At 71.0% G+C, this 55,656-nt stretch carries 50 protein-coding genes and 2 tRNA genes (1 of these 52 cut by a window edge); 27 read left to right on the forward strand and 25 right to left on the reverse strand.

Annotated elements, in window-relative coordinates; genetic code table 11:
• Window positions 1-83: 83 nt before the first annotated feature.
• Window positions 84-1,064, forward strand: a complete 981-nt coding sequence (locus CKY28_RS11770) for an NAD(P)H-quinone oxidoreductase (protein ID WP_095998642.1) — start codon at window positions 84-86, stop codon at window positions 1,062-1,064.
• Between the two features lie 20 nt (window positions 1,065-1,084).
• Here the strand turns inward: CKY28_RS11770 and CKY28_RS11775 are convergent, their stop codons facing one another.
• Window positions 1,085-1,609 carry a DUF6265 family protein gene (locus CKY28_RS11775; RefSeq protein ID WP_141243920.1) on the reverse strand — a complete coding sequence of 175 codons (525 nt, stop codon included), beginning with the start codon at window positions 1,607-1,609 and terminating at the stop codon, window positions 1,085-1,087.
• Window positions 1,610-1,832: 223 nt separating this feature from the next.
• Here CKY28_RS11775 and CKY28_RS11780 point away from each other — a divergent pair, with 223 nt between their 5' ends.
• Window positions 1,833-2,456 carry a YqiJ family protein gene (locus tag CKY28_RS11780; RefSeq protein ID WP_095998479.1) on the forward strand — a complete coding sequence of 208 codons (624 nt, stop codon included), beginning with the start codon at window positions 1,833-1,835 and terminating at the stop codon, window positions 2,454-2,456.
• Window positions 2,457-2,480: 24 nt separating this feature from the next.
• Window positions 2,481-4,154, forward strand: coding sequence for a flotillin family protein (locus tag CKY28_RS11785; protein ID WP_095998480.1), 1,674 nt, complete (start codon window positions 2,481-2,483; stop codon window positions 4,152-4,154).
• Window positions 4,155-4,224: 70 nt separating this feature from the next.
• Here the strand turns inward: CKY28_RS11785 and CKY28_RS11790 are convergent, their stop codons facing one another.
• Complete coding sequence (locus CKY28_RS11790) at window positions 4,225-4,473, reverse strand: hypothetical protein (RefSeq protein WP_095998481.1); 249 nt, start codon at window positions 4,471-4,473, stop codon at window positions 4,225-4,227.
• Window positions 4,474-4,668: 195 nt separating this feature from the next.
• Here CKY28_RS11790 and CKY28_RS11795 point away from each other — a divergent pair, with 195 nt between their 5' ends.
• From CKY28_RS11795 to CKY28_RS11810, 4 genes are all read left to right on the forward strand, one after another.
• Window positions 4,669-5,514: a UDP-2,3-diacylglucosamine diphosphatase gene (locus tag CKY28_RS11795; RefSeq protein ID WP_095998482.1), complete on the forward strand. Its 846-nt coding sequence runs from the start codon at window positions 4,669-4,671 to the stop codon at window positions 5,512-5,514.
• A 120-nt stretch (window positions 5,515-5,634) separates the two neighbouring features.
• The gene (locus tag CKY28_RS11800; RefSeq protein WP_095998643.1) at window positions 5,635-6,657 is read left to right on the forward strand and encodes a glycosyltransferase family 4 protein; all 1,023 of its coding nucleotides are present in this window, start codon (window positions 5,635-5,637) and stop codon (window positions 6,655-6,657) included.
• A gap of 104 nt (window positions 6,658-6,761) precedes the next feature.
• Window positions 6,762-7,442 carry a DUF1013 domain-containing protein gene (locus tag CKY28_RS11805; protein ID WP_095998483.1) on the forward strand — a complete coding sequence of 227 codons (681 nt, stop codon included), beginning with the start codon at window positions 6,762-6,764 and terminating at the stop codon, window positions 7,440-7,442.
• A gap of 190 nt (window positions 7,443-7,632) precedes the next feature.
• Window positions 7,633-8,670: an MBL fold metallo-hydrolase gene (locus CKY28_RS11810; protein ID WP_095998484.1), complete on the forward strand. Its 1,038-nt coding sequence runs from the start codon at window positions 7,633-7,635 to the stop codon at window positions 8,668-8,670.
• A 31-nt stretch (window positions 8,671-8,701) separates the two neighbouring features.
• Here CKY28_RS11810 and CKY28_RS11815 read toward each other — a convergent pair whose 3' ends face one another.
• Together CKY28_RS11815 and CKY28_RS11820 are read right to left on the reverse strand one after the other, a co-directional pair.
• Window positions 8,702-9,043 carry a hypothetical protein gene (locus CKY28_RS11815; protein WP_095998485.1) on the reverse strand — a complete coding sequence of 114 codons (342 nt, stop codon included), beginning with the start codon at window positions 9,041-9,043 and terminating at the stop codon, window positions 8,702-8,704.
• 13 nt (window positions 9,044-9,056) lie between these two features.
• Window positions 9,057-11,105: an NAD(+) synthase gene (locus CKY28_RS11820; protein WP_095998486.1), complete on the reverse strand. Its 2,049-nt coding sequence runs from the start codon at window positions 11,103-11,105 to the stop codon at window positions 9,057-9,059.
• 90 nt (window positions 11,106-11,195) lie between these two features.
• On the opposite strand from CKY28_RS11820, the gene CKY28_RS11825 reads away from it, so the two are divergent.
• The 7 genes from CKY28_RS11825 (at window position 11,196) to CKY28_RS11855 (ending at window position 19,666) form a co-directional block, all read left to right on the forward strand.
• The gene (locus CKY28_RS11825) at window positions 11,196-14,093 is read left to right on the forward strand and encodes a PAS domain-containing hybrid sensor histidine kinase/response regulator (protein ID WP_095998487.1); all 2,898 of its coding nucleotides are present in this window, start codon (window positions 11,196-11,198) and stop codon (window positions 14,091-14,093) included.
• An 82-nt stretch (window positions 14,094-14,175) separates the two neighbouring features.
• Complete coding sequence (locus tag CKY28_RS11830) at window positions 14,176-14,613, forward strand: hypothetical protein (RefSeq protein WP_095998488.1); 438 nt, start codon at window positions 14,176-14,178, stop codon at window positions 14,611-14,613.
• 23 nt (window positions 14,614-14,636) lie between these two features.
• Complete coding sequence (panB, locus tag CKY28_RS11835; protein WP_095998489.1) at window positions 14,637-15,494, forward strand: 3-methyl-2-oxobutanoate hydroxymethyltransferase; 858 nt, start codon at window positions 14,637-14,639, stop codon at window positions 15,492-15,494.
• A 69-nt stretch (window positions 15,495-15,563) separates the two neighbouring features.
• On the forward strand, window positions 15,564-16,262 hold the full coding sequence (locus tag CKY28_RS11840) for a tetratricopeptide repeat protein (protein ID WP_095998490.1): 699 nt from the start codon (window positions 15,564-15,566) through the stop codon (window positions 16,260-16,262).
• On the forward strand, window positions 16,259-17,581 hold the full coding sequence (locus tag CKY28_RS11845) for an outer membrane protein assembly factor BamB family protein (RefSeq protein ID WP_095998491.1): 1,323 nt from the start codon (window positions 16,259-16,261) through the stop codon (window positions 17,579-17,581). Before CKY28_RS11840 ends, CKY28_RS11845 begins: the two co-directional genes overlap by 4 nt.
• A 184-nt stretch (window positions 17,582-17,765) precedes the next feature.
• A complete protein-coding gene (gene der, locus CKY28_RS11850) occupies window positions 17,766-19,121 on the forward strand; it encodes a ribosome biogenesis GTPase Der (protein WP_095998492.1) in 1,356 nt (451 codons plus the stop codon).
• Window positions 19,122-19,234: 113 nt separating this feature from the next.
• A complete protein-coding gene (locus CKY28_RS11855; RefSeq protein ID WP_425442506.1) occupies window positions 19,235-19,666 on the forward strand; it encodes an Hpt domain-containing protein in 432 nt (143 codons plus the stop codon).
• Here the strand turns inward: CKY28_RS11855 and CKY28_RS11860 are convergent.
• The 3 genes from CKY28_RS11860 to CKY28_RS11870 all read right to left on the reverse strand — a co-directional run bounded on the left by CKY28_RS11860 (window position 19,641) and on the right by CKY28_RS11870 (window position 23,793).
• Window positions 19,641-20,852, reverse strand: coding sequence for a DUF418 domain-containing protein (locus CKY28_RS11860; protein WP_245841802.1), 1,212 nt, complete (start codon window positions 20,850-20,852; stop codon window positions 19,641-19,643). The two genes, CKY28_RS11855 and CKY28_RS11860, sit on opposite strands and share 26 nt — an antisense overlap.
• A gap of 153 nt (window positions 20,853-21,005) precedes the next feature.
• A complete protein-coding gene (recN, locus tag CKY28_RS11865; protein WP_095998494.1) occupies window positions 21,006-22,664 on the reverse strand; it encodes a DNA repair protein RecN in 1,659 nt (552 codons plus the stop codon).
• Between the two features lie 196 nt (window positions 22,665-22,860).
• Window positions 22,861-23,793: an outer membrane protein assembly factor BamD gene (locus tag CKY28_RS11870; RefSeq protein ID WP_425442507.1), complete on the reverse strand. Its 933-nt coding sequence runs from the start codon at window positions 23,791-23,793 to the stop codon at window positions 22,861-22,863.
• An 84-nt stretch (window positions 23,794-23,877) separates the two neighbouring features.
• Here CKY28_RS11870 and CKY28_RS11875 point away from each other — a divergent pair, with 84 nt between their 5' ends.
• A complete protein-coding gene (locus CKY28_RS11875; protein ID WP_095998495.1) occupies window positions 23,878-24,699 on the forward strand; it encodes a class I mannose-6-phosphate isomerase in 822 nt (273 codons plus the stop codon).
• Window positions 24,700-24,868: 169 nt separating this feature from the next.
• Entirely contained in the window at window positions 24,869-26,026 is a 1,158-nt protein-coding gene (locus tag CKY28_RS11880; protein ID WP_095998496.1) for a glycosyltransferase, read from the forward strand.
• On the opposite strand, the gene CKY28_RS11885 is transcribed toward CKY28_RS11880, so the two are convergent.
• The 5 genes from CKY28_RS11885 to CKY28_RS11905 form a co-directional block, all read right to left on the reverse strand.
• Window positions 26,011-26,379: an Mth938-like domain-containing protein gene (locus CKY28_RS11885; RefSeq protein WP_095998497.1), complete on the reverse strand. Its 369-nt coding sequence runs from the start codon at window positions 26,377-26,379 to the stop codon at window positions 26,011-26,013. The two genes, CKY28_RS11880 and CKY28_RS11885, sit on opposite strands and share 16 nt — an antisense overlap.
• Window positions 26,376-27,335: a protein translocase subunit SecF gene (gene secF / locus CKY28_RS11890; protein ID WP_342747170.1), complete on the reverse strand. Its 960-nt coding sequence runs from the start codon at window positions 27,333-27,335 to the stop codon at window positions 26,376-26,378. Before secF ends, CKY28_RS11885 begins: the two co-directional genes overlap by 4 nt.
• 12 nt (window positions 27,336-27,347) lie before the next feature.
• Window positions 27,348-28,940 (reverse strand): protein translocase subunit SecD, encoded by a 1,593-nt coding sequence (secD, locus tag CKY28_RS11895; protein WP_095998498.1) that lies wholly within the window; start codon window positions 28,938-28,940, stop codon window positions 27,348-27,350.
• Complete coding sequence (gene yajC / locus CKY28_RS11900; RefSeq protein WP_095998499.1) at window positions 28,940-29,272, reverse strand: preprotein translocase subunit YajC; 333 nt, start codon at window positions 29,270-29,272, stop codon at window positions 28,940-28,942. The genes secD and yajC overlap by 1 nt, the downstream gene beginning before the upstream one ends.
• A 309-nt stretch (window positions 29,273-29,581) precedes the next feature.
• Window positions 29,582-29,658, reverse strand: a tRNA-Pro gene (locus CKY28_RS11905).
• A 359-nt stretch (window positions 29,659-30,017) separates the two neighbouring features.
• On the opposite strand from CKY28_RS11905, the gene CKY28_RS11910 reads away from it, so the two are divergent.
• The 5 genes from CKY28_RS11910 (at window position 30,018) to hslU (ending at window position 34,015) form a co-directional block, all read left to right on the forward strand.
• Window positions 30,018-30,557 (forward strand): glycoside hydrolase family 108 protein, encoded by a 540-nt coding sequence (locus CKY28_RS11910; RefSeq protein ID WP_095998500.1) that lies wholly within the window; start codon window positions 30,018-30,020, stop codon window positions 30,555-30,557.
• A gap of 60 nt (window positions 30,558-30,617) precedes the next feature.
• Window positions 30,618-31,028 carry a holin family protein gene (locus CKY28_RS11915; protein ID WP_095998501.1) on the forward strand — a complete coding sequence of 137 codons (411 nt, stop codon included), beginning with the start codon at window positions 30,618-30,620 and terminating at the stop codon, window positions 31,026-31,028.
• Between the two features lie 9 nt (window positions 31,029-31,037).
• On the forward strand, window positions 31,038-31,907 hold the full coding sequence (locus CKY28_RS11920) for an alpha/beta hydrolase (RefSeq protein WP_245841803.1): 870 nt from the start codon (window positions 31,038-31,040) through the stop codon (window positions 31,905-31,907).
• 109 nt (window positions 31,908-32,016) lie between these two features.
• A complete protein-coding gene (gene hslV, locus CKY28_RS11925) occupies window positions 32,017-32,562 on the forward strand; it encodes an ATP-dependent protease subunit HslV (protein WP_095998503.1) in 546 nt (181 codons plus the stop codon).
• A gap of 157 nt (window positions 32,563-32,719) precedes the next feature.
• Window positions 32,720-34,015, forward strand: coding sequence for an ATP-dependent protease ATPase subunit HslU (gene hslU / locus CKY28_RS11930; RefSeq protein ID WP_095998504.1), 1,296 nt, complete (start codon window positions 32,720-32,722; stop codon window positions 34,013-34,015).
• Here the strand turns inward: hslU and CKY28_RS11935 are convergent.
• Genes CKY28_RS11935 through CKY28_RS11955 form a run of 5 tightly spaced genes read right to left on the reverse strand, consistent with a single transcriptional unit; the run spans window position 34,012 to window position 36,722 of the window.
• On the reverse strand, window positions 34,012-34,377 hold the full coding sequence (locus CKY28_RS11935) for a hypothetical protein (RefSeq protein WP_245841804.1): 366 nt from the start codon (window positions 34,375-34,377) through the stop codon (window positions 34,012-34,014). The two genes, hslU and CKY28_RS11935, sit on opposite strands and share 4 nt — an antisense overlap.
• Entirely contained in the window at window positions 34,374-34,790 is a 417-nt protein-coding gene (locus CKY28_RS11940; protein WP_095998505.1) for a hypothetical protein, read from the reverse strand. Before CKY28_RS11940 ends, CKY28_RS11935 begins: the two co-directional genes overlap by 4 nt.
• 35 nt (window positions 34,791-34,825) lie before the next feature.
• Complete coding sequence (gene gloB / locus CKY28_RS11945; protein WP_095998506.1) at window positions 34,826-35,551, reverse strand: hydroxyacylglutathione hydrolase; 726 nt, start codon at window positions 35,549-35,551, stop codon at window positions 34,826-34,828.
• The gene (locus CKY28_RS11950; RefSeq protein ID WP_095998507.1) at window positions 35,551-35,988 is read right to left on the reverse strand and encodes a VOC family protein; all 438 of its coding nucleotides are present in this window, start codon (window positions 35,986-35,988) and stop codon (window positions 35,551-35,553) included. Before CKY28_RS11950 ends, gloB begins: the two co-directional genes overlap by 1 nt.
• The gene (locus CKY28_RS11955; protein WP_095998508.1) at window positions 35,985-36,722 is read right to left on the reverse strand and encodes an alpha/beta hydrolase; all 738 of its coding nucleotides are present in this window, start codon (window positions 36,720-36,722) and stop codon (window positions 35,985-35,987) included. The genes CKY28_RS11950 and CKY28_RS11955 overlap by 4 nt, the downstream gene beginning before the upstream one ends.
• 84 nt (window positions 36,723-36,806) lie before the next feature.
• On the opposite strand from CKY28_RS11955, the gene CKY28_RS11960 reads away from it, so the two are divergent.
• On the forward strand, window positions 36,807-40,187 hold the full coding sequence (locus CKY28_RS11960; protein WP_095998509.1) for an amidohydrolase family protein: 3,381 nt from the start codon (window positions 36,807-36,809) through the stop codon (window positions 40,185-40,187).
• 186 nt (window positions 40,188-40,373) lie between these two features.
• A complete protein-coding gene (locus tag CKY28_RS11965; protein ID WP_245841805.1) occupies window positions 40,374-41,609 on the forward strand; it encodes a chymotrypsin family serine protease in 1,236 nt (411 codons plus the stop codon).
• A gap of 113 nt (window positions 41,610-41,722) precedes the next feature.
• Here the strand turns inward: CKY28_RS11965 and paoC are convergent, their stop codons facing one another.
• From paoC to aroA, 5 genes are read right to left on the reverse strand one after another with little or no spacing between them, the layout of a single operon-like run.
• Window positions 41,723-43,933 carry an aldehyde oxidoreductase molybdenum-binding subunit PaoC gene (paoC, locus tag CKY28_RS11970; RefSeq protein WP_095998510.1) on the reverse strand — a complete coding sequence of 737 codons (2,211 nt, stop codon included), beginning with the start codon at window positions 43,931-43,933 and terminating at the stop codon, window positions 41,723-41,725.
• Window positions 43,933-44,880 (reverse strand): FAD binding domain-containing protein, encoded by a 948-nt coding sequence (locus tag CKY28_RS11975; protein ID WP_095998511.1) that lies wholly within the window; start codon window positions 44,878-44,880, stop codon window positions 43,933-43,935. The genes paoC and CKY28_RS11975 overlap by 1 nt, the downstream gene beginning before the upstream one ends.
• The gene (gene paoA, locus CKY28_RS11980) at window positions 44,877-45,497 is read right to left on the reverse strand and encodes an aldehyde dehydrogenase iron-sulfur subunit PaoA (RefSeq protein WP_095998512.1); all 621 of its coding nucleotides are present in this window, start codon (window positions 45,495-45,497) and stop codon (window positions 44,877-44,879) included. Before paoA ends, CKY28_RS11975 begins: the two co-directional genes overlap by 4 nt.
• 46 nt (window positions 45,498-45,543) lie before the next feature.
• Window positions 45,544-46,182, reverse strand: a complete 639-nt coding sequence (gene cmk / locus CKY28_RS11985; protein ID WP_095998513.1) for a (d)CMP kinase — start codon at window positions 46,180-46,182, stop codon at window positions 45,544-45,546.
• Complete coding sequence (gene aroA, locus CKY28_RS11990; protein ID WP_095998514.1) at window positions 46,179-47,516, reverse strand: 3-phosphoshikimate 1-carboxyvinyltransferase; 1,338 nt, start codon at window positions 47,514-47,516, stop codon at window positions 46,179-46,181. Before aroA ends, cmk begins: the two co-directional genes overlap by 4 nt.
• 102 nt (window positions 47,517-47,618) lie before the next feature.
• Here aroA and CKY28_RS11995 point away from each other — a divergent pair, with 102 nt between their 5' ends.
• From CKY28_RS11995 to CKY28_RS12005, 3 genes are all read left to right on the forward strand, one after another.
• Window positions 47,619-47,939 carry a TIGR02300 family protein gene (locus CKY28_RS11995; protein ID WP_095998515.1) on the forward strand — a complete coding sequence of 107 codons (321 nt, stop codon included), beginning with the start codon at window positions 47,619-47,621 and terminating at the stop codon, window positions 47,937-47,939.
• Window positions 47,940-48,115: 176 nt separating this feature from the next.
• Window positions 48,116-48,191, forward strand: a tRNA-Ala gene (locus CKY28_RS12000).
• 89 nt (window positions 48,192-48,280) lie between these two features.
• Window positions 48,281-49,504, forward strand: a complete 1,224-nt coding sequence (locus tag CKY28_RS12005; protein WP_095998516.1) for a multidrug effflux MFS transporter — start codon at window positions 48,281-48,283, stop codon at window positions 49,502-49,504.
• A 6-nt stretch (window positions 49,505-49,510) separates the two neighbouring features.
• Here the strand turns inward: CKY28_RS12005 and CKY28_RS12010 are convergent, their stop codons facing one another.
• Together CKY28_RS12010 and CKY28_RS12015 are read right to left on the reverse strand one after the other, a co-directional pair.
• Window positions 49,511-51,892: a hypothetical protein gene (locus CKY28_RS12010; protein WP_095998517.1), complete on the reverse strand. Its 2,382-nt coding sequence runs from the start codon at window positions 51,890-51,892 to the stop codon at window positions 49,511-49,513.
• Window positions 51,893-51,920: 28 nt separating this feature from the next.
• Window positions 51,921-53,240, reverse strand: coding sequence for a cation:proton antiporter (locus tag CKY28_RS12015; protein WP_095998518.1), 1,320 nt, complete (start codon window positions 53,238-53,240; stop codon window positions 51,921-51,923).
• A gap of 107 nt (window positions 53,241-53,347) precedes the next feature.
• Between CKY28_RS12015 and CKY28_RS12020 the strand changes: the two genes are divergently transcribed.
• Window positions 53,348-54,562 carry a M20 metallopeptidase family protein gene (locus CKY28_RS12020; protein WP_095998519.1) on the forward strand — a complete coding sequence of 405 codons (1,215 nt, stop codon included), beginning with the start codon at window positions 53,348-53,350 and terminating at the stop codon, window positions 54,560-54,562.
• Here CKY28_RS12020 and CKY28_RS12025 read toward each other — a convergent pair.
• On the reverse strand, window positions 54,552-55,656 hold the 3' portion of the coding sequence (locus CKY28_RS12025; RefSeq protein WP_095998520.1) for a sensor histidine kinase. 191 nt of this gene lie beyond the right edge of the window; only the last 1,105 of its 1,296 coding nucleotides appear in the window; its start codon lies beyond the right edge, outside the window; the stop codon is at window positions 54,552-54,554. The genes CKY28_RS12020 and CKY28_RS12025 overlap by 11 nt on opposite strands.

Genomic DNA, 55,656 nt, shown 5'->3' on the forward strand with positions numbered 1-55,656 from the left:
ACCGCGCCGCCCGGCCTGTCAATAAGCCGCGCGAGCACGATGCGACGAAGGGAAGGGGGCCCGTGGACGCGATACCGAGCACCATGCGCGCGATCGATCCGGCGGGTCCGGGCGGACCGGAGGTGCTCGAGATCGTCGAGCGGCCGATCCCTGAACCCGGCCCCGGCGAGGTGCTGATCCGCGTCCGCGCGGCGGGCGTGAACCGGCCGGACGTACTGCAGCGGATGGGCATGTATCCGCCCCCGCCGGGAGCGCCGTCCATCCCAGGCCTGGAGGTCGCGGGCGAGGTGGCGCGGCTGGGCGAGGGCGTCGAGCGCGAGCTGCTGAGCCAGCCGGTTTGCGCGCTGCTCGCGGGCGGCGGCTACGCCGAATACGCGGTCGCGCCCGCGGGCCAGTGCCTGCCCGTGCCCGACGTCCTGAGCATGACGGAGGCGGCGGCGATCCCCGAGACGCTGTTCACCGTATGGACCAACCTTTTCGAGCGCGCCTACGCCGCGCAGGGCGACACGGTGCTGGTGCATGGCGGCACGAGCGGGATCGGGACGATGTCGATCGCGTTGTGCGGCCTCTTCGGCGTGCGCTGTATCGTCACTGCGGGCAGTTCGGAAAAGTGCGACGCCGCCCGCCGGCTCGGCGCGGCGGAGGCGATCGACTACAATGCGGAGGACTTCGTCGCCCGCGTGCGCGAGCTGACGGACGGGCGCGGCGTGGCGGCGGTGCTCGACATGGTCGGCGGCGACTACGTCGCGCGCAACCTCCAGTGCCTGGCCGACGACGGTCGGCACATCTCCATCGCGGTCCAGCGCGGCGCGATGGCCACGATTCCCGTGTTCGAGGTGATGCGCCGCCGCCTGACGCTGACCGGCTCCACGCTCCGATCGCGCGACGTCGGGTTCAAATCGCTCGTCGCCGACGAGCTCCACCGCACCGTCTGGCCGCACGTAGAGGCCGGCCGGCTGAAGCCGGTGATCGACCGCACCTTCCCGCTGGGGCAGGCCGCCGACGCGCACCGGCGCATGGAGTCGGGCGCGCATGTGGGCAAGATCGTGCTGCTGACCGCTTGAAAGGGCCCGTCGAGCGACGCCTAGCGTACAGGCGGTGTCGTCCGGCGGTAGCGGACGACGTGCTTGTGCGACCGTCCGTCCGCGTCGCGCAGTACGAAGCTGACCACCGCCCGCGATGCGCCATCCGGTGCGAAGGTTATCCCGTCGAAATAGAAGGTATCGCCGTCCCGCGCGACGAGCGGTCGATCGACCCAATCGCGGCGGTCCTGCCTGGCGTCGAGCTCCCGGCCGAAATGACGGTTGCGGTAGGTAATCGAACCGTCCCGTTCGATGAACGAGGAGAGCTCGTATAGCGAGACCTGGCCGTCGCCGATGATCCTGACCAGGCCCGGCATCTGACCGCCGCGCGCGGGCAGCACGACGTGTTCCACCGCGTTCCCGAACACCTCGCCCTCCCAGGTTCCGGCGAACCACGCCATGTCCGCCGCGGAGACCTGGGGCTGCGGCCGGCCCGGCTCGCGAAAGCGCACATCCGTCGATGGGGAGCGTGGCGGATCGGCCGGCGCGACACCGGAGGCGAACAAGATGGCGAGCGCGGCACGCATGGTCTTCTCCTCGAGGCGGTGAGGCGAGAAGGCTGCCACAGCTTCGGCCCGTCGAACAGGGCGGCATGCCGACTAGCGGCGCGCGCCGCGGCGAGTTCACTGCGTCTCTCGGTCTGGAAAACGCAGCAACTCCTTAGGATCCCAGCATCTACCCTCGATTTGGCGTGACGTCGGACCGCATCGGTTTTAGCATCGCCGTCGAGAGGGGAAGGGGGCTCAGGACATGCTGGCGACGTTCGCCGCGCCCGAGAACATGGTGTTCGCCGCGGCGCTGGTGCTGATGCTGTTGATCGGCGCGGTGGAGGCGGTCGGGCTGGGCGCGGGCTCGTTCGGCGCGGACCTGCACGCGGATGCCGATGCAGGCGGGGGCGATCTGCTCGCGTGGCTGGGTGTCGGGCGCGTGCCGCTACTGGTGCTGCTTGTCGCGTTCCTCGCCATCTTCGGTCTGCTCGGTTTGGCCGGGCAGCAGCTCGCCGCCGCGCTGACGGGCGCGCCGCTGACGCCCTGGATCGCCGTGCCCGCCGCGGTAGTCGCGTCGCTGCCGCTGACGGGCGTCGCCGCCCGCGCGCTCGCGCGCGTGTTGCCGCAGGACGAGACGAGTGCGATCGAGCTCGACGAGCTGGTCGGCCGCTCCGCCGTAATCGTCACCGGCCGCGCCGAGTACGGCTCGCCCGCCCGCGCGCGGATCGAGGATCGGCACGGCCAGGTCCACTATTTGATGGTCGAGCCCGACCGGCCCGGCCCGCTCTTCCGGGAGGGCGAGCCCGTGCTGCTCGTCCGCCGGAAAGGCCATCTGTTCCGCGCGATCGCCCGCGGCGACGCGCTGCTGCCTCGGCTTGATCCGTAGGCGACGTTTCTGGGGAGGGAAAACATGCCGTTCGTGCCCGTGATGATCTACGCCGCGGTGGCGCTCGCCGCGGTCCTGACGCTGGGGCTCATCATCGCCCGGCTCTACAAGCGCGCGACCAAGGAGGTCGGCTTCGTCCGCACCGGCTTCGGCGGTGAGAAGGTGGTGATGAACGGCGGCGCGCTGGTGCTGCCCGTGTTCCACGAAACGATGCCGGTGAACATGAACACCGTGCGCCTCGCCGTCGAGCGCAAGAACGCGGACGCGCTGATCACGCTCGATCGCCTGCGGATCGACGTGAAGGCCGAGTTCTACGTGCGGGTTAAGCCGGACGCGCAGTCGATCGCGACCGCGGCACAGACGCTCGGCATGCGCACGATGAACCCGGAGGCGCTGAAGGAGCTGGTCGAAGGCAAGTTCGTCGACGCGCTCCGCTCGGTCGCGGCCGGCATGACGATGAACCAGCTTCACGAACAGCGCGCCGACTTCGTGCAGAAGGTGCAGCAGGTCTCCACGGTCGACTTGGCGATGAACGGGCTGGAGTTGGAGTCGGTGTCGCTGACCGGCCTCGACCAGACCTCCATCGAGCATTTCAATCCCAACAACGCGTTCGACGCGGAGGGCCTGACCAAGCTGACCGAGCAGGTCGAGCTGCGCAAGAAGACGCGCAACGATATCGAGCAGGACACGCGCGTCCAGATCGAATCGAAGAACCTGGAAGCGCAGCGCCAATCGCTGCTCATCTCTCGCGACCAGGAGTTCGCGCGGCTGGAGCAGGAGCGCGAGGTCGAGGTGCGCCGCGCCGAGCAGGCCGCCGAGGTCGCGCGCGAGCAGGCCGCCCGCCAGCGTGAGGCCGACGCCGCCAAGATCGAAGCGAAGCGGCAGATCGACGCGCAGCAGATCGAGGCCGACCGCGCGGTGCAGCAGGCCAAGATCGCCCAGGCCCAGGCGCTGGAGATCGCGCGGCAGGAGCAGCAGATCGCGGTGCAGAACAAGTCGCGCGAGGAGAGCCAGGCCAAGGCGGAAGCCGACCGCGCCCGCGCCGAGGCCGTCGCCGCCGAGGAGCGCGTGACGACCAGCCGCGAGAGCGAAGTCGCCGACCGCCTCAAGCGCATCGAGCTGATCGAGGCGACCAAGGAGGCCGAGCGCGCCGCGATCGGCGTGCGCGTCGCCGCCGACGCGGAGAAGCAGGCGGCCGCCGACCGCGCCGAGGCGCTGCGGCTCGCGGCCGAGGGCGAAGCGGAGGCCGAGAAGGTACGCGCCGAGGCCGCGCGCGTCCGCTTCGAGGTGGAGGCCGCGGGACAGCGCGCCGTCAACGAGGCCGCCAACATCCTGTCGATGGAGCAGGTGTCGCTCCAGACCAAGATGGCGCTCCTCAAGGTGCTGCCGGAAGTGATCCGCGAAGCGTCTAAGCCGCTGGAGGCGATCGACTCGATCAAGATCGTGCAGGTGGACGGCTTGACGGGCGGCCGCCCCGGCTCCGCGGGGTCCGACTTGGTCGCTGCGCCCGCGACGGGCAACCTCGCCGGCGCGGCCGTGGAGGCGGCGCTCAGCTACCGCGCCCAGGCCCCGGTCATCGACGGGCTGATGCGCGAGTTGGGGCTGTCGGGCGGCTCGCTGGATCAGCTGGTGGCTGGCGCTGCGGCTGCGACGCCTGCGGTGGTCGCGACGCCGGTGGAGCCGAAGGCCGGAGCGTAATCCGCCGCCGGGCGACGAAGAAGCGGCCCCGCAGCATGGTCGCGGCGGGGCCGTTTCGCTTTCAGAGCGGTCAGGCGCTCTCGGCTTCGTCCTCGTCGTCGTCGGTCGCGACCAGCACTAGCACGACGAGCGCGGCCAGGATGCCGATGTTGACCAGCGTCGCGGTCGGGCCTGCGGCGAGGTTGTTCTCGGCGGTGGTCGCCGAGCCCGCGCGCACCACCGAGAGCGACGCGGCGGGGTTGGCCGAGGCGGCGACCGGCGCGGCCGCCATGGCGAGCGCGGCGGCGGCGCCCGCCAACCGCTTGGAAATGGACTGCATAATTTGCTCCCTATGTGTCTGGCGTGTCGACGCTAGGACGGTCCCCCCGGCCCGCGTCAATGCCCGAGCGGGGCTAGAGCACGCCATTGTGTAGAAAAAGTTGCACGGGGGCGGGCTTTGACGCCGAACCGTCACGCGGCCGCTATGCCGCCGTAACAAAGACCGGTCAGGGCGCTCGGGCGAGGGAGTATCGCCATGCTCAGCGTCACGGAACTCGCCGACTTCGCGCAATCGCGCCCGCATCATCCCGAACGCGTCGTGGAGCGCACGCGCTACCGCACGATCTGGATCTCCGACGTCCATCTCGGCACGCGCGGCTGCAACGCGGAGATGCTGATCGACTTCCTCGACCATGTCGACAGCGACGTCATGTACCTGGTCGGCGACATCATCGACGGCTGGCGGCTGAAGAAGCGGTTCTACTGGCCGCCCGCGCACAACGACGTGGTCTGGCGGCTGCTCAAGCGCGCCAAGCGCGGCACGCGCGTCGTCTACATCCCCGGCAACCATGACGAGGTCTTTCGGCAGTTCACCGGCCTCGATTTCGGCGGCGTGGAGATCAGGCGCAAGGCGATCCATGAGACCGCCGACGGCCGCCGCCTGCTGGTGCTCCACGGCGACGAGTTCGACGCGGTGACGATGGGGCACCGCTGGATCGCGCACCTCGGCGACACCGCCTACCAGGCGCTCATGGGCGTGAACCGCTGGGTCAGCCTAGTCCGGCGCTGGGCGGGCATGCCGTACTGGTCCTTGTCCAAGCACGCCAAGGCGCGGGTGAAGAACGCGGTCGCCTTCGTGTCCCGGTTCGAGGAGATCGTCGCGCACGCGGCGGGGTCGCGCGGGGTGGACGGGGTGGTGTGCGGTCACATCCACACCGCCGACATGCGCGAGATCGGCGGGGTCGCCTATTACAACGACGGCGACTGGGTGGAGGGCTGCAACGCGCTGGTCGAGCACGATGACGGGCGCATGGAGATCCTGAACTGGGCCGACGTGATCGCGGCGCGCGAACGCGACACCGTAGTCAAGCTGGCTGCGTAGAACGGCCCCGTTCGTGTCGAGCCTAGTCGAGACACAATCATATCGCAGCGCCCCGACCCGTTTCTCGACTGAGCTCGAAACGAGCGAGGAAGGGGCGGGCAGGTCCGAGGATGGTTCATGATGCGCATCGCGATCGTCACTGACGCCTGGGCCCCGCAGGTCAACGGCGTGGTGCGCACGCTTCAGGCGTTGCGCGGCGAGCTGGAGCGCATGGGCCATGAGGTCCTGGTGGTCGCGCCCGACGGCTTTCCGTCGATGCCGTGCCCGACCTATCCGGAGATCCGCCTGGCCTTTGCGCCGTCGGCCCGGATCGGGCGCATGCTGGAACGCTTCGGCGCGGACGCGATCCACCTGGCGACCGAGGGCCCGCTGTGCCTCGCGGCGCGGCGCTGGTGCCTGAGCCGAGGGCTGCCCTTCACGACCGCCTATCATACGCAGTTCCCGGATTACGTGGCGGCGCGCACGCCGCTGCCGACCTCGCTCGTGTGGCGCTATATCCGCTGGTTCCACGCGCCGGCGCAGGCGGTGCTGGCGTCCACGCCGACGATCGAGCGGACGCTTCGTGCGCACGGGCTCCCGCAGGTGCGGCCGTGGGGGCGTGGGGTCGACCGGGCGCTGTTCCGGCCGGACGGGCCGCGCGACGACGCGATGCCGGCGCTGCCCCGCCCGGTGCAGCTCTATGTGGGTCGCGTCGCGGTGGAGAAGAACATCGAGGCGTTCCTGGCGAGCGGTCGGCCCGGCTCCAAGGTCGTGGTCGGCGACGGCCCCGCGCTGGAGGGGCTCAGGCGCCGCTTTCCGGAGGTGCACTTCCTCGGCGCGCGCTCGGGCGAGGCGCTGGGCGCGGCTTACCGCTCGGCGGACGTGTTCGTGTTCCCGAGCCGGACCGATACGTTCGGGCTCGTCATGGCGGAGGCGCTGGCGTGCGGGCTGCCCGTCGCGGCCTATCCGGTGACCGGGCCGGCGGACGTGGTGACCGAGGAGGTGGGCGCGCTCGACGATGACCTGAACGCGGCCGTCGCCCGCGCGCTGACGCGGGACCGGGCCGCCTGCGTCGAGTATGCCCGCCGCTTCGATTGGCGGGCGAGCGCCGAGCAGTTCCTGGCCGCGCTGGCGCCGGTCGGAGAGTGGCGAACGGCGGCCTGACGCGCCCGCTTGCCACTCCGGGTCGGACGGCCTAAGTCGAAAAACCATGGCACGGCCGCTCCGGTGAGGGGCGGCCCTTTCTATTTGTACGGAGCACCGATCCCGTGGCCCAGCCGCTCATGCCCCATGCGACCGCGTCCTGGCTGGTCGACAACACCTCGCTCTCCTTCGAGCAGATCGCCGAGTTCTGCGGGCTGCACATCCTGGAGGTGCAGGCGATCGCCGACGACACCGCCGCGACCAAGCTGACCGGCCGCGACCCCGTCCGCGCGCACGAGCTGACGCAGGACGAGATCGACAAGGGCCAGCGCGACCCCGACTACCGCCTCAAGATGACCAAGGGCCCCGAGCAGGTCCGCCGCACCAAGGGGCCGCGCTACACGCCCGTCTCCAAGCGGCAGGACAAGCCGGACGGCATCGCCTGGATCATCCGCAACCACCCGGAAATCAGCGACGGCGCGATCGCCAACCTGATCGGCACCACGCGCACCACGATCGCGGCGATCCGCGACCGGACGCACTGGAACATCGCCAACATCACGCCCAAGGACCCGGTGACGCTGGGCCTGACGACGCAGCGCGAGCTCGACGCGGCGGTCGCCAAAGCGGCCAAGGGCCAGCCGGAGCAGCAGACCGACGAGCGGCTGGCCGGCGACCGCGAGGCGCTGATCGAGCAGCTCCGCGCCGAGCGCGAGGCGGCGATCCGCAACGCCGACACCGAAGGCGAGCGCGCCGCCGCGGAGGCGGACGCCCGACCGCTGTTCGAAGATCCGTTCCGGCGGTGATTACCCGATCCCTCTCCCGCTTTCGCGGGAGAGGGACAGCGGCGCAGCCGCAGGGTGAGGGCCCGTTCTTCGGGATGCGCCCTGCCCAGGCCCTCACCCTGGCTCGCAAGCGAGCCGGTCCCTCTCCCGCGAAAGCGGGAGAGGGTAGGAGGGGATGGTCGTGCGACCGTTCCGTTGCTACCCGCAACCGATGGCGACCGCGCTCTCAGCCCTCCGCGTCCGTAACGGCCTGACCTACCCGTTCGGCGCGATCGAGTCCGGTGCACCCGTCGAGCTCGCGCCTGGTCTCTCCGTCCTCCGCATCGCAGTTCCCGGGCCGCTCCGCCACGTCAACTGCTATCTCCTCGCCGATGACGGCGGGACGGCGGTCGTCGACACGGGCATGAACACGGCCGACGCGCGCGCGGCGTGGGACGCGCTCTCCGACCTGCGCGTCAGCCGCGTGATCGGCACGCATTTCCACCCTGACCATATCGGGCTCGCCGGCCGTTTGTGCGCCGAGCATCGCGCACCGCTCCACATGACGCGGGGCGAGTGGCTGCTCGCGCGCATGCTGATCGCCGACGCGCAGGACGAGGTGCCCGCCGAGCAGGTCGCGTTCTGGCGCATGGCGGGCTGGGCGGACGAGCAGGTCGCGCATGCATGCGAGCGGGGCTGGGCGGGGTTCCGGCGGATCGTGGCGCCGCTATCGCTCAGCTACGTCCGGATCGCCGATGGCGACCGGCTGGCGGTCGGCGGCGCGGAGTGGCGCGTCGTCGTCGGCTCGGGCCACAGCCCGGAGCACGCCTGCCTGCTCGACGAGCGGCGCGGGCTTCTGCTGGCGGGCGACCAGGTGCTGCCGCGGATCAGCCCTAACGTGTCGGTGCCGATCAGCGAGCCGGAGAGCAACCCGCTCGGCGACTGGCTCCTCTCGATCGAGAAGCTGCGCGGGCTCGATCCCGACCTGCTGGTGCTGCCGGGGCACGGCGACCCGTTCACGGGACTCCACATCCGGCTCGACCAGATGCGCGACGAGCATCTGGAGCGGCTCGACGCGCTCGCCGTGCACCTGGCGGAACCCCGGCGCGCGGTCGACTGCTTCGCCGTGCTGTTCCAGCGGCCCGTCGGCCCCGACATGCTGGGCATGGCCACGGGCGAGGCGCTCGCGCACCTCCGGCGGCTGGAGCGGGACGGCAGGGCCGTCGCGGAGGACCGCGACGGCGTGCGCTGGTGGGTGGCAACCACCTAAGCTCCCTTTCCCTCTGGGGAGAGGGAGAAGCCTAGCCGCGCCGCTCGCCCGACACGCGCGTCACCTGCGCCACGCCGTTGCGGTCGAGCGCGATGGCGTAGACGGGCCCGTCGGTGCAGATCGCCGCGAACACGGGATTGCCGTCCTGGTCAGGCTGGCGCGGCGCCTCCGTCACGCCCTGGCAGGGCGCGTCGCCGTCGCGGATGGCGCGGAGGAACACCGCGCGGCGCTGCTCCTCGGGCAGGTCCAGCGTGCGCTGCTGGACGGCGCTGTAGCCCGCGGGCGCGGCCGTGTTGTTGGTGGTCGCCGCCGTCTCGGCGGGCTGCTGCTGGCAGGCGGCCAGCGCCAGGGGGAGCAGTACGAGTGTGCGCATGGTTCCTCCTTCTCTACGGTACATGGGCGAAGAGCTCGTCGAGATAAACGCGCGGGGTCGCGTCCGACGGCTGGCGCCAGTCGCCGCGCGGCGACAGCGCGCCGCCGGGCGACACTTTGGGCCCATTGGGCAGCGCCGAACGCTTGAACTGGTTGGCGAAGAAGCGGCGCAGGAAGCGCTCCAGCCACTGCTTGATCGTGGGCAGGTCGAAGGCGACGCGGTTGTCCTCCGGATAGTCGAGCGGCCAGCGCCCCGCCTCCAGCTCGCGCCAGGCGTGCCAGCACAGGAACGCGATCTTGGACGGCCGGAGTCCGTGGCGGATAAGGTAGTGCGTGAAGAAGTCGTTGAGCGAGTAGGGGCCGACCTTCTCCTCGGTGCTCTGCAACGCGCCGCTGTGATCGGCGGGGACGAGCTCGGGCGAGATCTCCTGGTTCAGGATCGCGAGCAGGACCTGGTCGGTCTCCGGGTCGTACTGGTCGGTGCGGATGCACCAGCGGATCAGGAATTGGATCAGCGTCTTCGGCACGCCCGTGTTGACGCCGTAATGGCTCATCTGGTCGCCGACGCCGTAGGTGCACCAGCCTAGCGCGAGTTCGGACAGGTCGCCCGTGCCGAGCACGATGCCGCCGCGCTGGTTGGCGAGGCGGAAGAGGTAATCGGTGCGCAGGCCCGCCTGCACGTTCTCGAACGTCACGTCGTACACGGCCTCGCCGCGTGCGAACGGGTGGCCCATGTCGGCCAGCATCTGCGTGGCGGCGGGGCGGATGTCGATCTCTTCGGCCGTGATGCCCAGCGCGCGCATCAGGGCCCAGGCATTGCCCTTGGTGCCCTCGCCGGTGGCGAAGCCGGGCATGGTGAAGCCTAGTATGTCCGTCCTGGGTTTGCTCAACCGGTCGAACGCCTTGGCCGCGACGATCAGCGCGTGGGTGGAGTCGAGCCCGCCCGACACCCCGATCACCAGCTTCTCGGCTCGCACCGCGGCCATGCGCTTGGCGAGGCCCTCGACCTGGATGTTGAACGCCTCGTAGCAGTCCTCGTCGCGCTTCTGCGCGTCGTCGGGGACGAAGGGGAAGCGCCTGACCACGCGCTCCAGCCCGACGTTCGCCCGGTGTGGCCGGTGCTCGAAGCGGACGCGGCGGAAGCGCGTCTCCGGGTGGCCGAGAAGGCGGCCATTGTCGTTGAACGTGCCGTTGCGCGACCGCTCCTGCGCGATTCGTTCCAGGTCGACGTCGGCGACGAGCAGGCCCGCGGACTTGTTGAACCGCTCCGATTGAGCCAGCTCCTCGCCCAGCTCGTAAATCATGCCCTGGCCGTCCCAGGCGACGTCCGTCGTGCTCTCGCCCGGACCGGAGGCGGAATAGACGTATGCGCAATGCGCGCGTTGCGACTGGGAGGCGCAGAGCATCGCCCGCTCGCGCGCCTTGCCGATGACGATGTTGGACGCGGACAGGTTGCAGCAGACGAGCGCCCCCGCCAGCGCGGCTTCGGAGGAGGGCGGGACGGGCGCCCAATAATCCTCGCACACCTCCGCGTGGACGACGAAGCCGGGCAGGTCGGTCGCCTCGAAGAGAAGGTCCGTGCCGAACGGGACCTCCTGGCCGGCGATCTCGATTGTGAGGCCGACGACGCCCGAGCCGGGCGCGAAATAGCGCTTTTCGTAGTATTCGCGGTAGTTGGGCAGGAACGTCTTGGGCACTACGCCCAGCACGCGCCCTCGAGCAACCGCGACTGCACAATTGTAGAGCCGCCCGCCCCGCAGGATCGCCGCGCCGAGCATGAGCAGCGGCGCGAGGTCGCGGCTCGCCTCCACTACCCGCGCGATCGCGGCGAGCGTGGCATCCTGCTGCGCCGACTGCAGGTGCATGTCATCGATCGCGTAGCTCGTCAGGTTGAGCTCCGGATAGACCACCAAATCGACGCCCCGCGCATCCGCCTGCCGGGCGAGCTCGATCGCCGCGTCGGCGTTGGCCGGCGCGTCGCCCACGGTGGCGATCGGTGTGGCGGCGGCGACGCGCGCCAGACCGTGGGAGTGGAGCGCGAAGAAGGGGTGCGTGTCGGCCATGCGATCCCCTAACGTATGACAAGCGAAACGGTCACGCCCGCTCCAACAAATCGGCTTTCGCCGCGGCCCCGCCCCCGTCTATGACGGTTGATGATGGGTGAGAGGGGCTATCCGGTCCAGACGTCGCGTGCGCCCCTTCCCCCACCGGGGACGGAGGTGGAGCGGCACCTCCGCGCGCTAGACGGCCGCGACTGCCCGCTCGGCTCCATGCGTGAATGGCCGCCCGCGCTGCGCTCCGCCCTCCAGCTGATCCTGCCCGCCGACGTCCAGATGTCGCTCTTTTGGGGGCCCGACCACGTCAGTTTCTACAACGACGCCTACGCGCCCGTGATCGGCGACAAGCACCCCCGCGCGCTCGGCCGCCCCGCGCGGGAGGGCTGGGCGGAGATGTGGGACGACCTGGAGCCCATGCTCGAACAGGTCCGCGCGACCGGCGACACCCTGTCGGAGAAGAACCGCGCCTTCTACGTCGAGCGCCGCGGCGGGGCGGGCGAGATCGCCTATTTCGACTACAGCTTCTCCCCCGTCCGCGACGAGCGCGGCGAAGTGGCGGGCGTGCTGTGCGTCACCGCCGAGACGACCGACCGCGTCCGCGCCGCCCGCTCGGTCGCGGAGGAGCGCGCCCGCCTGGCGGAGATGTTCGACCAATCTCCCGGCTTCATGGCGGTGCTGCGCCAGCCGGGCCATGTGATCGAGCTCGCCAACGAGACGTTCATGGAGATGGTCGGTCGCCGCGACGTGGTCGGGCTGTCCTTCACCGACCTCCTGCCGTTGCAGGAGCGCGACGCGGCGCGCGCGTTCCTCGACGAGGTGGCGGCGACGCGCCGCCCGTTCCGGGGACAGGGCGTGCGCGCCGCGCTGATGCGCGACCGCTTCGTCGACCTGGTGGTCCAGCCCGTGGCCGACCGCAACGGCGCGATCGGCGCCTTGTTCGTCGACGGCAACGACGTGACAGACCGCGTCCGCGCGGAGGAGCGGCTGCTGCTCTCCACGGAGTCGCTGCGGCTCGCGACCGAGGCGGCGGAGCTGGGCATCTGGGACGTCGACCTGCAGGCCGACCAGCTCACCTGGTCGGAGCGCACCAAGGCGCATTTCGGCATCTCGCCGGGCGTCGCGGTGAGCATGGATGACTTCTACGCGGGCCTGCACCCCGACGACCTGCAGGCGACGGCGGAGGCGTTCGAGGCGGCGATCGACCCCGAGCGTCGCGCGCCCTACGACGTCGAATACCGCACGCTCGGCGCGGAGGACGGGCTGACGCGCTGGGTCGCCGCCCGCGGCCGCGCCCTGTTCGACGAGACGGGAACGCCGTTGCGCGCGGTGGGCACCACGCTCGACATCACCGCGCGCAAGGGAGCCGAGGAGCTGCTGCGCGAGACGGAGTCGCGGTTCCGGTCGCTCGCCGACACCGTGCCCGCGCTGATGTGGGTCATCGACGAGAACGGCCTGCCGCTCTTCGCGAACCGCTGGTTCCTGACCCTGTTCGGCTGGACCGAGGACGAGGTGCGCGCGCGGGGCCTCATCACCATCATCCACCCCGACGACCGCGACCGCGAGCTCCTCCGCCGCGCGGAGGCGTTCGCCGCGCGCGAGCCGTGGAGCCACGAGGTCCGCGTCGTCGACAAGACGGGCGAGACGCGCTGGCTGCGCACGGAGGCGCGGCCCCGCTTCATCGGCGGTCGCTTCGCCGGTTATGTCGGCGTCGGCATCGAGGTGACGGACGCCCACCTCGCCGCCGAGGCGCTGGAGAGCCGCGTTGCCGCGCGCACCGCCGAGCTGGCGGAGGCGAACAACCGCCTGACCGCGCAGATCGGCGAGCGCGAGCGCGTCGAGCAGACGCTGCACCAGATGCAGCGGCTGGAGGCGGTGGGACAGCTCACCTCCGGCGTGGCGCACGATTTCAACAACCTCCTGACCGTGGTCGTCGGCAACACCGGCCTGGTCGAACGCGCCGCGCGCGCCGCCGACCTCGACGCGCGCACGCTGCAGCGGCTGGAGAACATCCGCGTCGCCGCCGAGCGCGGCGCTGCGCTCACGCAGCAGCTGCTCGCCTTCTCGCGCCGCCAGCGGCTCGCCACGCGCGTCATCGACCTGAACGAGACGGTGGCGCGCATGCGGCCGCTGTTCGAGGGGGCGATCGGCAACGCCATCACCGTCGACCTCGGGCTGGAGGACGGGCTCTGGCCTGCGTTGGTGGATCCCACGCAGATCGAGCTCGTCATCCTCAACCTCGCCATCAACGCGCGCGACGCGATGGCGGTAGGCGGCACGGTGACGATCCGCACGGCCAACGTCGTCAGACCCGAACCGACGCGCCCCGAGCACCCGCCCGCCGGCGAGCATGTTATGGTGGCCGTCGCCGACACCGGCACCGGCATGTCCCCGGACGTCCTGAACCGCGTGTTCGAGCCGTTCTTCACGACCAAGCCCGTCGGCAAGGGGTCGGGGCTGGGCCTCGCCCAGGTGTTCGGCTTCGCCAAGCAGTCGGGCGGCGGCGTCCTGATCGAGTCGCGGGAAGGCGAGGGGACGGACGTGTGCGTGTTCCTGCCCCGCGCCGAAGCCGCGCCCGCGCCCGCGCCGCGGCCGGGCGACGCTGCGGCCGACGCCGATCTGTCGCGGACGGTCGTGCTGGTCGTCGACGACGACGACGCGGTGCGCGGCGTGACCGCGGACATGATCGCCGGCATGGGCGCGACGGTGGCGGAGGCGTCAAGCGGCGACGCGGCGCTGGCCGTGCTCCGCGGGCGCTCGGACGTCGACCTGATCCTCGCCGACTTCGCCATGCCCGGCATGAACGGCGCGGAGCTCGCCCGCCGCGCCGCGGAGCTGCGGCCGGACGTGCCGCTCCTGATGCTGACGGGCTATGCGGACCTGAGCGCCATCGCCGACGTGCCCGCCGACGCGGTTGTGCAGAAGCCCGTCACCGCCGAGGCGCTGCGCGAGCGCGTGGTCGGCGCGCTGGCGAAGACGCGCGAGCTCGTCGGGTGACCTGATCCTGGACACGGCTCCCGCTTGCGCCGGGGACGTGCTGGGCGCAGTCTCCGCGCTCGGAAAATCAGGGGAGGACCATATGACCGCCGCTTATCGCCGCGCGCCCGCGTGGTTCCGCGTCGTCGCCGCGCTGCTGCTCGTCTGGGGCGTCGCCGGCTGCTACGCCTGCTTTCAGCAGTTCCGCCTGGGCGCGGACGCGATGGGGCCGGCGACCGACTATGACCGGACGCTCTACGCGTCGCTGCCGATCTGGTACGATCCGCTCTACGCCGTCGCGACCTCGGCCGGCCTGCTCGGCGCGCTGGCGCTGCTCGCCCGCTCGCGCCTCGCGCTGCCGTTGTTCGCGCTGAGCCTGTTCGCGGTGCTGGTCCAGTTCGGCTACCTCTTCGCCGCGTCGGACCTCGTCGCGACCAAGGGCGCGGCCGCGACCCTGCCGTTCCCGATCTTCATCGCCCTCGTGGCGGCCGGCGCGACGTGGCTCTCCGCCCGCGCGATGAGGCGCGGCTGGATCGGCTAGCGCCGCGGGGCTAGAACCCGCCCATGTCCACCTTCACCCTCGACACGGCGACCAGCCGCGCGACGCCCGTGTCCGCGCCGATGAAGCGGCTCACGGTTCCGGCGATCCGCCGGCGGAAGGGCGGTACGCCGCTGGTGATGCTGACCGCCTATACGGTCCGGACGGCGCAGCTGCTCGACCCGCATTGCGACCTCTTGCTGGTGGGCGACAGCCTGGGGCAGGTAATCTACGGCCTGCCTTCGACGGTACCCGTGACGCTGGAGATGATGGCGGCGCACGGCGCGGCCGTGGTGCGCGGCAGCTACCACGCGGTGGTGGTCATCGACATGCCGTTCGGCTCCTACGAACAGTCGCCGGAACAGGCGTTCGCCAGCGCGTCCAGGCTGCTCAAGGAGACGGGCGCGGCGGGCGTGAAGATGGAGGGCGGCGAGGCTATGGCCCCGCAGGTCCGCTTCCTCTCCGAGCGCGGCGTTCCGGTGATGGGCCATGTGGGCCTCACGCCCCAGGCGGTGAACATGCTGGGCGGCTACGGCGCGCGCGGCCGGTCGGAGGCGGAGGCGGCGAAGATCGGGGCGGACGCCAGGGCGGTGGCCGACGCCGGCGCCTTCGCCATCGTCGTGGAGGGCGTAGTCGAACCGATCGCCGTCGAGATCACGCGGGCGGTCGATTGCCCCACCATCGGCATCGGCGCGTCGGCGGCGTGCGACGGGCAGGTGCTGGTCGCCGAGGACATGCTGGGCCTGTTCGAGCGTACGCCGCGCTTCGTGAAGCGGTTCGACGACCTCGCCGGCCGCATCTCGGCGGCGGCGGAGGCCTATGCGGCGGAGGTGCGCGACCGCAGCTTCCCGGGGCCGGAGCAGATCTACGCCTCCAAGGCGTGACGCTTCCGTTTCGGCCCGCGTGCCGTTAAAGCCGCCGGCTACACCCTTTCCCGTCCTCCGGAGCATCTGTTGGCCGTTCCGCCCACCAATGAAGCGTTCCTGCGCGAAGTCGACGACGAGCTGCGGCGCGACCAGCTCGCGGGCTTCTGGACGCGCTACGGCCGCTGGCTGATCGCGGCGATCCTGCTCGGGCTCGCGCTGTTCGCGGGCTATCTCTACTGGCGCAACCAGCAGGAGGTCGCGCGCGGCGCGGAGGGGGAGAAGCTCCAGACCGCCTATGACGCGCTCGCCGCGGGCCGCACCGCCGACGCCGCCAAGCCGCTCGACGAGCTGACGCGCTCCTCGAGCGAAGGGTACCGCGCGCTGGCGCTGTTCACGCAGGGGGACGTGCTGCTCCAGCGCGACGACCTGAAGGGCGCGGCCGCGAAGTTCGCCGAGGTGGCGCGCAGCGAGAATACCGCTCCCGCCTTCCGCAACCTGGCGCTGATCCGCCAGACGGCGGCGGAGTTCGACACGCTCCAGCCCCAGGCGGTGATCGACCGGCTGCGGACGCTGGCCGTGCCGGGCAACCCCTATTTCGGCAGCGCGGGCGAGTTGGTCGCGGTGGCGCATCTTCGCGCGGGGCGCCGCGACCTGGCGGGCCGGATGTTCGGCCGGATCGCGCGCGACGCGCAGGTGCCGGAGTCGATCCGTCAACGCGCCATTCAGATGGCGGGCCTACTCGGGGTCGACGCCATCGATCAGAATGAAGGTTCAGCCAAGAAATGATGACTAGGTTCCGGGCGCCCGTCGCGGTGGCGGCGCTGATGGCGCTCTCCGCCTGCGGCGTGTTCAAGGGCGGGCAGAAGCGCACGCCCACGGTCGGCGACCGCGTGCCCATCCTCGTGTCGGAGAACGACGTCGAGGCCGATCCCGCGCTCGCGGGCGTCGCGGTGACGCTGCCGCCGGCGCAGACCAACGACGCCTGGGCGCAGCCGGGCGGCAACGCCGAAAAGGCGATCGGCCACGTGGCGCTGGCCGCGTCGCCGAGCCGCGCCTGGACCGTGCAGATCGACGGCGGCTCCAACCGTCAGCGCCTCGCCGCGCCGCCGGTGATCGCGGAAGGCAAGCTGTTCGTCGTCGACGTGACCGCGACCGTGCACGCCTTCGACGCGAACACGGGTCAGCGCCTGTGGAGCGTGTCCGCGGCCGAGGGCGACGCGAACCGCGCGGCGCGTTTCGGCGGAGGGGCGTCCTACGACTCCGGACGGGTCTACGCGACCGACGGGCTGGGCGACGTGGTGGCCCTGAACGCGGCCGACGGCGCGGTCGTATGGCGCGCCAAGCCGGGCGGTCCGCTGCGCGGCGCGCCCACGGTCGCCAACGACACCGTCTACGTGCTCGCGCAGGACAACCAGATCTTCGCGCTCAACCAGGCCGACGGCAAGGTCCGCTGGGCGCAGCAGGGCACGCTGGAGACGCAGGGCGTGTTCGGCGTCGCCGCGCCCGCGTCGGCGCAGGGGACGGTGGTCGCCGGTTTCTCGTCGGGCGAGCTCAACGCCTATCGCTACGAGAACGGCCGCGTGCTGTGGCAGGACGCGCTGAGCCGCACCACGATCTCGACCTCCGTGTCCAGCCTGTCGGACATCGACGCCTCGCCCGTCATCGACGGCGGCCGCGTCTATGCGGTGGGCGAGGGCGGCCGCATGGTCGCGCTCGACCTCGCCACCGGCCAGCGCCTGTGGGAGCAGAACGTCGCCGGCATCTCCACGCCGGCGATCGCGGGCGAGTGGCTGTTCGTGGTGACGGACGACGCGCGCCTCATGGCGATCTCGCGCACCACCGGCCGCGCGCGCTGGATCTCGCAGCTCCGCCGCTACCGCAACGAGAAGAAGCGCTCGGGTGCGATCACCTGGTTCGGCCCGGTGCTCGCGGGCAACCGGCTGGTGCTCGTCAACTCGGAAGGCGAGATCGCCTATGCCGACGCGGGCGACGGCAAGGTCGCCGCGACCGTGGAGGCGGGCGACCCGTTCGGCCTGTCGCCCGTGGTGGCGAACGGCACGCTCTACACGCTGGACGACCGCGGACGCATCTCCGCCTATCGTTGACCTCCAACCCTCTCCCGCTTTCGCGGGAGAGGGACAGGCCCATAGGGCCAGGGTGAGGGCAGTACCCTCGCCGGGTCGGGCCCTCACCCTGCTGCTCCGCAGCTGTCCCTCTCCCGCGCCAAGGCACCCAGCAAAGTAGTACTTTGCTGAGGACCCAAAGCGGGAGAGGGGTTAAGGCAGTTCTATGTCCCGCCTCCCCGTCGTCGCCATCGTCGGCCGCCCGAACGTCGGCAAGTCCACGCTGTTCAACCGCCTCGTCGGCAAGAAGCTCGCGCTCGTCGACGACCGCCCGGGCGTGACGCGCGACCGGCGGGAGGGCGACGCGCACCTGCTCGGCCTCGATTTCCGCGTCATCGATACCGCCGGCTATGAGGACGAAGACCCTGACACGCTCCCCGGCCGCATGCGCCGCCAGACCGAGGCCGCCGTCGAGCAGGCCGACGTCGCGCTGTTCCTGATCGACGCGCGCGCCGGGATCGTACCGCTCGACGAGGAGATCGCCCGCTGGCTCCGCGCGTCCGACACGCCGATCGTGCTCGTCGCCAACAAGGCGGAGGGCCGCGCGGCGGAGCAGGGCATCCTAGAAAGCCTGGCGCTCGGCTTCGGCGACCCCGTCCAGCTCTCCGCCGAGCACGGCGAGGGCGTGGCCGACCTGTTCGAGGCGATCCTCCCCCACATGCCGGAAGAGATCGAAGAGGAGTTCGAGGACGAGGAAGCGCCCGACGCCCCGCTCAAGCTCGCGATCGTCGGCCGCCCCAATGCGGGCAAGTCGACGCTGGTCAACCGGCTGCTCGGCGAGGAGCGGCTGATCACCGGCCCGGAAGCCGGGATCACGCGCGATTCGATCGCGATCGACTGGGAATGGCAGGGCAGGCGGGTGCGCCTGATCGACACGGCGGGCATGCGCAAGCGCGCCAAGGTGCAGGACAAGCTGGAGAAGTTGTCGGTCGCCGACGCGCTCCGCGCCGTCGACTTCGCCGAAGTCGTCGTGCTGCTGCTCGACGCGACGCTCGGGCTGGAAGGGCAGGACCTCCGCATCGCCGACCGGGTGCTGGAGGAGGGCCGCGCGCTCGTCATCGCGCTCAATAAATGGGACGTAGCCGAGAACCCGTCCGCGCTCTTCAACGGCGTCAAAAAGGCGCTCGAGGATGGCTTGAGCCAGGTCAAGGGCGTGCCGGTCCTCACCGTTTCCGCGGCCACCGGCAAGGGCTTAGACACGCTTCTTCAGGTGGCGTTCGAAACGCGCGAGGCCTGGTCCAAGCGCGTGCCCACCGGCGAACTGAACCGCTGGTTCGAGCGCGCCGTCGAGGCCAACCCGCCGCCCGCGCCCGGCGGCAAGCGCGTGAAGCTCCGCTACGTCACGCAGGTGAAGACGCGGCCGCCCTCCTTCGTCATCTTCGGCACTCGCGTGGACCAGCTCCCCGCCAGCTACGAACGCTACCTCGTCAACTCGATGCGGCGCGACCTCGGCTTCGGCGCGGTGCCCGTGCGCCTGACGATGCGCGCACCCCGCAACCCGTTCGACCGCGACCGGCAATAGGTCCGTTCCGGAGGCGCGCGGCGCACGCCGGCAACCGCCTGTTTACCTTCCCGCGGGTAGAAGCCGTCCCGTGAAGCGCCGCGACGGGGGTCCGCGGCGCGCGGGAGATGCTGGTGTCGTTCGAAGGTAGCACGCTGGTCGACTGGAACGCCTACGCCAAGGCGCGAAGCGAGCTCGGCGCGGGGTTCGTCCGCATCCTGGGCTATTTCCGCGAGGACGGGGTGAAGTCGGTCGCGCAGATCGAGGGGGCGATGCGCGCCAAATCGGCCGCGCAACTCGTCATTCCCGCCCACACGTTGAAAGGCGAGTCCCGCCAGTTTGGCGCGGAGCCGCTGGCGGCGCTGGCCGAGCAGATCGAGAACATCGCGCGCGACTGCGTGGAGACGCGTGACACGCCCGACGAGGCGCTGGAGCTCGTCGTGAAGCTCAGGCCGCTGTTCAACGACACGCTGCAACTGCTTGAGCGCGAAGCCAATCCGCTCGCCGAGCGCCGTCCCGCGGCGGGCTTCGGCCGGCGGCCTACGACGTTCGGACGCGCGGGCTAAGTCGAAGCGGCTGGACCTCCAGCCGCGCCAGGCTGCGCCACAGCCATTCGAGCGGACCGTAGCGGTAGCGCTCAAGCCAGGGCTTCGACCAAGCGAGCATCAGCGCCCAGGCGACAGGCACGAGCAGATACATCTCCGCGCGTCCCAGCCGGCCGAACATCCCCAAGCCCCAGCCTTGGAAGATCGCGGTCATCAACAAGGTCGTGCCGAGATAGTTGGTGAACGCGGTCCGGCCGACCGCGGCGACCCTTTCCGTCAACCACCCGCCCGGTCGCGCGGCCAGAACGATCAGGCACACATAACCCAGGAAAAAGACCGGTCGGATAGGTGTCGAACCTACGATCGAGCCGAAAAGGACATAACGCGGATCAAATCCGGACCGCAGCGTCATCGCCGCCAAGACGAGATAGAGCGCCAATCCGGACGGGACCAGGATCGCGGCCCAGCGCGCATAGCGGCGGCGCTCCCACGCGGCGGTCAGGAAGCCGGACTTCAGTCCCGCCATGCCCCATAGCATGTAGCCCAGCGTTTCCGGCGCGGCAAAGAACAGGAAGCTGAACGGGTCGGTGTTGTTCGCCGCGCGCCAGGAAAGCGTCTCGGCGTAACCGCCGCGCATCGCCGCGACCTCGGCCGAGACGCCGGGGCTGCCCGCGCCGAAACCGGCCAGCATGGCGTCGGCGCCCGGCATGTTCGCCAGGATCGCCAGAAGGGGGAGGGCGCTCCAGATCGCCTGGACGATCAGGGCGGCCGCGCCCGCGACGATCAGCCCGCGCACCGGCAAACCGGTGAAGAAAAAGGCGGCCGCCCCGACCAGCGCATAGTGCGCCAGGATGTCGCCCCACCAGAGGCCATAGAGGTGGACGAGCCCGATCAGGAACAGCCAGAACATTCGTTGGTAGTGCACGCTGAACGCGGTCTCGCCGGCTTGCGTCGCTCGGTCGATCACCAACAGCATCGACGCGCCGAACAGGAAGGAGAAGAGCCCGCGCATCTTGCCTTCGACCAGCACGAAGGTGGCGGTCCACGCGGCGATATCGGCGGCACCGGTTCCGCCCCAGGGCGACGGCGAGAAATACGCCGCTCGCGGCAGGCCGAAGGCGGGGAGGTTGGCGACGAGGATGCCCATGACGGCGACGCCGCGGATGACGTCGAGCGTCGCGATGCGGTCCGCCGATGTGGTCGCCACCCTCTGATCTCCTTCGCTTCCCAACCGTCACCCCGGGCTTGACCCCGGGGTCCATGCGCGTCCGTGTCTGCAAGCGTTGCGCCCGTGAACAGCGAACGCGCGTGGATGCCGGAACGAGTCCGGCATGACGAGAGCGAAGTAGGAGGCGAGCCCCTACGCCGCTTCCAGCAACCTTCCCGCCTGCGCCCGCGCCTCGTCGGTCACCGTCGCGCCCGACAGCATCCGCGCGATCTCCTCGCGGCGCTCGTTCTCGGGCAGCACGCGGACGCTGGTGCGCGTCACCGTGCCGTCGGACGCCTTAGCGATCAGGAAGTGCCGGTCGCCGCGCGCCGCCACCTGGGGTGAGTGCGTCACGACGAGCAGCTGCGTCCGCTCGGCCAGCCGAGCGAGCCGCTCGCCGATCGCGCTCGCCACCGCGCCGCCGACGCCGCGGTCGATCTCGTCAAAGATCATCGTCGCCGCGCCGCCCTGTTCGGCGAGCGACACCTTGAGCGCGAGCAGGAAACGCGACAGCTCGCCGCCGGACGCGATCTTGGCCAGCGGCGCGAAGGGCGCGCCGGGGTTGGTCGCGATCTCGAATTCGACGCGGTCCTTGCCCGCGCCCGACCAATTGTCGGGCGAGGCGGGCGCGACGTTGGTGCGGAAGCGCGCGGCGTCGAGCTTGAGCGGCGGCAGCTCGCCCGCGACGGCGTCGTCAAGCCGCGCGGCCGCCGCGCGACGCCGCTCGCTGAGCGCGTCCGCGGCCTTGTCGTACTCGGCGCGCGCGGCGGCGACCTGCGCCTCCAGCTTGCCGATGCCCTCCTCGCCGGCTTCGAGCCGCTGCAGCCGCCCGCTCAGCTCCTCCGCCAGCGCGGCGAGGTCGTCGGGCTGAACGCGGTGCTTGCGCGCCATGCCGCGCAGGTCGAACAGCCGCGCCTCGTCCGCCTCGAGCTCGCGGGGATCATAGGCGAGCGCCACGCGCGCCTCGCGCAACTTGTCCTCAGCGGCCGCGCACTCGATGATCGCGCGGTCCACCGCCGCGAGCGCCTCGGCGAGCGCCGGATGGTCCTCGCCCACGCGCTCCAGCACGCGCGCCGCCTGGCGCAGGCACGAGATGCCGCCGTTCGAGCCCTCCAGGCAATCAGCCACTGTTTCTAGTTCCCCCGCGATCTTCTCCGCCCGCTGCATCCCACGGCGCTTGTCGGCGAGCGCCTCCTCCTCGCCCGGCTCGGGGGCGAGCCGCGTCAGCTCGTCGACCGCGTGCTCCAGCCATTCGCGGTCGCGCGCCGCCGCCTCGATCTCCGCGCGCGCCGCCGCCAGCTTGCCTTCCGCCGCGCGCAAGCGCTCCCAGGCGCGCGCCGTCTCCTCGGGCCGGACGCGGCCGAAGGCGTCGAGCAGCGCCCGGTGCCCGCGCGGGTTCAAGAGCCCGCGATCGTCGTGCTGCCCGTGGATCTCGACCAGATAGGGTGCCAGCTCGCGCAGCAGCCCCGCCGACGCCGGCTGGCTGTTGACGAAGCCGCGGCTGCCGCCGTCCGACTTGACGACGCGGCGGATCAGCAGCGGCTCGCCGGGCTCGACCTCCACGCCGTTCTCGTCGAGCATCGCGGCGAGGTCGGGCGAGGGCGGGTCGAAGGTCGCGGTCACCACCGCCTGACCCGCGCCGTGGCGCACCAGCCCGCTGTCGCCGCGCGCGCCCAGCGCCAGCCCCAGCGCGTCCAAAAGGATCGACTTGCCGGCACCCGTCTCGCCGGTGAGCACGTCCAGCCCCGCGCCGAACTCCAGGTCCAGCGCTTCGATCAACACCACGTCACGGATGGAGAGCCCGGTCAGCATCGTCGCCGAGGCTTAGACGATCCGGAACAGAAAGTGATCCCCGTCTTTCTCGCCCTCTCCCGCTTTCGCGGGAGAGGGACAGGCCCGCAGGGCCAGGGTGAGGGCCTGAACCGCGCGCATCCCGGAGAACAGGCCCTCACCCGACCTCGCTGCGCTCGGCCACCCTCTCCCGCGAAAGCGGGAGAGGGGAGGAGGATCACCCTCCGGTCGGCGTCTGCGTCGTGTCCACCCTGGGCGTCGGCGTCTCGTTCGGCACGCCCAGGCCCGGCGCGCCCATATTGCCCTCGGTCGCGGGCGCGCCCGGCGCCACGACCTGCTGGCCCGCGGCCACCGGCGCGATCGCCTGCACCGGGTGCTCGCCCATCAGCTTGTAGGCCCGCTCGTACCACTCGGTTTCGGGATAGTTGCGGCCCAGCACGGCCGCGGCCTTCTGCGCCTCCGGCCGGACGCCCAGCGCCAGATAGGTCTCGACGAGCCGCATCAGCGCCTCGGGCGTGTGGGTGGTCTGCTGATACTGGTCCACCACGCGGCGGAAGCGCATGGAGGAGGCGAGCCACTGGCCGCGCGTCTGGTAGAAGCGGCCGACCTCCATCTCCTTGCCGGCGAGGTGGTCGTTGACGAGGTCGATCTTGAGCCGCGCGTCGGCGGCGTAGCGCGTGTTCGGGTAGCGCCGCGTCAGCTCGCCCAGCGCGTCGAGCGCTTGCCGGCTGATCTTCTGATCGCGCGTCACGTCGCTGATCTGCTCGTAATAGCAGAGCGCGATGAGGTAATAGGCGTAGGGCGCGTCGCGGTTGCCGGGGTGCACGGACAGGAAGCGCTGCGCCGATTGGATCGCCTGGGTGTAATCCTTGTTCAGGTAATAGCTGAACGCGCTCATCAGCTGCGCGCGCCGGGCCCAGACGGAATAGGGGTGCTGGCGCTCGACCTCGTCGAACAGCACCGCCGCCTCCTTATACTGGCCGCGGTCGAGGCGGTTGCGGGCGGTGGTGTAAAGCGTGCCGACGTCGCGCGCGACATAGGGCACGTCGCCGGACGAGCGGTTGCGCGCGCAACCGGCGAGGGGGAGGGCGACGGCCGCGATCAGCAGCGCCGCGATAGGCTTGGACGGGAGGATACGCATCGGTTCCATGCTTTAGCGTGGGGGGCGGGCCGGTTCTAGTCCCGCGCGCCCCGACATTGTAGTGGCGAGGCGCACCTGCAGGAAGGACCCCATATGCCCGCGACCAAGCTCCGGACCCACCGCGTCGATAAGCCCTGGGGGCGTCACACGCTGTTCCCCGGCTTCCCCGACCCCGCGCCGGACGCGGAGCCCGTGGGCGAGGTCTGGTTCCAGGAGCCCGGCAACAGCGCGCCCGACCTCTTGATCAAGTACCTGTTCACCGACGAGAAGCTGTCGGTGCAGGTCCATCCCGACGACGAGCAGGCGCACGCCCGTGGCCTGCCCCGCGGCAAGGACGAGTGCTGGACGATCCTGACCGCCGAGCCCGACTCGACGATCGCGCTGGGGACGAAAGAGCCCGTCGACCGCGACACGCTGAGGGCGGCGGCGCTGGACGGGTCGATCGAGGGCTTGCTCGATTGGAAGCCGGTCAAGGCGGGCGACTTCTACTACTCGGCATCGGGCACCATCCACGCGATCGGGGCGGGGATCACGCTCATCGAGGTGCAGCAGAACTCGGAGACGACCTACCGGCTCTACGACTATGGCCGCCCGCGCGAGCTGCACCTGGACGACGGGATCGCGGTCGCCGACCCCGTGCCGTACGAACCGATCACCGCGCCGGGCGAGGTGGAGCCGGGCCGCACGATCCTGGTGGAGGGGCCGAAGTTCGTCCTCGAGCGCTGGCGCGGCGGGCGCGAGGTGGCGCTGCCGGAAGGTGCGACGGCGTGGCTGGTCCCGATCACCGGCGAGGGCGAGGTCGCGGGCGTGCCGTTCCGGGCGGGCGAGTGCGTCACGGTGACCGGGAGCGAGCGCGTCGAGACGGGCGAGGGGGCCGACCTGCTGTTCGCCTATCCGGGTACGACGCGCCTTTGACGGATGCGAAACCCTCTCCCGCTTTCGCGGGAGAGGGACAGCGGCGCAGCCGCAGGGTGAGGGCCCGCCCTTGACAGGTACTGCCCTCACCCTGGCGCGTGCCGCGCCTGTCCCTCTCCCGCGAAAGCGGGAGAGGGCTTGGTAAGGTGGACGCGCTAAGCCGGACCCGATGCTTCGCGTCCTGACCCTCTCCACGCTCTTCCCCGACGCGAGCCGCCCTAATTTCGGCGTGTTCGTCGAGCGTCAGACGCTCGGCCTAGCCAGCCTCCCCGATACCCAGGTCACCGTCGTCGCACCGCTGGGCCTGCCACCCCCGCTGTTCGCGCGCCTCCGCTACGCTGCCCTCGCGACGCTGCCTCGACGCGAGACCCGGAACGGCCTCGACGTCCACCGCCCGCGCTTCCTCAACCTGCCCGGCACGCAGGGGCGCTGGCACGCGCCGCTCCTCACCCGCGCGCTGCGTCCGCTGCTGGACGGGCTCAGCTTCGACGTGATCGACGCGTCCTTCTTCTTCCCCGACGGCCCCGCGGCGATCGCGCTGGGCCGCCGTTACGGCGTGCCCGTCTCCATCAAGGCGCGCGGCGCCGACATTCATCATTGGGGCCGAGCCCCCGCCACCGCGCGCCAGGTCCTCGCCGCCGGCCGCGACGCGCAGGGCTTGCTCGCCGTCTCAGCCGCGATGCGCGACGACATGGTCGCCCTCGGCATGCCCGCCGACCGCATCCGCGTGCACCACACCGGCGTCGACCAGGACCGCTTCGCCCCCGCCGATCGCGCCGCCGCCAAGGCCGCAATAGGCGTCGCAGGGCCGCTCGTCGTCTCCACCGGCGCGCTGATCCCGCGCAAGGGCCATGACATCGTGATCGAGGCCGTCGCGTCGCTCCCCGGCGTCACGCTCCTCATCGCCGGAGAAGGCCCCGAGCGCCCGCGCCTCCAAGCGCTGATCGCCCGCTTGGGGGTGGCCGACCGCGTCCGCTTGGCCGGCTCGATCCCGCACGACCTGCTCCCCGACCTGCTCGCCGCCGCCGACGTGTTCGCGCTCGCCTCCGCCTCCGAGGGCCTCGCCAACGCCTGGGTGGAGGCGCTCGCCTGCGGCGTGCCGATCGTGATCACCGACGCAGGCGGCGCGCGGGAGGTCGTGACCGCTCCCAACGCCGGCCGCATCGCCGAGCGCACCCCCGCCGCTTTCGCCAGCGCCATGGCCGAGCTGCTGGCCTCCCCGTCCGACCCGCAAGCCGTCCGCGCCCATGCCCGCCGCTTCACCTGGGAAGCGAACGCCCGCGCGCTACGCGAGCACCTGGCCGGCCTCGTTCAGTCCAGCGGGTAGAGCGCCGCCGCGATCTTGCGGCCCTCGCCGCGCAGCACGCCCCAGGCGCGCGCGGCCGCGCGGCTGTCCATCGGCTCGACGCCGAGCCCCGCCGCGTCCAGCTCCGCTACCAGCTCGCGCGAGGGCCGCTGCAAAGTCGGCCCCGTGCCGAGCAGGATGAACTCCGGCCCGCTCTCAATCAGCTCCGCCAGGGCCGCGGCGCGCAACTCGGCGAGCGGGGGAGGGGACCAGGGCGTCGCGCGTTCGACGGTCAGCAGCAACGCTCGGAAGTGCTCCTCGCCCAGCTTGAACCCGCGCGGGCCAAGTCCCGTGACGATCGGCCCCGTCGCCGCCCGCTCCTGGTTGATCCTCACGTCCGCGGGGCGACCCGTTCGGCACCCGTCGGCGCGGCGCGCGGCAGGAAGCTGTCGGGTCCGACGCCCAGCGGGACGAGCAGGAAGCGCGCGACATAGATCGACGAGTAGGTGCCCACGACCACGCCCACCAGGATGCCGATCGTCAGCGGATAGATCGTCTCCGGCCCGATCAGCACCAGCGCCAGCACCGCGAGCAGCACCGACCCGTTGGTGGCGATGGTGCGGCTCAGCGTCTCGTTGACCGAGAGGTTCAGCAGCTCCTCGATCCCCATTTTGCGGTAACGACGCAAGTTCTCGCGGATGCGGTCGTACACCACCACCGTGTCGTTCAGCGAATAGCCGATCAGCGTCAGCAGCGCCGCGATGAAGTTCAGCCCCACCTCGATCTGGGTGAGCGCGTAGAAGCCCACCACGATGATCATGTCGTGCAACAGGCTGACCAGCGCGCCCACGCTGAACTGCCATTCGAAGCGGAACCAGATGTACGCGACGATGCCCAGCATCGCGAGCAGCAGCGCCAGCGCGCCGTCCCAGGCGAGCTCCTCCGACACGTTGCCCGACACGGCCTCGACGTTGTCGAAGCGGACCTGAGGATCGACCGCGCGCATCGCCGCCTGGATGCGCCTGGTCGCCTCCGCGTCCTCGACGCCGGCGGGCGGGCGCGGCATGCGGACGGCGATCTCATTGGGCCGGCCGAACTGCTGGATCGTCGGCTCGCCGAGGTTGAGGCCGCCGATCGACCCGCGCAGCCGCTCAAGCGAGGGCGCCTGCGTGAAGGTCGCCTGGATCTGCTGACCGCCGACGAAGTCGACGCCGAGGTTCAGCCCCCTGGTCGCGATCAGCGCGATCGACGCGCCCACCATCAGGATCGACAGGAGCACGGCGAACCACCGCGCGCGCATGAAGTCGATGTTGGTGTTGTCGGGGACGAGCTTGAGGAGCGGACGCATCATGGCGCGGGACCCTTACAGCACCAGCTCGCGCGGGCGGGTGCGCCGGAACCAGCGCGCCACCATCGCCCGCACCACGGTGACGGAGGTGAAATAGGAGGTGACGATGCCGATCATCAGCACCACCGCGAAACCGCGCAACGGCCCCGAGCCGAACCAGAACAGCAGCGCGCCCGCGATCACGTTGGTGACGTTGGCATCGAAGATCGCGGTCGAAGCCTCGGTGAAACCGTGCGAAATCGCGTCCAGCAGCTTGCGGCCCCTGCGCTGCTCCTCCCGAATACGTTCATTGATGAGCACGTTGGCGTCGACCGCCGCACCCACCGTCAGCACGAAGCCGGCGAGGCCCGGAAGCGTCAACGTCGAGTTGAACAGCGCCATCAGCGCCACGATCATGAGCACGTTCAGCACCAGCGCCGCGCAGGCGAACAGGCCGAACCCGCCATAGGTCACGATGATGAAGCCCATCACCAAGGCGGTGGCGACCACGCAGGCGATGATGCCGGCGCGGATCGAGTCGGCGCCGAGGTCCGGCCCCACCGTCCGCTCCTCGATCACGCGCAGGTCGACCGGCAGCTTGCCCGAGCGCAGCGCGATGGCGAGCTGGTTCGCGCTCTCCACGGTGAAGCTGCCGGAGATGGACGCGGTGCCCGTGGTGATCGGCTCGCGGATCGAGGGGGCGGAGATGACCTGGTTGTCGACGATGATCGCGAACGGCTTGCCGACGTTGGCGGTGGTCACGCGCGCGAAGCGGCGGCCGCCCTCGTTGTCAAAGTTGATGACGACCTCGGGTTCGTTCGTCTGCGGGTTGAACGCCTGGCGCGCGTCGATCAGTCGGTCGCCCGTCAGGATCGCGCTGCGCTTGACCGCGACGGGCCCCGCGCCTTCCGCCGAGGGCAGGATCTGGCTGCCGACGGGCGCCTGGCCGCGCGCGAGCTGATCGGGCGTCGCGTTCAGGTCGACTAGCTTGAACTCGAGCCGCGCGGTGCGGCCGAGCAGCGCCTTGAGCGCCTCCGGGTCCTGCAGACCCGGCACCTGCACGACGATGCGGTTCGCGCCCTGGCGCAGGATGCTCGGCTCGCGCGTGCCGAGCTCGTCGATGCGCCGCCGCACCACCTCCGTCGCGTCTGACATCGCGGTGTCGACGGCCTGGGCTAGCCCCGCGCTGGTCGGGGTGATGACGAAGCGGCTCTGGTCGACGACCTGGATGTCGTACTCGCGCTGTCCCGTGAAGCCCGCGCCGCCGCCGGTGATGCCCAGCAGCCGCTCGCGCGCCGCGTCGACCTGGGACGGGTCGCGCAGCATGAAGCTGACCTGGCCCCCGCGCGTCGAGATGTCGCCGATCTCGATCCTCGGACGCTGGCGGCGCATCTCCGTTTGAATCTGGTCGCGCAGCGCCTCCAGTCGCGTGCCCTGCAGCGCGGCCGTGTCCGCCTCGAGCAGCAGGTAGCTGCCGCCCGCCAGGTCGAGGCCCAGATTGACCCGCGGCAGCCGCTCCGCCCAGTTCGGCAGGTAGCGGTCGGGCGTCAGGCTGGGCACCGCCAACAGGCACAGGATCGCCACGACGCCCCAGGTGAGGAGCGTCTTCCAGCGGGGCATGTCGAGCATCAGTCGTTCGCCGGCTTGGCCGTGCCCACGACCTCGGTCAGCGTGGCCTTGACGACGCGCACGCGCGTGTTGGGCGCGATCTCGACCTCCACATGCGCGTCCTCGACTTTGGTCACCTTTCCGACGATCCCGCCCGCGGTGACGACCTGGTCGCCGCGCTTCACCGCCGCGATCGACTGCTGCAACGCGCGCATGCGCCGCTGCTGCGGGCGGATCATCAGGAAGTAGAAGACGATGAAAACGAGGATCAGCGGCAGGAGGCCGAGGATCGATCCTGCGGTGCCCTGGGAGGCCGAGCCGGTGGCCTGGGCGAAAGCGGGTGTGATGAGCATGGAGTCCCGTGGTGGCGACGGCTGGCAGACGCCAGTCGGTTGCAAGCGGCTTCCGCTACCACCGCGCCGGGGCGGGCGCAACGCTCGCCCCGAGCGCGGCCGGCGGGCAGGGCTTCGGCCCTGACCCGTCCGACGACGCGGCTTCGCCGCGGCGCTGCTGCGCGAGCTTCCTCTTCTTCGTCATGCCAGACTTGATCCGGCATCCACGCGCGTCCGCTTGTTCGATAGCGCCTCTGCGAACAGGCGGGCCGCGCATGGACCCCGGATCAAGTCCGGGGTGACGAGAGGTGGATGGAAGCAGGGTATGGCTGGTCGGGGCGACAGGATTCGAACCTGCGACCCCCACACCCCCAGTGTGATGCGCTACCAGGCTGCGCTACGCCCCGACCGAGACGCGCGCCGATACGCCCCCCGGCCGCGGGATGCAAGGGGGAGGGGGTGAGACCTTCAAGCGTCCGCCCTCCCCGGCAAGGGCCGGGGCCCAGTCACGGGGCGCTGGCAAGCGGAAGCGCCCATGCCCGATGGTCACCCTGATTAGGCACCGGCCTCCGCCGGGGTGGGAAAGGGAGAAAGGGACGGATCGCCGCGGCGAAGCCGCGTCGCCGGTCGTCGCTCGCGGCGACGCCGGCCGGCCCCGGCTAGTTCGCTTGATTCTTGCTCATGCAAAAATCTTCGCCGCCGGGGCTGTCCTACAAGCCCGCATCTGTGTTCACCTTTCGTTCTCAACCGGAACGGGAGGACCAACATGCACATCGACTCGCTCATCGACGACCTCATCGACCGCGAAGGCGGCTACGTCCACCACCCCGCCGACCGCGGCGGCGCCACCTGCTGGGGCGTGACGGAGGCGGTCGCGCGCGCCAACGGCTATCATGGCGCGATGCGGGCGCTCCCGCGCAACGTGGCCGCGAGCATCCATCGCCGGCTCTACTGGCTCCGTCCCGCGTTCAACCGCGTCCACGACCGCGCGCCCGACCTCGCGGCGGAGCTGTTCGACACGGGCGTGAACATGGGGCCGACGGTCGCGGTCGCGTTTCTCCAGCGTGCCTTGAACGCGCTCAACCGCGGCGCGACCGACTATCCGGATCTGGCCATCGACGGCGCGGTCGGCCCGATCACGCTGGCCGCGCTCGACGCCTTTCTAGCCACGCGCGGGGAGGGCGGCGAGACCGTGCTGCTCAAGGCCATCGAGGCGCTCCAGGGCGAACGCTACCTGTCCCTGGCCGAGCGCCGGCCCGCGAACGAGGCCTTTCTCTACGGCTGGCTGGCGAACCGGCTCGGTTAGGGCCGATTCGATGCGCATTCCGTATCAATGTCGTCAAAGTCGTAAACTTCGGAGAACATCATGTCCCTGATCGACGGCGTCCTCGGCCCGCTCGCGAGCGTGCTCGACAAGCTCATCCCCGACCCCAAGGCCCGCGACGCGGCCAAGCTCGAGCTGCTGCGCATGGAGGCGACGAACGAGCTCGACCGCACCAAGGCGCAGCTCATGGCGGTGCTCGCCGACGCGCAGTCCGCCGACCCCTGGACGTCGCGGGCGCGGCCCGGCTTCCTCTACGTCATGTACGCGCTGCTGCTCTGGTCCATCCCCATGGGCCTGATCGCCGCCGTCCGTCCCGATGCGGCCGCCATCGCGGCGGGGATGAGCGCGTACCTGAACGGCATCCCCGAACCGCTCTACGCGCTCTTCGGCACGGGCTATCTCGGCTACACGGTCGCGCGGACCTGGGGAAAGGCGAAGGGGGTGGAGCGTTGAGCGGCGTTCATGCCTAAGCCTATGCCCCGCCGCCTCGTGCTCGCCGCGCTCCTCACCTCACTCGCGGCCTGCGGTCCCGCGCTGCTCAACTCGGTCGACGGTGTCGCCCGATTGGGCGCGGGGCCGGGCCGCGTCGCCGCCAGTGTCCCGTACGGCGCGCACCCGCGCCAGCGGCTCGACGTCTACGCCCCGCGCCGCGCGGAGCGGCTGCCGGTGGTCGTATTCTTCTACGGCGGCGCATGGTCCTCCGGCTCGCGCGGCGCCTATGCCTTCGCGGGCCGCGCCTATGCCGGGCAGGGCTTCGTCGCCGTCGTGCCCGACTACCGCCTCGTGCCCGACGTGCGCTTCCCGGCGTTCGTGCAGGACGGCGCGGCCGCGATCCGCTGGGTGCGCGACAACGTCGCGCGATACGGCGGCGACCCGGACCGGATCACGGTCGTGGGCCACTCGGCGGGCGCGCATATCGCGGCGCTGCTCGCGCTCGACGTGCGCTGGCTGCGCGAGGCGGGCGTCGACCCGCGCACGATCAAGGCGGGTGCGCTGCTGTCTGGCCCGTACGACTTCCTGCCGCTGACCGATGCGCGTTCGCAGGCCGCGCTGGGGAACTGGCCCCGTCCGGCGGAGACGCAGCCGATCAGCTTCGCCCGGCCCGACGCGCCGCCGCTCCTCCTCGCCACCGGCATGGCGGACACGACCGTGCGCCCGCGCAACTCCCAAGCGCTCGCCGCCAAGCTTCAGGCCGCCGGCGCGCCCGTCGAGCTTAAGCTCTACCCCGGCGCAGGCCATGCCGACCCGGTGATCGCGCTCGCTCGGCCGTTTCGCGGACGCGTGCCCGCGCTCGCCGACAGCGCCGCCTTCCTCCGCCGACACGCGCAGTAGGGGCGTTCTTGCAATGTGCTTTAGTGTACTTAGACCGGGCTCCGGCCCTCCTGTTGCGCCGCCGCAACGCCCACCTACATCGCGGCCCATGAGCGGGAACACAGACGCCATGCCGAAATGGCACGGCACCACCATCTGCTCCGTCCGCAAGAACGGGCGGGTGGTCATCGCGGGCGACGGACAGGTCTCGATGGGCCAGACCGTAATGAAGCCCAACGCGCGCAAGGTCAGGAGCTTAGGCGCGGACGGCAAGGTCATCGGAGGCTTCGCCGGCGCGACGGCCGACGCCTTCACCCTGTTCGAGCGGCTGGAGGCGAAGCTGGAGCGCCACAACGGCCAGCTCATGCGCGCCGCCGTCGAGCTCGCCAAGGACTGGCGCACCGACAAGTACCTCCGCAATCTGGAAGCGCTGATGATCGTCGCCGACAAGGACGTGACGTTGATCCTGACGGGCAACGGCGACGTGCTCGAGCCCGAGGGCGGCATCGCCGCGATCGGCTCGGGCGGCAACTACGCCCTCGCCGCCGCCCGCGCGCTGAACGAGTACGAGGCCGACGCCGAGACGATCGCCCGCAAAGCGATGGGCATCGCCGCCGAGGTCTGCGTCTACACCAACGACCGGCTGACCGTGGAGGCGCTGGACAGCGCGACTTGACTCATCCCTCTCCCGCTTTTGCGGGACAGGGTGGCCGAGCGCAGCGAGGTCGGGTGAGGGCCTGTTCCTCGGGATGCGCTCAACTCAGGCCCTCACCCTGGCCCTCCGGGTCTGTCCCTCTCCCGCAAAAGCGGGAGAGGGCTGAAGAAGAGAAGAAATGAACGACAATCTCACCCCCAAGGCGATCGTCCGCGCGCTCGACGAGCACATCATCGGCCAGGCCGACGCCAAGCGCGCCGTCGCCGTGGCGCTGCGCAACCGCTGGCGCCGCCAGAAGCTCGACGCGAGCCTGCGTGACGAGGTCACGCCCAAGAACATCCTGATGATCGGGCCCACCGGCTGCGGCAAGACGGAGATCAGCCGCCGCCTCGCCAAGCTCGCCGACGCGCCCTTCGTGAAAGTGGAGGCGACCAAGTTCACCGAGGTCGGCTATGTCGGCCGCGACGTCGAGCAGATCGCCCGCGACCTCGTGGAGGAGGCAATCCGGCTGGAGAAGGAGCGCCGACGCTCGGCCGTCAAGGATAAGGCGGAGGCCGCGGCGCTCTCCCGCCTTCTCGACGCGCTGACGGGCAAAGGATCGAGCGAGGCGACGCGCCAGGCGTTCACCCAGCGCTTCCGCGACGGCCATCTCGACAATACGGAGATCGAGATCGAGCTGGAGCAGCAGCCCAGCCTGCCCTTCGAGCTGCCCGGCGGCGCGCAGATGGGCATGATCAACTTAGGGGAAATGCTCGGCAAACTAGGCGGCAACCAGATGAAGCGCCGCAAGCTGACGGTGCGCGCCGCTTGGGACAAGCTCGTCGAAGAGGAGGCCGACAAGCGCCTCGACCAGGACGAGGTGAGCCGCCAGGCGCTGGCCGACGCGGAGGCGAACGGGATCGTCTTCCTCGACGAGATCGACAAAATCGCCGTGTCCGACGTCCGCGGCGGCTCGGTGAGCCGCGAGGGCGTGCAGCGCGACCTGCTGCCGCTGATCGAGGGCACCACCGTCTCGACCAAGTACGGCCCGATGAAGACCGACCACATCCTCTTCATCGCGTCGGGCGCGTTCCACGTCGCCAAGCCGTCCGACCTGCTTCCCGAACTCCAGGGCCGCCTGCCCATCCGCGTCGAGTTGAAGGGGCTGACGGAGGAGGACTTCGTCGCCATCCTCTCCGATACTAAGGCGTCGCTCCCCGCCCAGTACCGCGCGCTGATCGCGACGGAGGGCGTGGAGGTCGAGTTCACCGACGACGGCGTCCGCGCCGTCGCCCGCATCGCCGCCGAGGTGAACGGGCAGGTCGAGAACATCGGCGCCCGCCGCCTCCAGACGGTCATGGAGAAACTGCTGGAGGAGGTGAGCTTCGACGCCGAGGACCGGCAGGGGAGCAAGCTCACGGTCGACGCGGCTTACGTCGATAGGCAGCTCGCGAGCATCGCCCGCAACACGGACCTTAGCCGCTTCGTCCTCTAGCGGCGCGGACGTTCATAGGGGGTGAAGCGGTCGAAGCGGCAGATCCCCGACGCGATGATCTGCTGCGGCGCGACCACCTGGAACGGGTCGTCGCGGCAGAGCTGGGCGCCTTGGACCCTCACGATCAGCGTGGTGATCGGCCGCAGGCCGGGACAATTACCTACCGGGCCCGTCCGCCACACCCGGCGCGCCGTTTCGCGGTACAGGATGGTGCGTTCGTCGACCACCTCCGGCGACGTGTTCCGGTTGAGCGAGATGCAGTTCGCCGGTTCGCCAGCCACCAGCCCCGCCAGAGGGTCGGGCGCGACGGCGGGGGTCGCGCACGCGGCCAGCGGCGCCAGCAGGAGCGCGGCCCGGATCACGGGGCGCGGCGGTACGGGGTGAAGTCGCCCAGCGCGCAGTTGCCCAACGGGATGCGGGTGATCTGATCCACCACCTGCACGATGTCGCCGCGGCACAGCCGGCCGTTCGGTGTGGAGGTGACCAGCGACGCCCGGTCGTTCTGCGCCGCCTCGCACCCGCCCGTGGTGTCGTTGCGGAACTTGAGGTCGCGCGAGGCGGTGAAGACGATCGTGCCGCCATAGACGTCGCTGTTGAGCGCCGGCCGCGACGTCGTGGGCAGGCAGTTGCTAGGCTCGCCCGGCGTCAGCCCGGCCAGCTCCCGCTCCAGCTTCGCCTGCTGGTCCGCGGCGTCGGCGGCGGCGCGCGCGGCCTCCTGCGGTGTGGCGGCGCAGGAAGCGAGCGCCGTCAGTCCTGCGATGAACCAAATCCTCATAGCTCGTTCTCCGGTCCCGCCTTTCCTCAACGCGTCTAGCCGCGGAAATGGTCCTTGCCCGTCCGCAGCTGCGCCAGCTCCTCCGCCGAGCCCGCGCGCATGAAGGGGTTGGTCGCGCGTTCCAACCCGATGGTGGTCGGCACCGTCGCTTCGCCGCGCGCCCGCAACGCGTCCACCTCCACCATCCGCGCGCGCAGCGCTTGGTTGTCCGGCTCGACGCTGAGCGCGAACCGGCCGTTGCCCTGCGTGTACTCGTGTCCGCAGTAGACCTGCGTCCCGTCCGGCAGCTCGGCCAGCCTGCGCATGGCGCCGAACATCTGTTGGACGGTGCCCTCGAACAATCGCCCGCATCCCATCGCGAACAGCGTGTCGCCCGTGAAGACCAGTCCCGCCTCGTCGAAGTGGAACACGATGTGCCCGGCCGTGTGTCCCGGCGCCTCCATGACGGCCGCGCGGTGCTCGCCCAGCGTCACGGCGTCGCCCTCAGCCACCGTGCGGTCGAGCGTCGGGATGCGCGCCGCTTCCGCCGCCGGCCCGGTCACGACCGCGCCGCCCGCCTTGATCTCGGGAATGCCCGCGACATGGTCGGGGTGCCAGTGCGTCGCCCACACCTGCCCGATGCGCCAGCCCCGCTCCGCCGCCGCAGAGAGTACCGGCCCGGCCTCGCCCGGGTCGACCGCCAGCGTCTCGCCCGACGCATGATCGTGGACGAGCCAAGCGTAGTTGTCGGACAGCACGGGGACGCGGACGACCTCCAGCATCACCACGTTCCCGTGTTGGGCATCGACGCCCAGGGTTCCTGCGGCGGCTTGCGGCCGTCGAGCTGGAGCAGCTCGATCGAGATGCCGTCCGGCGTCTTCACGAAGGCCATATAGCCGTCGCGCGGCGGGCGGTTGATCGTCACGCCCGCGTCCTGGAGCCGCCGGCACGTCTCGTATATGTCGTCGACCTGATAGGCGAGGTGGCCGAAGTTGCGGCCTCCGGAGTACTCCTCCGGATCCCAGTTGTAGGTCAGCTCCACCTCGGCCTGCGCTCGCTCGCCCGGCCCGCGCATGTCGTCGGGCGTCGCCAGGAAGATCAGCGTGAAGCGGCCCTGCTCGCTCTCCGTGCGCCGCACCTCCTTCAGGCCCAACAGCTCGAAGAAGCGGATCGTCGCCTCCGGGTCGCTCACCCGGATCATCGTATGGAGGTACTTCATTCGGCTTTCTCCTCGATCGCCCGCAGCACGTCCTCGACGGCGCGGATCAGCAGCCGGATGTCCTCGTCGCGCGACAGCCGGTGGTCGCCGTCCTTGACCAGCCAGCACTGGACGTCGTCGCTCTCCAGCATCGTCGCGAGCTGCGCAGTGCGGTGCCAGGGCACGTCCGGATCGCGCTGGCCCTGGATCAAGCGCGTCGGCAGGTTCACGGGCACGGTGCCGAACATGATCCGGTTCGCCTCGCCCGACTGCCAGAAGCCGCGCGTGTAGACGGTCGGCTCCGGCCCGTACGGGTTGGGGCGCTCCAGCCGGCCGTGCTGGAGCAGGTACATCTTCTCGTCCTGGCTGAAGCCCCAGTCGGTGAAGTCCGGCGCCGGCGCGATCCCGACGAGGCCGACGACCAGCTCGGGCCGCGCCTTGGCCGCGAGCAGCATCAGCCACCCGCCCATCGACGATCCGACCAGCACCACGGGCCCGCCCACGACCGAGTCGATCATGGCGAGCACGTCGTCGCGCCAATCCGCCAGCGTCTGCTCTTCGAACGCGCCCTCGCTCTTGCCGCAGCCGCCGTAGTCGAAGCGGAGGTATGAGTGGTGATGCTCGCGCGCCCAGGCGTCGAGCGCCATCGCCTTGGACCCGGTCATGTCCGACGCGTAGCCGGGCAAGAACACGATCGTGGGCCCGTGCCCCTCGTGCAGGTGGTAGGCGAGGCGGGGGCGGGCGGCTGCGGTCATGGCGCACGCCCATAACGCTTGCGGGACGGATTGCGAAACCCGCGGCGAGCGGCGATAGCCTGCTGAAAACGCTCAAGGAGAGTTATGAAGCACTGCATCGTCGCGCTCGTCTCGTTCGCCGCGCTCGCCGCCCATCAAGTCGCGGCCCAAGTATCGCCCCAACAGCAGCCCCCGCGTCCCGTCGAGCAGACGGAAGCGCCCGAGGATCGGGTGATCCGGCCCGATGCGCAGCCGACCCCGCTTCCCACGCCCGTACCGACGCCGCCCGCGGCCGCGACCGCGCCGGCCACGGCTCCGTCGCCCACGCCGACGCCTACGACTTGGGACGTGAACGCCCCTCCGGGCGCGACCATCCGCCAGGTACCGATCCGCACGAGCGAGGGCAGCTGGATCGACTTGGATGTGAGTCGCGACGGCCGCACGATCGCCTTCGCGCTATTGGGCGACATCTACACGATGCCCATTGAGGGCGGCACGCCCACGCGCATCGCCGAGGGGCTCGCCTGGGAGGTGCACCCGCGCTTCTCGCCCGACGGCCGCCGCATCGCTTTCACCTCCGACCGGGGCGGGGGCGACAATATCTGGATCATGAACCACGACGGGTCGGACAAGCGCCAGGTCACGACCGAGGACTTCCGCCTCTTGAACCAGCCGAGCTGGAGTCCCGACGGCCGCTTCTTCGTCGCCAAGAAGCATTTCACGACCGGCCGTTCGCTCGGCACGGGCGAGGTGTGGATGTACCACGTCTCCGGCGGATCGGGCGTCCTTTTGGTCAAGCGCCCGAACGAGCAGCACCAGAAGGAGCTGGGCGAACCCGTCTACGCCGCCGACGGCAAGTCGGTCTTCTACACGCGCAACATCACGCCCGGCCCGATTTTCGAATACGCGCAGGACTCGAACACCGACCTGTTCAACATCATGCGCTACGACCTGGAGACGGGCGAGACGACCACCGCCGTCTCCGGCGAAGGCGGCTCCGTGCGCCCGACCCCGTCGCCCGACGGCAAGAAGATCGCCTTCGTCCGGCGCGAGGCGACGCGGTCCAAACTCTACGTAAAGGACCTGGAGAGCGGCGAGGAGCGCAAGATCTACGACGCGCTCGACCAAGACGTGCAGGAGACCTGGGCCGTCACCGGCGTCTACCCGAACATGGCCTGGACGCCCGATAGCCGCTCCCTCGTCTTCTGGGCGGGCGGCAAGATCCGGCGCGTCGACGGCGACGGCTCGCGCGCGGCGGAGATCCCCTTCACGATCAACGACACGCGCGGCGTGATCGCGGCGCCGCATCCGACGGTGGAGGTCGCGCCCGATCGCTTCACGACGCGCATGCCGCGCTTCGCCGCCGTGTCGCCCGACGGGCGGCAGGTCGTGTTCGAGACGTTGGGCAAGCTCTACGTCCGCCCCGTCGCGGGCGGCACGCCGCGCCGTCTGACGCGCGGCGAAGAGGGCATAGAGCTGTTCCCCGCTTGGTCGCGCGACGGCCGCACGATCGCGTTCGTCAGCTGGAACGACCGGGACCTCGGCCGCGTGCGTACGGTGGCGAGCGGGGGCGGGACGCCCCGCGACGTCACCACGACGCCCGGCCACTATCGCAGCCCACGCTTCTCGCCCGACGGCCGGACGATCGTGTTCGAGCGCGTCGGCGGCGGCGGCCTGACCTCGCCCCGCTGGTCGGAGGACCCGGGCGTGTACCGCGTCGCGGCCTCGGGCGGCGCGCCAGTGCGCATCGCGCGCGGCATGGCGTCGCCCCAATTCGGCGCGTCCAAAGACCGCCTGTTCATGATCGCGTCGGAGTCGAAGGACGGCAAGACCAAGCGCCAGCTCGTCAGCACCGACCTGAACGGCGAAGCCAAGCGCGTCCACGCGGCGGGCGAGCTGCTGACCGATTTCGACGTATCGCCCGACGGCCAGTTCGTCGCCTTTCGCCAGAATTACGAGGCGTTCGTGACGCCGCTGGTGCCCGGCAACCAGGCGGTCGAGCTCGAGCCCAAGGGTAAGGCGACGCCGATCACCAAGGTGAGCGCAGGCGGCGCGGATTACGTGCACTGGTCCACGAACGGCGACCGGCTCCACTGGAGCATGGGGCCGACGCTGCACACGGTCGATCGTGCACAGCTCTTCGCCGATGCTCCGCGCCCGAAGAACGCGCCCGCCGCCGTCGCGGCGGTCGCGCGCACCTCGCTCGGCATGGAGCAGCAGGCGGCCAAGCACCGCGGCACCGTCGCGCTGGTCGGCGCCAAGCTCGTCACCATGGCGGGCGCGGACGGCGGGATCGTTGATGACGGCGTGGTGGTCGTGCGCGATGATCGCATCGTCGCCGTCGGCCCGCGCGGCTCCACGGCCGTGCCCGCGGGCGCGACGGTGGTGGACGTCGCCGGCAAGACGATCATCCCCGGCCTGGTCGACGCGCACGCGCACGGACCGGCGGGAGACGACGAGCTGGTGCCTCAGGCCAATTGGTCGATGATCGCCAACCTGGCGCTCGGCACAACGACGATCCACGATCCCTCGAACCGCGCGGCCGAAATCTTCGCGGCCAAGGAGATGCAGCAGGCCGGGCTGATCCTGGCGCCCCGCATCTTCTCGACGGGCGAGATCGTTTACGGCGCGCGCAACCCGAACGTCTACGCCGAGATCAACAGCCTGGACGACGCGCTCGCCCATGTCCGGCGTCTGAAGGCGCAGGGTGCTAACAGCGTCAAGAACTACAACCAGCCTCGCCGCGACCAGCGGCAGCAAGTGGTGGAAGCGGCGCGCCGCGAGGGCATGCAGGTCGTGGCGGAGGGCGGCTCGCTCTACGGCATGGATATGAACCTGATCGCCGACGGCAACTCGACGCTCGAGCACAACGTGCCGCTGGAGCGCTTCTACGACGACGTGGTGCAGTTCTGGAGCCAAACGAACGTCAACTACACGCCGACGCTGGTCGTGTCTTACGGCGGTCTGGCGGGCGACCCGTACTGGCGGCAGGCGGTCGACTGGACCGGCCACCCGCTGCTCCGCGCACACACGCCGCCCGCGCAGCTCAACGCCGCCTTCGCCAGGCGAACCACCGCGCCGGAGTCGAACTTCGTCGACGACGACAACGCCCGCGAGGCGAAGAAGATGGCCGACCGCGGCATCCTCGTCTCGATCGGCGCGCACGGTCAGCAGGCCGGCATCGGCTCGCACTGGGAGCTGTGGAGCTTCGTCCGCGGCGGCATGACGCCGATCGAGGCGCTGCGCGCGGGCACGATCGTGCCCGCCCAGTCGCTCGGCATGGCCAAGGATATCGGCTCGCTGGAGGTGGGCAAGCTCGCCGACCTGGTCGTGCTCGACGCCGACCCGACGCAGAACATCCGCAACAGCGACAAGGTGAGCCGGGTGATGCTCGGCGGGCGGTTGTATGACGCGGCGACGATGAACGAGGTCTCGACGGGCACGGCGAAGCGGCCGGCCTATTGGTGGGAGCAGCGGGCGAACTAAGCGCCTCTCCCTCTCCCCTCCGGGGAGAGGGCCGGGGAGAGGGGTAGGGTGCTGCCGTCAGTTACTGCCCCTCTCCCGACCTCGCTGCGCTCGGCCACCCTCTCCCCAGAGGGGAGAGGAAAAGGGAGGTTCATCGCCCGTTGCCGTTCGATCCGCTATGAAAGACGCGTGAAGGCGGGAGCGGGGATGAAGTTCTGGAAGCGTACGGCGCTGGCCGTCGTAGCGGCGGTCGGACTCGGCACATCCGTTGCAGCGCAGGTCGTGCAAACTCCGCTCGACGCGCTCGCCCAGGACGCGGGCGAGTACGCCGCGCGCTACGGCGTCCCGCTCGACGAAGCCCTGCGCCGCCTCCGCGCGCAGGAGGAGAGCGTCGCCGCGACCGATGCGATCGCCCGACGCTTCGCCGACCGCCTCACCGGCATCGCGATCGAGCACATGCCCGACTACCGCATCGTCGTGCTGCTCAAGGGCGACGCGCCCGTGCCCGAGGAGCGCCTGTTCGTCGGCGGCATGGCCGTGCCCGTCCTGTACCGCACCGGCGCGGCAGCGACGCGGGGCGAGGTGGTCGCCGCAATCGAGCGGCACCAGCCCGCGCTTCGAGCGAACCTGCCGCACGCGCCCAGCCTAGGCCTCAACCAGCGCACGGGCGAGATGGTGGTCACCGTCGACCAAGACGATGTCGAGCTGTACGGCCACGACGCGCTGCTCACCGACCTGACGCTCAACATCGGCGTGCCGGTGCGCCTGCGCAGCGTTGACCGGGTCGCGAATCTGTCCGTCGAGGGCGGCGCGCGCGTGGTGGGCGTCAGCAACACGGACGGCCGCCGCTACGCCTGCACCACCGGCTTCGTCGTGACGGACGGGGCGCGGGCGGGCGTGGTCACCGCCGCGCACTGCCCGGACGCGCTGTCCTACGTCGACCAAGACCGGCGCGAGCTGCCGCTGACCTTCATCGACCAATGGGGCTGGGGCTATCAGGACGTGCAGCTCCATCTCGCCGCCGAGCCGCTGCGCCCCTACTTCTTCGCCGACACGCCCAAGACGCGGTCGCGGCCGGTGACAGGCTCGCGCGGGCGGCATAGCATGCGCGCGGGCGACTTCGTCTGCCACCGCGGCGAGCGCACCGGCTACTCGTGCGCGGAGGTGGAGCTGACCGACTTCGCGCCGTCGGGCGACCTATGCGGCGGCGATTGCACGCCGACCTGGGTCACCGTCGCAGGTCCGGTGTGCCGCAGCGGCGACAGCGGCGGGCCGGTCTTCGTCGGCACCACCGCCCTGGGACTGGTCAAGGGTGCGAGCTACGCCGCGGACGGCGGGTGCAACTTCTTCTACTATATGCCGATCGACTTCCTCCCGCGCGGCTGGACGGTGTTGCGGGAGGGGGTAACGCCCCTTCCAGTACCACCGTCACCCCGGCCTTGAGCCGGGGTCCATGCGCGGCCCCTCTGTTCGCAAAGATGCTCTCGGATAAGCGGACGCGCGTGGATGCCGGATCAAATCCGGCATGACGGAGGAGTAGGCAACGAGAAAGGCCCTCACGCCACCCGCGGCAGCCCCGCGATGATCTTCTCCACCGTGATCGGATACTCGCGCACCCGTACGCCGCACGCGTTGTAGACCGCATTCGCCACTGCAGCACCCACGCCGCACAACCCCAGCTCGCCCACGCCCTTGGCCTTCATCGGCGAGGACTGAGGGTCCGCCTCGTCGAGGAAGATCACCTCCTGGTGCGGGATGTCGGCGTGGACGGGCACGTGGTACTCGGCGAGATCGTGGTTGATGAAGCAGCCGAAGCGCGTGTCGACCACCGCCTCCTCCATCAACGTCGCGCCCACGCCCATGGTCATCGCGCCGATCACCTGGCTGCGCGCGGTCTTGGGGTTGAGGATGCGGCCCGCCGCGCACACCGCGAGCATCCGCCTAACGCGGATCTCGCCCGTCAGCGCGTCCACGCCCGCCTCGACGAAATGCGCGCCAAAGGTGGATTGCTGCTGCTTCTTGCCCAGGTCGCCATAGGTCAACGTGTCCTCGGCGGACATCTCGCCCACGTCCGTCAGCGGCACGGAGCGGCCGCCCGAGCGGACCTGCCCGTCGGCGAACTCCACGTCCGTCGCGTTGAAGCCGAGCTTGGCCGCGACCTGGTCGCGCAGCTTGGCGCAGGCGGCGTAGACGCCCGCGGTGGCGCTGTTGCCGCCCCATTGCCCGCCCGATCCCGACGAGACGGGGAAGGTCGAGTCGCCCAGCCGCACGACGACCTGACTGACCGGCACGCCCATCATCTCGGCCGCGGTCTGCGCGATCACCGTGTAGCTGCCCGTGCCGATATCCGTCATGTCCGTCGAAATGGTGACGATCCCGCGCCCGTCCACCGCGACGCGCGCGCCCGACCGCATCGTCAGGTTATTGCGGAACGCCGCCGCCACGCCCATGCCGACCAGCCAGCGGCCGTCGCGCACCTGGCCCGGCTTGGGATTGCGCTTCGCCCAGCCGAACCGCTCCGCGCCCTGGCGCAGGCAGCCGATCAAGTTACGCTCGGAGAAGCGGCGCTCCGGGTGCTCGGGATCGACCTGCGTGTCGTTGAGGACGCGGAACTCGACCGGGTCCATGCCCAGCTCCTCCGCGAGTTCGTCGACCGCGGCTTCAAGCGCCATCATGCCGGGCGCTTCGCCGGGCGCGCGCATCGCGTTCGCCTCCGGCAGGTCGAGCACGGCGAGCTTCATCTCCACCATGCGGTTGGCGCCCGCGTAGAGGAGCCGCGTCTGCGACGTCGCCGTCTCCGGCCCGCCGCCGGGCAGATCGCCGGACGTGCTCTCATGGCCGATCGCGACGATGCGGCCGTCCTTGTTCGCGGCGATGCGCAGCCGCTGCACGGTCGCGGGCCGGTGCGTGGTGTTGTTGAACACCTGCTGGCGGGTCAGCGCGACCTTGACCGGCCGCTTCGCCGCGCGCGCGCCGAGCGCGGCCATGACCACGTCGGAGCGGATCCAGAGCTTCGACCCGAAGCCGCCGCCCACGTAAGGAGAGATCACGCGCACCTTCTCGCGCGGGATGAGCAGCGCTTGGGACACGTCGCGCACCGCCCAGTTGATCATCTGGTTGGACGTCCACAGCGTCAGCTCGTCGCCGTCCCACGCCGCGATCGTCGCCTGCGGCTCCATCATCGCGTGGCTCTCGTCGGGTGTGGTGTACTCCACGTCGACCTTGACGGGCGCGCGGGCGAAGGCGGCATCGAAATCGCCGATCTCGATGCGGCCGGGGGACGCGCTGCCTTCGCCGCTCGAGTCGCTGACGGGCTTGGCGCTCGGTATGGCAGCGCGCAGGTCGAACTGGCCTTGCGCGCGGGCGTAGTCGACGCGGATCAGCTTGGCGGCGGCGCGCGCCTGCTCGAACGTCTCGGCGACAACGATCGCGATTGCCTGGTCGAAATGCTCGACCTCGGGCCCGCCCATCAGATTAGCAGTAATTGCCTTGGGCTTGCCGAGCTTGCCCGCATTCTCGTGCGTGACGATCGCGATGACGCCCGGCGCGCTCTTGGCGTCGGCGAGGTCGAACGAGCGGATGCGGCCCTTGGCGATCGCGGAGCCGAGGATGAAGCCATAGGCCTGGTTCGGCACGACGTCGTGGCGCTCATAGGCGTAAGGGGCGACCCCGCACACCTTGAGCGGGCCGTCGATGCGGTCGATCGGTTGGCCCACGACCTTCATCCGGTCGATCGGGTTCGTGCCCGCGGGCTGGTCGAAGCGCATCAGGCCTTGGCCTCCCCGAACACCTGCGCGAGCGTGCGCTCGACGAGCGGGACCTTGAACGCGTTCTGGGGCGTGGTGCGCGCGCCGGCGAGCACGGTCGCGGCGACCTCGCGCGCGTCGCCCATGCGCCGCTCCGCCGCCTCGACGCGCCAGGGCTTGTGCGCGAGGCCGCCGAAGGCGAGCCGACCGGCGCCGCGCTTAGGGATGACGGCCGCGACCGAGATCAGCGCGAAGGCGTAGGACGCCCGGTCGCGGACCTTGCGATAGGTCTGATAGCCGCGGACCGGCTTGGGCAGCGTCACGGCGGTGATCAGCTCGCCGGGTGCAAGATTGGTGTCGATATGCGGCGTGTCGCCGGGCAGCCGGTGGAACTCGGCGATGGGAAACGTCCGCGTCGAGCCGTCGGGCCGCACCGTCTCTACGGTCGCATCGAGCGCGCGCATCGCGACCGCCATGTCGCTGGGGTGGGTGGCGATGCACTGCTCGCTCGTCCCCATGATCGCGAGGTTGCGGTTGAACCCGCCCAGCGCCGCGCAGCCGGAACCGGGACGGCGCTTGTTGCAGGGCTTGGTGGTGTCGTAGAAATAAGGGCAGCGCGTCCGCTGGAGCAGGTTGCCGGCCGTGGTCGCCTTGTTGCGCAGCTGTCCGCTCGCGCCCGACAGCAGCGCGCGGGAGAGGACGCCGTAGTCGCGCCGCACGCGCTTGTCGCTCGCAAGGTCGGTGTTGCGCACCAGCGCGCCGATCCTGAGGCCTCCCTCGCGCGTCTCCTCGATGCGGTTGAGGCCGACTCGGTTTACGTCGATTAGGTGGGCAGGCGTCTCGATCTGCAGCTTCATCAAATCGAGCAGATTTGTCCCGCCGGCGATGAACCTCGAGCCCGGCGTGCGCGCCGCGGCAGCCGCGGCCTCGGCGGGGGTGGCGGCGCGTTCGTAGGTGAAGCTCTTCATGCCCGCGACACCTCCGTCATCGCGTCGATGATATTGGAATAGGCGCCGCAACGGCAGATGTTGCCACTCATCCGCTCGCGCATCTCGTCCACCGACACGCGCGGCCGGTCGTCCAGGTCGCCCGCGACGTGGCTCGGCACGCCGGCGGCGATCTCGCGCAACACGCCCACCGCCGAGCAGATCTGGCCGGGCGTGCAGTAGCCGCACTGATAGGCGTCGTGCTTCACGAACGCCGCTTGCATCGGGTGGAGCTTCTCGGGCGTGCCCAGCCCCTCGATCGTGGTCACCTCGTCGCCCTCGTGCATCACGGCGAGGGAGAGGCAGGAGTTGATCCGCCGCCCGCCGACCAGCACCGTGCACGCGCCGCACTGGCCGTGATCGCAGCCCTTCTTGGAGCCGGTGAGCTTCAGGTGCTCGCGCAACGCGTCGAGCAACGAGGTCCGCGGGTCGATGCGGAGGCTGACGGGGCGACCGTTCACCGTCATCGACACGGGCATGAGCACGGCGGGCTCGGGCGTCTGCCCCTCGGCCTCATCTCCGCCGATCCCGGCGGCCGCCACCGCCGCCGCACCGCCGCCGATCACGCCGCGCCTCGAAACGTCGAGAGCCCCGCCCATGTGTTTCTCCGCATCACCTGGACCAGGGATAGCCGAAGCGGAACGCTTACGCCACGCCCCGCTTGCCCCGCGCCTGACCCTCGACGAGGCTGATCGCGCGCTCGACGGCGGCCTCGATCGACAGGTTGCTCGTGTCGAGCGGCGCGGCGTCCGCGGCCTGCGCCAGCGGCGCGGTCGATCGGTGGCTGTCCCGCGCGTCGCGGTCGCGGATGTCGGCCAACACCTGTTCGTAGGTGATGGCCTTGCCGCGCGAGAGCAGCTCGTTGTGGCGGCGGCGCGCGCGCACTGGGGCGGTCGCCTTGACGAACAGCTTGGCGTCGGCGTCGGGCGCGATCACCGTGCCGATGTCGCGCCCGTCGAGCACCGCGCCGCCCGGCTGGTGCGCGAACCGCTTTTGCCGCGCGAGCAGCGCCGCGCGCACCAGCGGGTGGGCGGACACGACGGACGCCATCTGCCCCACCTCGTCGTCGCGCAGGCCCGGATCGGCGAGCGTCAGCTCGTCGAAGTCGCAGGCGGCGACCGCGTCGGCTTCCTTGGTCGGGTCGAGCTCCAGCCGGCGGACGGTGTGCGCGACCGCGCGGTAGAGCAGGCCCGTGTCGAGGTGCGGTAGGTTGAAGTGGCGGGCGAGCGCGCGGGCGATGGTGCCCTTGCCGCTCGCCGCGGGGCCGTCGACGGCGATGATCATTGGGGCTCCCGGCCCAGAAGGCCGTCCAGGGTGGGGAAGAAGGCGGGATAGCTGGTCGCGACCGGCCCCGCGTCGTCGAGCAGGACGGGCCGGCGGGCGTGGAGGCCGGCCACAGCCATGCTCATTGCGATGCGGTGGTCGAGCCGCGTCGCGACATGGCCGCTGCCGGGGATCGGCTCGCCGCCCGTGCCCTGGATCGCGAGCCCGTCCTCGAACTCCTGCGTCGAGACTCCGTTCGCCCCGAGCGCGGCGGCCATGGCGGCGATGCGGTCCGACTCTTTCACGCGCAGCTCGTGCGCGCCGCGCGCCACCGTCTTGCCGGAGGCGAAGGCGGCGGCGACGAACAGCGCCGGATACTCGTCGATCATCGACGGGGCGAGCTCAGGCGGCACCTCGATCGCGGAGAGCGGCGCATGACGAACGCGCAGGTCGGCCACAGGCTCCCCGCCGACGACACGCGCGTCCTGCTCGACGATGTCCGCGCCCATCAAGCGCATCGCCGCGATCAGCCCCGTGCGCGTGGGGTTCAGCCCGACATTGCGGATGAGCAGGTCGGAGCCGGGCACTATGCTCGCCGCGACGATCCAGAAGGCGCCGGACGAAGGGTCGCCGGGCACGACGATGTCCTGCGGACGGAGCTCCGCCTCGCCGGCGATCGAGATGACGCGGCCGTCCGGCGTCTCCTCCACCGAGAGCGCCGCGCCGAAGCCGGCCAGCATCCGCTCCGAATGGTCGCGCGTCGGCACCGGCTCGATCACGCGCGTGATCCCCGGCGCGTTCAGCCCGGCGAGCAGCACCGCCGACTTCACCTGCGCCGACGCGACGGGCAGGTGGTACTCGATCGGCACCGCCGGACAGAGGCCCCGCAGCATCAGCGGCAGCGTGCCGCCGGGGCTGGCAGTCACGTCCGCTCCCATCCGGGAGAGCGGCTCGATCACCCGCGCCATGGGGCGGCGGGACAGGCTGGCGTCGCCGGTGAAGGTGGCGGTGATCGGGTGGCTCGCGACCAGGCCCATGAGGAGCCGCGTCGAGGTGCCGCTATTTCCCATGTCGAGCGCTTGCGCGGGCTGGAGCAGGCCTCCCACGCCGACGCCGTGCACCGTCCAGACGCCGTCGGCGCTCCGCTCGATCGTCGCCCCCATGGCTCGCATGGCGGCGGCGGTGGCGAGCACGTCCTCGCCCTCAAGCAGGCCGGTGACCCGGCTCTCGCCGACGGCGAGCGCGGACAGCATCAGCGCGCGGTGGCTGATCGACTTGTCGCCCGGCACCGTCACGACGCCGGTCAACGGGCCGCGGGACTCGACCGTCCGTGGGGAGGGCTGGGCGGCTGACATAGGTTGGCGGGGCGCTTTGACAGTCCGGTTGCGTCATGGCAAGGCGCGCCCCACTTTGCGCCGGGACCACCCGGATCCACCACGAAAGGCACCACCGCGGCCATGATCAAGCCGGAATGGGGCACGAAGCGCACGTGCCCGAAATGCGCGACGCGTTTCTACGACCTCACCAAGGACGACCCCGTCACCTGCATTAACTGCAGCTATGCTTGGGAGCCCGAGCCGATCCTGAAGTCCAAGCAGCCGCTGCCCTTCGAGGCCGCCAAGGCTGATCCGGCCAAGGACAATGTGCTGGCCGGCGGGGACGAGGACGATCTGGACATCGCGGTCGAGGAGGAGGAACCCTCGGCGGACGACGAAGTCGACCTGGGCGGCGACGACGACCTGGGCGTCGAGACCGGCAACGAGGACGACGAGCAGTAGAAGCACGCCCGTTCGTGCCGAGCTTGTCGAAGCACCGTCCTTCTTACCGATGGTGGAGAGAAGAACGGTCCTTCGACAAGCTTAGGACGGACGGAGGAGTTGGGGTAGGGCGATCCGTTTCGCCGCTTGCCAACCCCCGCGCGCCCCGCTAGGGGACGCGCCTTCCCGGACGGAATGGGGCCGTAGCTCAGCTGGGAGAGCGTCGCAATGGCATTGCGAAGGTCAGGGGTTCGATCCCCCTCGGCTCCACCATTCCACGGATGATATCGGATAACTTCTCGCCTCGACGCTGACGCAATCTCCGCCTGGCGCGGGTGGCGCATCGTCTGTACCCGGCCGCGATGACTCCCGAACCTCAGCCTCATCCGGGCGTCCGCCGTGGCGAGTTCGTGGCCTTCGTGGCTGCGATCATGGCCGTGAACGCGCTCGGCACCGACCTGATGCTGCCCGCGCTGTCGACGATCGGGAGCGAACTCCGGGTGGCGAACGCCAACGACCAGCAGTGGATCGTCACCTCCTACCTTTTCGGCTTCGGCCTGGGCCAGCTCGCCTACGGGCCGCTGGCCGACCGCTTCGGGCGCAAGCCGGTGCTGATGATCACGCTCGCCGGGTTCGTGGCGGCCAGCGTCTTCGCCGCGAGCGCCGCCACCTTCGCGGCGCTGATCGGCGCGCGCGTGCTGATGGGGCTCATGTCGGCCTCCACGCGCGTGCTGTCGGTCGCGATCGTGCGCGACAGCTATTCCGGGCGGCGCATGGCGCGCATCTCGTCCATGGCGACCATGGTGTTCTTCCTGGTGCCGATCCTCGCGCCGACGCTCGGGGCGGGGTTGCTGGAGTTCGGGCCGTGGCGCTTCATCTTCTACGCGCTCGCCGTCTTCGCCGCCGCCGTGCTTGTTTGGGCGGCGCTGCGGCTGCCCGAGACGCTGTCGCCGGAACGGCGGCGGCGGATCTCGCTCTCGGCGCTCTCTGAGGCCTATCGGCTCACGCTTAGCAATCGCTACTCGATCGGCTATGCGCTCGCCGGGTCGATGACGTTCGGCGGCATCATCGCCTTCGTCTCGTCGGCCGAGCAGGTGTTCACCGACACGTTCGGCGCGGGCGAGCGGTTCACGTTGCTCTTCGCCCTGTGCGCCTTCTTCATGGGGCTGGCCGCCTTCTTCAACAGCCGATTGGTCGAGCGGTTGGGCACAAGGCTCATCTCGCAATCGGGCCTCATCGCGCTGATCGGGCTCTCCGCCGTGCATATCCTCGTGGCCCGTGCGGGTGCTGAGACGCTATGGACCTACGTCGCATTCCAGGCGCTTTCCATGACCTGCATCGGCCTATGCGGCGCTAATTTCGGGGCGATGGCGATGGAGCCGGTCGGCCATGTCGCGGGCACCGCTTCGTCGGTCCAAGGCTTCGTGACGGGCGTGGGCGCGGTCGCGGTGGGATCTGCGATCGGCCAAGCCTATGACGGCACCACCTATCCGCTCGCGGTAGGTTATCTGCTCATTGGCCTCGGCGCTCTCGGGATCGTGTACGTGGTCGAGGGCGGCAAGCTGTTCCGGGCGCGCATGGCGTGACGCCGGTCAGCCTCTCGGCACGGAGGCGACCAGGTCGCGCCCGTCGCGCAGGCGTAGGTAGAGCTCCTTGCCGGCGGACGCTGGTACGGTCAACGTGGCACCTGTAAAGCCGTCGGGCACGTCCACCCGCGACGCGAAGCGCGCGTCGGGCGCCACGGCGGCGAGCAGGAACAGGTTCTCGCCCCGGAGCGTGCAGGGCTTGCCCCCCGCCGGGCAGCTCCAGTTGGTGAGCGTGGGCAGGCGCACCAGCGTGCCGAGATCGGTCCAGTCGCCCGCCACGCCGTCGCGCACGACGCGGAAGCGCAAGGGCCCGTGCGCCGACGGGCCGAGCAGCCCGCCCGGCTCGAAGCTCGCCACCGCGACCTGCGCGTCCTGGAGCATCACGCCCTCGCCGGGCCTGAGCGTCGCCGGGGCCGAGCCGGCGGCGCTGGCGACCTCCACGGTCTCGCGCCCGTCGAAGCGGATCGCACCCGCCGCGCGGATGGAGAAGGTGAGCTTGGCGTCGTGCGGTACCGCCTCCTCGTCCGCGATCGCGATGCGGAGCGCGCCGTCGGGCGTCGGGCGGAAGACGCTGCGGTTGATCAGCGTCGCGGACGGGCGCGGCGGGGTGACGGTGAACCGGAGCGCGAGCCGGCGGCCGTCGGTGAGCGACACGCGCGCGGTGCGCTCCTCGCCCGCGACGAGCGCGCGCGCCGCGGCCGGATCGGCGGCCGCCAGCGAGAGGCGGTCGACCTGGCCCTCGCGCACCAGCGCGCCGGGCTTGAACAGCAGCCCGTCGACGGCGACCGACTCGATCAGGTCGAGCCGGGTGCCGGTCAGCGTCGCGCCCACGTCGCCGGCGTGAAAGGCGAGGCCGTCGAGCCGCCCAGCCTCCGACAAGGCCTTGAGCGCGAGGCGGGCGGGAGCGTCCTGGCCGTGGTGGCGCACCAGCAGCGTGACGGGGCCCGACCGAGCGCGCGCCAGCGGCAGCTTGAGCAGCAGCCGGTCGTCGGCCGAGACGCTCCACTCGACGGCGCGGAGGTTCTTGGACTGGTCCTCCAGCTCGACGCCCGACACGCAGGAGGCCGCGCCGCCCACCAGCTCCAGCTGGTTCTCGCGGCCGACCACGAGCGAGGTTGCCTCGTCGCCCGCGGTGCGCCAGGCGCGGCCCGCAGGGCTCTGCAGGCGGTAGCGCGGGCCGTCGAACGACGTAAAGCCCCAGCTGCCGTGGAGCACCGCCTCCGCGTCGCCCGCCACCGCGTCCGGCCGGAGCGCCGCGGCAGGTACGAAGCCGCCGCGCTCGGGATCGGCGCGGACGGGCAGCTCCGCGGTTCCGCCGTCCGGTTTGGCGACGCGCAAGTGCAGCCCGTGCGCGTGGTCGGTCGCGTAGATGAGCGGCGCGCCGGCGACGGGCAGCACTAGGTCGCGCCGGGTCGCGCACAGCGCGGCGCGCGGCTCGGGCGCGCGGAGTGGGGGCGGGGCGCTCGCCTCCACCGGCGGCATGGGGACGACGAGCACCGATTTGGGATTGCGGAAGGAGGGCGCGGCGTTGAGCAGCAGGCCGATCCGCTCGTCGTTCCACCGCGCCAGCGTTGGGATGTACTGGAACTGCGCGGAGCGGAACGCGCCGAACAGCCGCGCCACGTCGCGCAGCACGCCGATATAGGGGCTGTAATAGCCGTAGCCGCCCGCGGGCGTGTTCGACAGCTGGATCGCGAGGTCGACGGGCGCGCCCGTCAACGTCTCGGTGAACGAGTCGCGCTGGCGATCCGACAGCACCACCGCCTCGCTCCGCCGCGTAAGGCAGGCGGCCTGGAGCTCGGGTCGGCGGTCGAGGCATTGGGTGTCGAGGCGGATGCCCAAGCTCTTGGTCAGCGTCGGCGGGATCGCGTCGGGCGCGCTCGCCTCGCGGCCCTGGATGGCGCTGAGCAGCGCGTCGGTCCGCGCCCGGTCGAGCGCGGCCTGGTTCAGGTCTTGCACGGCGCGGGTGAACACGCCCGGCTGGCCGCGCACCGCGCGCACCACCGCGCGGTAGTCGCCGCCCGTCTCCGGCACGAGGAACAGGATCAGCTGCTGCGCGCCTTCCGGCACCGTCAGCTCGAGCCGGTCCTTGCCCTTGCGCCAGGTCTCCGCGCGCGAGAACCAGTCGCGCGGCGGCGGGTTGGTCGCGCCGCGCAGGAACGCGCCGACGAGCAGGTAGTGCGCCTCCTGGTCGGGCGGCAGCATCGCCTTGACCGAGATGCGGTCGCCGGCCTGGAGGTTCGGCACCTGCGCCACCGGCAGCGTCGCCTGCCCGCGGGACACCGTCACGCGCAGGTCGGGCCCCGCCAGGTCGAACGCGTTCGACTGGGCGAGGGCGGGGGCCGGCGTCAGCGCGGCGCCGAGAAGGGGCAGGAGGCGCTTGATCATGGGAGGTCGCTCGGGAGCGCGGCCGTCTTTAGCGGGTACGGCCCTGATCGGCCACCGTATTCGGCCAGATCCCGCCGGAGGACGCCTCGCCCAAGGCCCCCAGTTCGCCGCGCTCGCGCGCCCGGCGGCCATAGACGAGCTCGAACAAGGGCGACGCCATCAGCGTCGTCAGGATCGCCATCACGACTAGAATCGAGAAGAGCGCCGGCCCGATGATGCCGCGCGACAGGCCGATGTTGATGATGATCAGCTCCATCAGCCCGCGCGCGTTCATCAGCGCCCCGATGCCGAGCGCCGTGGGGTTGTCCTGCCCCGTCAGCCGGGCCGCCGCCCAGCACGCGCCGAACTTCGCCAGGACGGACGCCCCGAGGATCAGGAGCGCGATGCCGAACAGCGCCGGGTCGGTGACGAGCGACAGCTGCGTGTTCAGGCCGGAGAAGGTGAAGAACATGGGCAGGAGCAGCACCACGGTGAACGGCTCCAGCTTGGCGCGCAGGTCCCGCGTGAGCGCGCCCCGCGGCATCGCGGTGCCGAGCAGGAAGCCGCCGAACACCGCGTGCATGCCGACCCAGTCCATCGCGAACGCCGAGAGCAGGAACAGCAGGAGCACGATCGCGAGCACGCCCTCGCGCGCGCCGCCGTCGCGCTCCGCCCGCCGGCCGAGCGGCGCGAGCAGGCGGCGGCCGAAACCGAGCACCAGCACCGCGAACGCGAGCGCGCCCGCGATCGCCTTCACCGCCACGCCCGGCCCGTCCCCGAACGTGGCGAGCACGATCGCGAGCACCGTCCACGCGCCCGCGTCGTCGATCGCGCCGGCCGACAGCGACAGCGTGCCGAGCGGCGACCCCGACAGCCCGCGCTCGTGGATGATCCGCGCCAGCATGGGGAAAGCGGTGATGGAGATGCACGCGCCCAGGAACAGCGTCGCCTGCGCCGCGCTGAGCTCCGGGCTGAACAGCCCGGGCGCGCCGATGAGCCAAGGGGTGATGAGCGCGGCGAGCAGGAACGGCGCGGCCATGCCCGACAGCGACACCGCCCCCGCGCTGCGCATGTTGAGGCGGAAATGGTCGGTGTCGAAGCCGAGGCCGACCAGGAACATGTAGAGCCCGACACCGAGTTGCGCGCCGACGAACAGCACGCCCCTGGCCTCCTTCGGGAACAAAGCCGCCTGGAGGTCGGGCGCCAGCAGCCCGAAGAGCGAAGGTCCCAGCAGCACGCCCGCGATCATCTCGCCCACGACCTGGGGTTGGCCGAGGTAGCGCTTGGCGAGCCAGCCCACGCCGCGCGCGACGGCGACGATGACGAACAGCTGGAGGAAGAAGAGCACGCTGAGTTCGGCGGGTGTCATGCCGATCTTTTGCGACGCGCGGGCCGGCGGGGCAAGCCGGACGGTTCCGGGGTGCGCGGCGCGTCCGTCCGGTGTACCGAACCCCATCCGATCAGAAAGGCGCCACCATGGAATTGACCACCGACTGGACCGCCGCGGGCGAGGCCGAGCTCGCCGACGTCGTCGCGCTGCGCCGCGCGATCCACGCCGACCCGGAGGTCGGGCTCGACTGCCCGCGCACCACCGCCAAGCTCCGCGCCGCGTTGGACGGCCTGCCGCTCGAGATCCACGAGGGCACGTCGACCAGCGGCTTCGTCGCGATCCTGCGCGGCCCGAGTAACGGGCGCACCGTGCTGCTGCGAGGCGACATGGACGCGCTGCCCATGACGGAGGAGACGGGGTTGCCCTTCGCGAGCCGGGTCGCCGGCCGCATGCACGCCTGCGGCCACGACGCGCATTCGGCGATGCTGGCGGGCGCGGCCCGCGCGTTGTGCGCCCGGCGTGAGGCGCTGGCGGGCACGGTGGTGTTCATGTTCCAACCCGGCGAAGAGGGCCATCACGGCGCCAAATTCATGATCGAGGACGGGCTCCTCGACGTGGCGACCCCCGACGCGGCGTTCGCGCTCCACATCTCGCCCAACATGCCGAGCGGCGTGGTGGTGAGCCGGCCGGGACCGCTGCTCGCGTCCGCGGACACGCTGCGCGCAACGATCCGCGGGCGAGGAGGGCACGCCGCCATGCCGCACGACTGCGTCGACCCGGTGCCCGTCGCCTGCGAGATCGTCTCCGCGCTCCAGGCGTTCGTCGCGCGGCGCGTGCCCGTGACCGACCCGGCGGTGCTGTCGATCACCAAGATCGACGCCGGCTCCGCGCACAACATCGTGCCCGACCGCGTCGAGCTGCTCGGCACGATGCGCGCGCTGTCGGAGGACACGCGCCGGCTCGCCTCCGCGGCGTTCGAGCGCATCGTCGCGGGCGTCGCGGCGGCGCACGACTGCGTCGGCGAGGCGCGGATCGAGCCGGGCTATCCGGTGACGAACAACGATCCCGCCGCCGTCGCGCTGATGCGCGACTGCGCGGTGGCGCTGGGCGGCGAGGGGGCGTACGCGACCATGCCCGCGCCGATGATGGGCGCGGAGGACTTCAGCTACGTGCTCCGGCGCACGCCCGGCGCGATGGCGTTCATCGGCGTCGCCGAACCGGGCTCCGATCCCGCCGCGAACCCGCCGCTCCACAACACGCGTATGACGATCGACGAGGCGGTGATGGCGCGCGGCGTGGCGCTGCACTGCGCGGTGGCCGAGCGGTTCCTGGAGGGCGGATTGGCTCCGGCTAGTCCGTGACGCCGATCCGGAACAGCGCGCCGCCCAGCGCGCCGGTCGCGATCTCGATCCGCCAGCCATGGCCGACGACGGTCTGGCGGACGAGGTTGAGGCCTACGCCCGTCCCCTGAGGACGCGTGGTGAAGAAAGGTAGGAACACGTCGCCGCGAATCTCGTCGGGAACGCCGGGGCCGTCGTCCTCGACCTCGATCGCCGCGTCGCGGATCGAGAGCCGCACCCGCCCGCCTCCTGCGGGCGGGGCGCTCGCCTGGGCGGCGTTGCGGAGCAGGTTGATGAGCGCCTGGGCGAGCAGGTCGGGGTCGGCGTCGAGGACGAGGCCGGGCTCGACCTCTACGTCCAGGCGGTGGTCGAGCCACTCGACGCCGAACAGCCGCGCGAGCTCGGCGGCGAAAGGCTCGGCCGCGAACCGGCGGCGGCGCGGCTCGGGCGGGCGGGCGACGGCGCGGTAGCTGTCAATGAACCGGCGCAGGCCTTCCGCGCGGCGCGCCAGCGTCGCCACCGCGAGCCGCGCTTCGGCGATGTCGGGCTCCTCCTCACCCAGCAGCACGGCGGCGGTGCCGGCGAGCGAGGTGACGGGGGTGAGCGAGTTCAGGATCTCATGGGTGAGCACGCGGACGAGGTCGGTCTGCGCCTCGACCTCGACGGCGTCGAGCGTGCTCTGCACCGGCTCGACGGTGACGACGCGCACGGGCGCGCCGAGCCGCTCCAGCGTCGCCGCGCGCACGATGGCGCGCTGCACGCCGCCGCCGACGTTCAGGAGCAGCAGCTCCCGTGACGTGGCGCCGGGCTCGGCCAGGCGGCGCGCGAACGTTTCGCCATAGGTCGCGAAGTCGGCGGGGCGCACGCCCTCGTGCCGGTCGAACAAGCGGCGCGCGACCTTGTTGACGGGGGAGACGCCGCGCTGCTCCTCGACCGTCAGCACGGCGACGGGCAGGTCGTCGACGAGCGCCTCCAGGAAGCGCAGCTCCTCCGCGCCGCGCCGGCGCTGCGTCTGGAGGTCGCGCATCGCACTGTCGAGCGCGCGGCCGAGATCGTCGAACCCCGCCCCGCCGCGGCCGTCGAAACGCGTGGCGAAGTCGCCGTGGCGCAGCGCC

Origin of the sequence: Sphingomonas lenta, assembly GCF_002288825.1 — a bacterium.
Lineage (GTDB): Bacteria > Pseudomonadota > Alphaproteobacteria > Sphingomonadales > Sphingomonadaceae > Sphingomonas > Sphingomonas lenta.

Bases quoted from the DNA above. Each gene is read 5' to 3' on its own strand.
- CKY28_RS11795 (WP_095998482.1), top strand. From the start codon at position 4,669: ATGCTCAGCGTCACGGAACTCGCCGACTTCGCGCAATCGCGCCCGCAT.
- CKY28_RS11975 (WP_095998511.1), bottom strand. From the start codon at position 44,880: ATGAAGAGCTTCACCTACGAACGCGCCGCCACCCCCGCCGAGGCCGCG.
- CKY28_RS11790 (WP_095998481.1), bottom strand. From the start codon at position 4,473: ATGCAGTCCATTTCCAAGCGGTTGGCGGGCGCCGCCGCCGCGCTCGCC.
- hslU (WP_095998504.1), top strand. From the start codon at position 32,720: ATGAACGACAATCTCACCCCCAAGGCGATCGTCCGCGCGCTCGACGAG.
- CKY28_RS11775 (WP_141243920.1), bottom strand. From the start codon at position 1,609: ATGCGTGCCGCGCTCGCCATCTTGTTCGCCTCCGGTGTCGCGCCGGCC.
- aroA (WP_095998514.1), bottom strand. From the start codon at position 47,516: ATGTCAGCCGCCCAGCCCTCCCCACGGACGGTCGAGTCCCGCGGCCCG.
- der (WP_095998492.1), top strand. From the start codon at position 17,766: ATGTCCCGCCTCCCCGTCGTCGCCATCGTCGGCCGCCCGAACGTCGGC.
- CKY28_RS12005 (WP_095998516.1), top strand. From the start codon at position 48,281: ATGACTCCCGAACCTCAGCCTCATCCGGGCGTCCGCCGTGGCGAGTTC.
- CKY28_RS11820 (WP_095998486.1), bottom strand. From the start codon at position 11,105: ATGGCCGACACGCACCCCTTCTTCGCGCTCCACTCCCACGGTCTGGCG.
- CKY28_RS11810 (WP_095998484.1), top strand. From the start codon at position 7,633: ATGGCGACCGCGCTCTCAGCCCTCCGCGTCCGTAACGGCCTGACCTAC.
- CKY28_RS11770 (WP_095998642.1), top strand. From the start codon at position 84: ATGCGCGCGATCGATCCGGCGGGTCCGGGCGGACCGGAGGTGCTCGAG.
- secF (WP_342747170.1), bottom strand. From the start codon at position 27,335: ATGATGCGTCCGCTCCTCAAGCTCGTCCCCGACAACACCAACATCGAC.
- CKY28_RS11910 (WP_095998500.1), top strand. From the start codon at position 30,018: ATGCACATCGACTCGCTCATCGACGACCTCATCGACCGCGAAGGCGGC.
- CKY28_RS11960 (WP_095998509.1), top strand. From the start codon at position 36,807: ATGAAGCACTGCATCGTCGCGCTCGTCTCGTTCGCCGCGCTCGCCGCC.
- CKY28_RS11830 (WP_095998488.1), top strand. From the start codon at position 14,176: ATGACCGCCGCTTATCGCCGCGCGCCCGCGTGGTTCCGCGTCGTCGCC.
- paoC (WP_095998510.1), bottom strand. From the start codon at position 43,933: ATGCGCTTCGACCAGCCCGCGGGCACGAACCCGATCGACCGGATGAAG.
- yajC (WP_095998499.1), bottom strand. From the start codon at position 29,272: ATGCTCATCACACCCGCTTTCGCCCAGGCCACCGGCTCGGCCTCCCAG.
- CKY28_RS11955 (WP_095998508.1), bottom strand. From the start codon at position 36,722: ATGACCGCAGCCGCCCGCCCCCGCCTCGCCTACCACCTGCACGAGGGG.
- gloB (WP_095998506.1), bottom strand. From the start codon at position 35,551: ATGCTGGAGGTCGTCCGCGTCCCCGTGCTGTCCGACAACTACGCTTGG.
- CKY28_RS11940 (WP_095998505.1), bottom strand. From the start codon at position 34,790: ATGAGGATTTGGTTCATCGCAGGACTGACGGCGCTCGCTTCCTGCGCC.
- CKY28_RS12010 (WP_095998517.1), bottom strand. From the start codon at position 51,892: ATGATCAAGCGCCTCCTGCCCCTTCTCGGCGCCGCGCTGACGCCGGCC.
- secD (WP_095998498.1), bottom strand. From the start codon at position 28,940: ATGCTCGACATGCCCCGCTGGAAGACGCTCCTCACCTGGGGCGTCGTG.
- CKY28_RS11915 (WP_095998501.1), top strand. From the start codon at position 30,618: ATGTCCCTGATCGACGGCGTCCTCGGCCCGCTCGCGAGCGTGCTCGAC.
- CKY28_RS11870 (WP_425442507.1), bottom strand. From the start codon at position 23,793: ATGGAACCGATGCGTATCCTCCCGTCCAAGCCTATCGCGGCGCTGCTG.
- CKY28_RS11825 (WP_095998487.1), top strand. From the start codon at position 11,196: ATGATGGGTGAGAGGGGCTATCCGGTCCAGACGTCGCGTGCGCCCCTT.
- CKY28_RS11845 (WP_095998491.1), top strand. From the start codon at position 16,259: ATGATGACTAGGTTCCGGGCGCCCGTCGCGGTGGCGGCGCTGATGGCG.
- CKY28_RS11920 (WP_245841803.1), top strand. From the start codon at position 31,038: ATGCCTAAGCCTATGCCCCGCCGCCTCGTGCTCGCCGCGCTCCTCACC.
- CKY28_RS11965 (WP_245841805.1), top strand. From the start codon at position 40,374: ATGAAGTTCTGGAAGCGTACGGCGCTGGCCGTCGTAGCGGCGGTCGGA.
- CKY28_RS11950 (WP_095998507.1), bottom strand. From the start codon at position 35,988: ATGAAGTACCTCCATACGATGATCCGGGTGAGCGACCCGGAGGCGACG.
- CKY28_RS11875 (WP_095998495.1), top strand. From the start codon at position 23,878: ATGCCCGCGACCAAGCTCCGGACCCACCGCGTCGATAAGCCCTGGGGG.
- CKY28_RS11785 (WP_095998480.1), top strand. From the start codon at position 2,481: ATGCCGTTCGTGCCCGTGATGATCTACGCCGCGGTGGCGCTCGCCGCG.
- CKY28_RS11995 (WP_095998515.1), top strand. From the start codon at position 47,619: ATGATCAAGCCGGAATGGGGCACGAAGCGCACGTGCCCGAAATGCGCG.
- panB (WP_095998489.1), top strand. From the start codon at position 14,637: ATGTCCACCTTCACCCTCGACACGGCGACCAGCCGCGCGACGCCCGTG.
- paoA (WP_095998512.1), bottom strand. From the start codon at position 45,497: ATGGGCGGGGCTCTCGACGTTTCGAGGCGCGGCGTGATCGGCGGCGGT.
- CKY28_RS11815 (WP_095998485.1), bottom strand. From the start codon at position 9,043: ATGCGCACACTCGTACTGCTCCCCCTGGCGCTGGCCGCCTGCCAGCAG.
- CKY28_RS11800 (WP_095998643.1), top strand. From the start codon at position 5,635: ATGCGCATCGCGATCGTCACTGACGCCTGGGCCCCGCAGGTCAACGGC.
- hslV (WP_095998503.1), top strand. From the start codon at position 32,017: ATGCCGAAATGGCACGGCACCACCATCTGCTCCGTCCGCAAGAACGGG.
- CKY28_RS12015 (WP_095998518.1), bottom strand. From the start codon at position 53,240: ATGACACCCGCCGAACTCAGCGTGCTCTTCTTCCTCCAGCTGTTCGTC.
- recN (WP_095998494.1), bottom strand. From the start codon at position 22,664: ATGCTGACCGGGCTCTCCATCCGTGACGTGGTGTTGATCGAAGCGCTG.
- cmk (WP_095998513.1), bottom strand. From the start codon at position 46,182: ATGATCATCGCCGTCGACGGCCCCGCGGCGAGCGGCAAGGGCACCATC.
- CKY28_RS12020 (WP_095998519.1), top strand. From the start codon at position 53,348: ATGGAATTGACCACCGACTGGACCGCCGCGGGCGAGGCCGAGCTCGCC.
- CKY28_RS11880 (WP_095998496.1), top strand. From the start codon at position 24,869: ATGCTTCGCGTCCTGACCCTCTCCACGCTCTTCCCCGACGCGAGCCGC.
- CKY28_RS11780 (WP_095998479.1), top strand. From the start codon at position 1,833: ATGCTGGCGACGTTCGCCGCGCCCGAGAACATGGTGTTCGCCGCGGCG.